The organism is Escherichia sp. KTE172, assembly GCF_000408845.1.
Lineage (GTDB): Bacteria > Pseudomonadota > Gammaproteobacteria > Enterobacterales > Enterobacteriaceae > Escherichia > Escherichia coli.
The window spans coordinates 2,991,411-3,049,081 of the sequence record NZ_KE137316.1 but is presented as its reverse complement, the minus strand read 5'-3'; the positions used below and the strand labels follow the sequence as shown (position 1 = coordinate 3,049,081).

Here is a 57,671-nt window from a genome sequence, read left to right as displayed (position 1 = left end):
GCCGTTACCCCACCTACTAGCTAATCCCATCTGGGCACATCCGATGGCAAGAGGCCCGAAGGTCCCCCTCTTTGGTCTTGCGACGTTATGCGGTATTAGCTACCGTTTCCAGTAGTTATCCCCCTCCATCAGGCAGTTTCCCAGACATTACTCACCCGTCCGCCACTCGTCAGCGAAACAGCAAGCTGTTTCCTGTTACCGTTCGACTTGCATGTGTTAGGCCTGCCGCCAGCGTTCAATCTGAGCCATGATCAAACTCTTCAATTTAAAAGTTTGATGCTCAAAGAATTAAACTTCGTAATGAATTACGTGTTCACTCTTGAGACTTGGTATTCATTTTTCGTCTTGCGACGTTAAGAATCCGTATCTTCGAGTGCCCACACAGATTGTCTGATAAATTGTTAAAGAGCAGTGCCGCTTCGCTTTTTCTCAGCAGCGCGGGGTGTGCATAATACGCTTTCCCGCTACAGAGTCAAGCATTTATTTTTGCTTTCTCTGCCGAAGTTCTCAGGAGAACCCCTCTGACCCGGCGGCGTGTTTGCCGTTGTTCCGTGTCAGTGGTGGCGCATTATAGGGAGTTATTCCGGCCTGACAAGAGGAAATTTAAAATAATTTTCTGACCGCGCATTTTTTCAGCAAAAGCCCCGTTAATGTGCCATAAAACAAGCAATTTGCCGTTTTTGCAACCGTAATCACACTTCCTGGTGGCATACTAAGGAGGAATAAAAAGAAAAAGGAAGATTAGTAATGCCTTTAAGCGCACAACAGTTAGCTGCACAGAAAAACCTTTCGTATGTTCTGGCTGAGAAGCTGGCGCAACGCATCTTAAAAGGTGAATATGAACCCGGCACCATTTTGCCTGGTGAGATTGAGCTGGGCGAGCAATTTGGAGTGAGTCGTACAGCGGTACGCGAAGCGGTCAAAACGTTAACGGCAAAAGGGATGGTTTTACCGCGACCGCGAATTGGTACCCGGGTCATGCCACAATCAAACTGGAATTTTCTTGATCAGGAATTGCTTACCTGGTGGATGACAGAAGAGAACTTTCATCAGGTCATCGATCACTTTCTGGTTATGCGTATCTGTCTGGAGCCGCAAGCTTGCCTACTGGCTGCAACGGTTGGCACCGCGGAACAGAAGGCGCATCTCAATACGTTAATGGCCGAAATGGTGGCATTAAAAGAGAACTTTCGCCGTGAACGCTGGATTGAGGTCGATATGGCTTGGCATGAGCATATCTATGAAATGAGCGCCAATCCGTTTTTGACCTCATTCGCCTCGCTATTCCATTCGGTTTATCACACTTACTTCACGTCAATTACCAGCGACACAGTGATAAAGCTGGATCTGCACCAGGCGATTGTCGATGCGATTGTCCAAAGCGATGGCGACGCGGCATTTAAAGCTTGTCAGGCGCTGCTACGCTCACCTGATAAGTGACAACCCGATAACAGGACATTGAATGAGCGATAAAAAGAAGCGCAGTATGGCGGGTTTGCCGTGGATCGCGGCGATGGCCTTCTTCATGCAGGCACTTGATGCCACTATTCTGAATACCGCCTTACCCGCAATCGCTCATAGCCTTAATCGTTCTCCTCTCGCGATGCAATCAGCCATCATCAGTTATACGCTGACGGTGGCGATGCTTATTCCGGTAAGCGGATGGCTAGCCGATCGCTTCGGTACGCGTCGCATATTTACCCTTGCCGTGAGTCTGTTCACGTTGGGTTCTCTGGCCTGCGCACTTTCTAACTCGCTACCACAGCTGGTTGTCTTCCGGGTTATTCAGGGGATAGGCGGCGCAATGATGATGCCTGTTGCTCGGCTGGCCTTACTGCGCGCTTATCCTCGTAATGAGCTTCTTCCTGTATTGAATTTTGTCGCCATGCCGGGTCTGGTGGGGCCAATTTTAGGCCCCGTTCTTGGCGGCGTGCTGGTCACCTGGGCAACCTGGCACTGGATATTTTTAATCAATATCCCCATAGGTATTGCGGGCCTTCTTTACGCGCGCAAACATATGCCCAATTTCACCACCGCACGACGCAGATTCGATATCACTGGCTTTTTGCTGTTTGGCCTTAGCCTTGTTCTCTTCTCAAGCGGAATAGAGCTATTCGGGGAAAAGATTGTCGCCAGTTGGATTGCCTTGACGGTAATTGTCACCAGCATCGGGTTACTGCTTCTCTATATTCTCCATGCACGACGCACGCCAAACCCATTAATTTCATTAGATTTATTTAAAACCCGCACTTTCTCGATCGGTATCGTAGGCAATATTGCAACCCGTCTGGGGACCGGCTGTGTACCGTTCCTTATGCCATTGATGTTACAGGTAGGATTTGGTTATCAGGCGTTTATTGCCGGCTGTATGATGGCACCGACAGCGTTAGGTTCCATTATTGCAAAATCGATGGTTACCCAAGTCTTACGTCGTCTGGGCTATCGCCATACGTTAGTGGGGATCACGGTGATTATTGGGCTAATGATCGCTCAGTTCTCTTTGCAATCACCAGCAATGGCGATATGGATGCTGATCTTGCCGTTGTTTATATTAGGGATGGCTATGTCGACGCAATTTACCGCAATGAATACCATCACACTTGCCGATCTGACCGATGACAACGCCAGCAGCGGTAACAGTGTTCTGGCGGTCACGCAGCAACTGTCTATCAGTTTAGGCGTTGCTGTAAGTGCGGCCGTTCTTCGCGTTTATGAAGGGATGGAAGGTACAACGACTGTCGAACAATTCCACTATACGTTTATCACAATGGGCATTATTACTGTTGCTTCAGCAGCAATGTTCATGCTTCTGAAAACAACCGATGGTAATAATTTGATCAAAAGACAGCGTAAATCTAAGCCGAACCGCGTTCCATCAGAATCGGAGTAAGTTGTAATCGTTGTTGCTGAAGAGTTGGCTGGGTTATCCGATGGATGAGTACATCAATCGCCAGCTCCCCCAGTTCATCTTTCGGTTGATGGATAGTGGTTAATGGTGGCGTCATAAAGCTTGCCAGTTCGATATCGTCATAGCCAATCACCGCGATATCCTGCGGAACCTGTAACTCTGCCTGATACAGCGCCTGGTAAACACCAACAGCCATAGCGTCATTTCCGGTAAAGACGGCCTGAGGACGCAGCGGATGTGATAACAGTTGGCGCATAGCGTCAAACCCGCCGTTAAATTCAAAATCACCAGTGACTTCATAGCCATCAGGAATGTTGAGACCCGCACGTTTCATCGCCGCCCGATAACCTTCCAACCGCAGGCGCGCCGGAGTTTTATCCAGCGGGCCGGTAATACAGGCGATACGGGTATGACCTTTATCGATCAGATATTGCGTTGCTAAGTCTCCGCCCAGCAACGAGTTATCCTGAATAAGATCGCTGTCGCCATCGAACGGTGCCCAGTCCATCATCACGGTAGGCACTGTCGGATAACGTTGCATGATTTCACGCGAAGGCTGATGCGTTTCGGTGCACAGTAACAGCAAGCCATCAACGCGTTTTTGCATCAGCGTTTCCAGATTGCGATTCATCCGCTGTTCATCGCCTTCGGTATTGCAAAGGACAAGACTATAACCGCGTTCGAAGCAGCTGCGTTCAACGCCACGCACCAGTTCAGAATAGAAAGGATTGGTACTGGCAGTGATCAACATGCCAATGGTATGTGTTTGATTGAGTTTGAGGCTACGCGCCAGAGCTGATGGCGCGTAATTGAGTTCTTTAATCGCCGCTTCAACTTTGGCGGTAATCGCTTCACTGACGAAGCGATCTTTATTGATAACGTGAGAAACTGTTGAGGTAGAAACGCCCGCCAGGCGGGCAACATCTTTCATTGTAGCCAAGCGTCACCTCTGCCTGTCTAAAAATGCGTCGATCTCTTCACGCCACGGTACGGAAGGTTGTGCGCCTTTACGTGTTACGGCAATCGCAGCGGCAGCATGAGCAAACCGAATCGCCTCTGGCAATGGTTTTTCTTCCAGCAACGCCGTGATTAACGCGCCGTTAAAGGTATCTCCGGCAGCAATGGTATCGACAGCCTGCACCCGGAATCCAGGAACGCGCTGACCTTCACCATTCACGCTAGCCCATACACCACGACTTCCTAAAGTAATCAGTACAGTACGGATACCTTTTTCATGCAGTACCTGCGCTGCCTTCGCTGCATCTTCATCATTTTCAACACGAATACCGGTGAGCTTTTCTGCTTCCGTTTCGTTTGGCGTAATAATGTCCACCAGTGCCAGCAGTTCGTCAGGAAGTTCGCGAGCCGGAGCCGGGTTAAGCGCAACGATAGTCTTATTTTGATGGGCGATTTTCGCCGCTGCCATCACACTTTCGAGTGGTGATTCCAGCTGCATTAATAATGCTGACGTGTTGGCAATACGCTCACGTTGCGCTTCCACCAGCGCAGGGGAAAGGGCAGCATTAGCGCCGGCATGAATACCAATGACATTCTCACCTTCGCCATTAACAAAAATCAGCGCCACACCTGTTGATTCGCCTTTGATCACGCTGACCGGAGTAATATCGATGTTATCAGTGGCGAGCTGCTGGCGAACGCTCTCGCCAATACTGTCATCACCCGTACAGGCAATAAACGCGATATTCGCACCGCTACGCCCAGCAGCCACAGCCTGATTCGCGCCTTTGCCGCCAAATGCAACCTGATAGTGGTTACCGGTTACGGTTTCGCCTGGAGTAGGAAAAGATTGAAGATTAAGAATGTGGTCAGCATTAATGCTGCCAAGAACAACGAGGCTGCCTGCGTTTTGCATATTCGGGATGTCCATAAAATGCGCCACCGTGTTAGGGTGGCGCGTGCCCTGCTTTTCTTTATATTACACGTTCATCTGTCGATGACGTATTTATGTCACCATCAGGTCATACAACCTGATTAAAACTACTGCTTAACAACCAGTTTCAGATCAACCGGATACTTAGCCTGAACTTTCTCGCCTTTCAGCACTTTATCTGCGGTTTCGACGCCTTTCGCGCCAATCTGATCGGGTAGCTGAGCGATAGTCGCTGCTAGTTTGCCATCATTCACCGCTTTTTCGCCATCCGGTGTACCGTCAAATCCGACGACCATCACATCCGATTTACCGGCAGTTTGCAGTGCGCGCAGCGCGCCCAGCGCCATTTCATCATTCTGCGCGAATACAGCCTGAACATCCGGATGTGCGGTCAACAGGTTCTGCATTACGTTCAAACCTTTAGTGCGATCAAAATCTGCTGGCTGGCTGGCAAGAACATTAAACTTGTGGGCAGCAACAGCCTGCTGGAAGCCTTCGCCACGTTCACGGGCTGCGGATGTACCGGCAATGCCTTGCAGCTCGATAACTTTGGCACCTTCACCCGCTTTCTTCGCGATGTAATCACCGGCGATTTTGCCGCCCAGTACGTTATCAGAAGCAATGTGGCTCACCACTTCACCTTTCGTTGCCTGGCGGTCAAGAGTGATAACCGGGATGTTCGCCTGGTTAGCCATCTTCACAGCATTACCCACTGCGTCGGAGTCGGTCGGGTTAATCAGCAGAATTTTTGTACCGCGAACGGTTAAGTCCTGCACGTTCGCCAGCTCTTTCGCCGGGTTGTTCTGGGAGTCCAGCACCACCAGGTTATAGCCAAGTTTATCCGCCTCTTTCTGCGCGCCATCTTTCAGCGATACAAAGAACGGGTTGTTAAGCGTGGAGACCACCAGCGCGATGGTGTCTTTTGCCATCGCATTCGCACTGACGGTGGCGCTTAGCGCAACAGCGGAAACCAGGGTAGCCAGTTTTTTCATGTTCATATTCAAGATGTCCTGTAGTCGTTATTACTGCTTTTTGTTGTCTACCAGCACCGCCAGCAAAATCACCACCGCTTTGACGATCATCTGGTAATAGGAGGAAACACCTAACAAATTCAATCCATTATTAAGGAAGCCAAGAATTAATGCGCCGATCAACGTCCCAACAATGCGACCTTTTCCGCCCGCCAGACTCGTACCGCCCAGAACCACCGCAGCAATAGCATCCAGCTCATAGCCAGTCCCCGCCGTAGGTTGTGCGGAGGAGAGACGCGCCACTTCAATGATCCCGGCCAGCGATGCCAGCAGACCACAAAGAGAATAGACGATGATTTTGATTTTATTGACGTTGATACCAGAAAGGCGCGTTGCCGCTTCGTTGCCGCCCAGCGCGTAGATGTAACGCCCCAGACGCGTGTGATGCAGCATGTACCAGGCCGCGAGGAACACAATCCCCATGATCCAGACTGGCGTCGGTACGCCCAGCGGACGACCAATACCAAACCAGCCAAACAGATCGGCGTTCTCAGTAAAGCCGGTATTCACTGGGCTACCGTTGGTATAAACCATGGTCACGCCGCGCAGTAAAAGCATCATAACCAGCGTAGCGATAAACGCCTGGACGCGACCTTTCGCTACAATCACCCCGGTTACCGCACCAATTGCGGCACCTAACGCGAGAGCAGCAGCAACAGCCACCAGCGCATTGACTTCAATGCCAACGATAGATGCAGCAACTGCGCCGGTCAGCGCCAACAGAGAACCTACCGACAAGTCGATGCCCGACGTCAGGATCACCAGCGTCATCCCGACTGCCATAATGGCGTTCACCGAGGTTTGCTGGAGAATATTGAATAAGTTATTGATGGTGAAAAAGTTCGGACTTAACGTCGAGACAATCGCGATCAGCACCAGCAGAGCGATAAGCGATTTCTGCTCCATCAGCCACGCTTTCGTGAAATAACGGCGACCAGAGACAGTCTGGGTTGTCATTTTTTTACTCCTGATTCACGCGATTAAGCTTGCCCACAGCGGCAGCCATTAACACTTCCTGGGTGGCCTGCTCACGAGTAAATTCCCCGCTGAGATGCCCTTCATGCATGACGATGATGCGATCGCTCATGCCTAATACTTCTGGCATCTCCGATGACACCAGAATGATGCTCAAGCCATCGGCTTTGAACTGGTTAATCAGTTGATAGATCTCTTTTTTCGCGCCGACATCTACGCCACGGGTAGGCTCATCGAGGATCAACACTTTGGGGCGTGTCATCAGACCACGGGCAATCGCCACTTTTTGCTGATTGCCACCGGAAAGCAGACCAATTGCCTGTTCCATCGACGGCGTTTTCACATTAAACAGACGAATGAAATCACTTACTGCCTGCTGTTCATCGGCATGCTTCAAACTGCCGCCAGCGCGGCTGAAGTAGCGCAGCGCGGTCAGCGACATATTCTCTTTTACTGACATGCCCAGCACTAAACCGTCACGTTTACGGTCTTCGGAGATATACACAATGCCGTTTGCCAGGCCATCCTGCGGTGAACGGGTAACAACTTCATGCCCATCCAGGGTGACGTAACCGCTGGTGCGCGGCAGTGCGCCGTAGAGCACTTTCATCAGTTCGGTACGACCTGCGCCCATCAAACCAGAGACGCCAAGAATTTCGCCTTTGCGTAAAGTAAAAGAGACATCGTTAACGCCAGGTCCGCAGAGATTATCGACTTTCAGGCGAATATCTCCTGGCGCTTTGTCCAGGTGCGGATATTGATCTTCCAGCTTGCGGCCCACCATCATCTCAATCAGCGAATCTTCGGTCAGTGATGCTACTTCACGCTCAGCAATAAATTGCCCATCACGAAAAACGGTAACGTCATCGCAAATCTCGAAGATTTCTTTCATGCGGTGGGAAATATAGACAATACCGCGGCCTTGCGATTTCAGCTCGCGGATGACGCGGAACAAGGATTCGGTTTCGGTATCGGTCAGCGCATCGGTCGGTTCATCCATAATGATGGCTTTCGACTCAAAGCTCAGCACTTTGGCAATTTCAACCATTTGCTGGTCACCGATGGAAAGATCGCCCACCAGCTTGTCGCTTTTAAAGCGCAGGTTAAGTTTAGCCAGCAATTTATCCGCTTCGGCATACATGGTTTTCCAGTCAATTTTGCCAAAGCGATTAACAAACTCACGACCGAGGAAAATGTTTTCGGCAATGGTCAACTGCGGGATCAGGTTCAGTTCCTGATGGATAATCCCAATCCCGGCTTCCTGGGAAGATTTCGGCCCGGTAAACGTCGTTTCTTTCCCCAGCCATAAAAGCGTACCGGCATCGCGAGTATAGATACCCGTAAGCACTTTCATCATGGTGGATTTACCCGCACCGTTTTCGCCCACCAGCGCCATCACGCGGCCAGGATAGACATTTAACGCTGCACCCGAGAGGGCTTTTACGCCCGGGAAGGCTTTATCGATGCCTTTAAGCTGAAGTAATGCTTCCATGACGGCCTCAGAACGTCACGCCAGCACAGAGAATGATATTCGCATACGGAGAACATTCTCCGCTGCGAATTACCGCCTGACTTTCTGCGGTTTGTTGTTTGAATTGTTCATGCGTGGTGTAACGAATTTCAATGGTATTTCCCTGGTGTTTTTGCAGCTGCTCAAGGTGAGTGAGCAACGTTTCGTGGAGTTGCGGATTATGTTGTTTGATCTCTTCCGCGATAATGGCTGCCTCGACCTGCATTTCATTTGTGACGACGCCCAGCACCTGCATAAAAGAAGGTACACCCTGGGTTAATGCCATATCGATACGCGTTGTACTTTTGGGGATGGGTAAACCAGCATCACACACCACCAGCGTATCGGTATGTCCCAGACGGGAGATCACCGATGAAATATCAGAATTAAGAACGGTGCCTTTTTTCATTTTTTTCTCCATCAGCGAAACGTTTCGCTGACCCGCAGTTTAATCCTGACTGAGTTGGGAAAACCATCGTGACGTTACGGAAATGTGATCAACCTCGAAACGTTTTACATGGTGATTAACCATGAAAACAAAAACGCCCCCTTATGGAGAAAGGAGGCGTCTGGCGTTAGATTTCGACCTGAGTACCCAGTTCGATAACCCTGTTTGGCGGGATTTCAAATTGATCCGGCGCACGCAGCGCATTACGTTGCAACAGCAAGTACAGCTTACCGCGCAGACGCAAATACCACGGGCGTTTGCCGAGGATCAACGACTCATGCGACATAAAGAAGGAGGTTTCCATCATCCGGCAACTTAATCCTTCCAGACCGCAGCGGTGGAATACTTCTTCCACGTTTGGCGTTTCTCGCCAACCATAACTTGCCACCACGCGCCAGAACGTGGGCGACAGTTGTTCAATCTGTACCCGACGGACGTTATGGACATATGGCGCATCTTCGGTGCGCAGAGTTAACAGAATCACCCGCTCATGCAATACCTTGTTATGTTTAAGGTTATGCATCAGCGCAAAGGGAATGACGTTGATTGCACGTGACATATACACCGCGGTCCCAGGCACGCGAACGGGCGGTGATTTCTCCAGCGAAGCAATCATCGCCTCCAGAGAGTTGCCATGTTCATGCATCCGCCGCAGCAAGCGGAAACGCTCGCTCTTCCAGGTGGTCATCACGATAAACATCACCGTACCGAGGCTCAATGGCAACCAGCCGCCGGAGAGCAGTTTATCGAGGTTAGCGGTGAACAATGGAATATCGACACAAAGGAAAGCAATCAGGATCAGCGCAACAAAATACTTATTCCAGTGCCAGTTCTGACGTGCCACGGTAGTCGAGAGAATAGACGTCAGCACCATGGTTCCGGTCACCGCAATCCCGTACGCCGCCGCCAGGTTGCTGGAGTGCTCAAAGCTGACAATCACAATCACGACCGCGACATAGAGCATCCAGTTCACAAACGGAATATAGATTTGCCCTGACTCCATTTCGGAGGTGTGAATAATGCGCATCGGCGACAAATATCCCAGACGTACCGCCTGACGCGTCAATGAGAAGACGCCAGAGATAACCGCCTGCGAGGCAATTACCGTCGCCAGTGCGGCGATGATCAGCAGCGGGATCAGCGCCCAGTCCGGTGCCAACAGGAAGAACGGGTTCTTAATTGCTTCCGGGTTCTTTAACAACAGAGCGCCCTGACCGAAGTAATTAAGAGTTAAGGAAGGTAATACGACGGTGAACCACGCCAGGCGAATAGGGAACTTACCAAAGTGCCCCATATCAGCATACAGAGCCTCGACCCCCGTAATCGACAGCACCACTGCCCCTAATGCAATAAAAGAAACCGTTTTGTATTCAAGGAAGAAATGCACCGCCCACATCGGATTCAGCGCATGCAGCACTTCCGGGTTAGCAATAATGCTACGTAACCCCAGTCCTGCCAGAATCAAAAACCAGGTCAGCATGATCGGCGCAAACAGCTTACCGACCATAGCCGTGCCATGTTTTTGAATCATAAATAATAAAGTGAGAACGATAATTGAGAGGGGAACTATCCAGGTATCCAGCTGCGGGGCGACGATTTCCAGACCTTCAATGGCTGACATCACCGAAATAGCGGGTGTTATGACGACTTCACCATAGAAAAAGCTGCCGCCGATTAGCCCCATAATCACCAGCATTGATGTGGTTCGCGCCGACGTATTACGCCCAGCAAGCGACATCAACGTCAGGATCCCCCCTTCACCGGCGTTATCTGCCCGCATCACGAAGGTGAGATATTTAATGGAAACCACAAAGATTAGCAGCCAGAAGATCAGCGATAAAAAGCCAAACACGGCATCGCGTTCAACGCCAAAACCAAACTGGCCGGACAAACATTCACGAAGTGTATATAACGGGCTGGTACCAATATCGCCGTAGACAACTCCAATCGCCGCGAGGGTAATCGCGGGCAATGATTGCTTATTATCAGTGCTCATAGACTAGTCTTTCGTTGAAATATGAAATGTGTGCTTAGTCCCTTGGCCCACAAAAAAGCGCACAGTATGCACGATTAACGGCAAAATCGTACTCCTAAATGCGGCCACATTAACCTGGCTCAAAGAAAAATACCCCCCCTTTGAGACTATTTTAGCCACCAGCAAGAAACGTCTATACTCGCAATTTACGCAGAACTTTTGACGAAAGGACGCCACTTCATTATGGCTCACCCTCATTTATTAGCGGAAAGAATTTCCCGCCTGAGCAGTTCGTTGGAAAAGGGGCTTTATGAACGTAGCCACGCCATCCGCTTGTGTTTATTAGCGGCATTAAGTGGTGAAAGTGTGTTCCTCCTTGGCCCGCCAGGTATTGCCAAAAGTTTGATCGCCCGGCGCTTAAAATTCGCCTTTCAGAATGCCCGCGCGTTTGAATATCTGATGACTCGCTTCTCCACGCCGGAAGAGGTTTTTGGTCCCCTTTCTATTCAGGCGCTAAAAGATGAAGGGCGCTATGAACGTTTAACCAGCGGTTACCTGCCGGAAGCAGAAATCGTCTTTCTGGATGAGATCTGGAAAGCGGGTCCGGCAATTCTTAATACCCTGCTCACCGCCATTAACGAGCGCCAGTTCCGCAACGGTGCACACGTAGAAAAAATCCCGATGCGTCTGCTGGTGGCGGCCTCCAACGAGCTGCCGGAAGCAGACAGCAGTCTGGAAGCGTTATATGACCGCATGCTGATTCGTCTGTGGTTAGATAAAGTGCAGGATAAAGCGAATTTCCGCTCCATGCTGACCAGTCAACAGGATGAAAACGACAATCCGGTTCCTGCCTCCTTGCAGGTCACAGATGAAGAATATGAACGCTGGCAGAAAGAGATTGGTGAAATTACGCTGCCCGATCATGTATTTGAGCTGATTTTTATGCTGCGCCAGCAACTGGATAAATTACCGGATGCGCCTTATGTCTCGGATCGTCGCTGGAAAAAAGCGATTCGATTATTGCAGGCCAGCGCCTTTTTTAGCGGTCGCAGTGCTGTTGCCCCGGTTGATCTCATTTTGCTGAAAGATTGCCTGTGGTATGACGCGCAAAGCCTGAATTTGATACAACAACAAATTGATGTATTGATGACCGGTCATGCCTGGCAACAGCAAGGGATGTTGACCCGCCTGGGCGCGATTGTGCAACGTCACCTGCAACTCCAGCAGCAACAAAGCGATAAAACAGCCTTAACGGTAATTCGTCTGGGCGGCATTTTCAGCCGTCGTCAGCAGTATCAACTTCCTGTTAACGTTACTGCTTCCACTCTGACTCTGCTGCTGCAAAAACCGTTAAAATTGCATGATATGGAAGTGGTTCATATCTCCTTTGAGCGTAGCGCGCTGGAACAGTGGCTGAGTAAAGGTGGTGAGATTCGCGGCAAACTGAACGGTATCGGCTTTGCCCAGAAACTGAATCTGGAAGTGGATAGCGCCCAACATCTTGTTGTACGCGATGTAAGTTTACAAGGCAGTACGCTGGCACTTCCCGGTTCATCGGCTGAAGGTCTGCCAGGTGAAATAAAACAACAACTGGAAGAGCTTGAAAGCGACTGGCGCAAGCAACACGCTTTATTCAGCGAACAGCAAAAATGTCTGTTTATCCCTGGCGACTGGTTAGGTCGCATTGAAGCCAGCCTACAGGATGTCGGCGCACAGATTCGCCAGGCACAACAATGCTAACGCTGGATACGCTTAATGTGATGCTGGCCGTCAGCGAAGAGGGATTGATCGAAGAGATGATCATCGCGCTGCTGGCCTCACCGCAGCTGGCAGTCTTCTTTGAAAAATTCCCACGACTGAAGGCGGCAATCACTGATGATGTTCCCCGCTGGCGTGAGGCGCTGCGCAGTCGGCTGAAAGATGCCCGAGTCCCGCCGGAACTCACCGAAGAGGTGATGTGCTATCAGCAAAGCCAGCTCCTCTCCACGCCGCAGTTTATTGTGCAGCTACCACAGATCCTGGACTTACTGCATCGTCTGAATTCCCCATGGGCAGAACAAGCCCGACAGTTGGTTGATGCTAACAGCACGATCACTTCAGCGTTACACACGCTTTTTCTCCAGCGTTGGCGTTTAAGTCTGATCGTGCAAGCAACGACGTTAAATCAACAGCTATTAGAAGAAGAACGCGAACAACTGTTGAGTGAAGTTCAGGAACGCATGACGCTGAGCGGACAACTTGAACCGATTCTCGCAGATAACAATACCGCAGCTGGTCGTCTGTGGGATATGAGCGCCGGTCAGCTTAAACGTGGCGACTATCAGTTGATTGTGAAATACGGTGAATTTCTTAACGAACAGCCGGAACTGAAACGCCTGGCAGAACAGCTGGGGCGTTCCCGGGAAGCCAAATCAATACCGCGCAACGATGCGCAGATGGAAACCTTCCGCACCCTGGTGCGCGAACCGGCGACGGTTCCTGAGCAGGTTGATGGTCTGCAACAAAGCGATGATATTTTACGTCTCCTGCCGCCAGAACTGGCGACACTGGGGATAACGGAACTGGAGTATGAGTTTTACCGTCGGCTGGTGGAAAAACAGTTGCTCACCTATCGCCTGCACGGTGAGTCGTGGCGTGAAAAAGTGATCGAACGCCCGGTGGTGCATAAAGATTACGACGAACAGCCGCGCGGACCGTTTATTGTCTGCGTGGATACTTCCGGCTCAATGGGCGGCTTTAATGAACAATGTGCGAAAGCGTTCTGCCTGGCCTTGATGCGCATTGCTCTCGCTGAAAACCGGCGCTGCTATATTATGCTATTTTCCACCGAGATCGTCCGTTATGAGCTTTCAGGCCCACAAGGCATCGAACAAGCAATCCGTTTTTTAAGCCAGCAGTTTCGTGGCGGCACCGATCTTGCCAGTTGTTTTCGCGCCATTATGGAACGCTTGCAAAGCAGGGAATGGTTTGATGCCGATGCGGTGGTGATTTCTGATTTTATCGCCCAGCGGTTGCCTGACGACGTGACGAGTAAAGTGAAAGAGCTACAGCGGGTACATCAGCATCGCTTTCATGCCGTGGCGATGTCGGCACATGGCAAACCCGGCATCATGCGCATTTTCGATCATATCTGGCGCTTTGATACCGGGATGCGAAGCCGCCTGCTCAGACGCTGGCGGCGATAAATTATTACAGCAGAGAAGGGACGCTCTCGCGAACAGCTGCCGGCCATACACCACACTGAACCTGGCCGATATGTGGCAGTTGCAGCAGCAGCATGGTCAAACGAGACTGCCCGATACCGCCGCCGATGGTCTGCGGCATTTCACCGCGCAGTAGCGCCTGATGCCACTCCAGCTGCAGACGATCTTCATCACCGGTCAGCGCCAGCTGATGCTTCAACGTATCGGCATCCACGCGGATCCCCATGGAAGAAAGCTCAAACGCATCTTCCAGTACCGGGTTCCATACCAGAATATCGCCGTTCAGACCCGCATGGCCCAGCTCTGACGGGGTGCTCCAGTCATCATAATCCGGTGCGCGCACGTCGTGACGATGACCATCACTCAACTTGCCGCCAATCCCGACGAGGAATACCGCGCCAAGATCTTTCGCAATCGCCCGCTCACGCCCTTTGGCATCGAGATCCGGATAACGAGACAGTAACTCCTGGCTGTGTACGAAGTGGATCTGATCCGGCAGGAACGGTGCCAGGCCAAACTCTTCGCTAACCGCAGCTTCGGTTGCTTTAATTCCCTCCCAGATCGCCTCTACCGTGCTTTTCAGAGTCGAGAATTGACGCTCGCCGTCGCCCATTACGCGTTCCCAATCCCACTGGTCAACATAGACCGAGTGCAACGGGGAAAGACGGTCTTCATCGGGGCGAAGGGCTTTCATGTGCGTGTACAGCCCTTCGCCCGCGCTGAAGTCGTGTTGCCCTAAGGTCTGACGTTTCCACTTCGCCAGTGAATGAACCACTTCGAACTGGGCATCAGGCAGAGCTTTCACTTTTACCTGCACCGCTTTTTCACAGCCCGACAAGTTATCCTGCGTGCCATCCCCCACACGGCTAAGAATCGGCGCCTGGACTTCGATCAGCCCCAGACGTTCTTCCAGTTGACGAGAAAAGTGAGATTTCACGAAGCTAATTTGACGTTGTTTGGCAATGTAAGCGGTTTTCATTTTTTATACTCCTGCGTCCTGTTGCTTATGATTAAGCAACAAAAACCGACACGCATGCAATAATCATTCAATAAAAAGCCTCATGAACTTTTGATTCATTAAAAAATAGGGCTAAAATAGAATGAATCATCAATCCTCATAAGAAAATCCTATGGAAAATTATCTGATCGACAATCTGGACCGTGGCATCCTGGAAGCATTAATGGGCAATGCGCGCACCGCTTACGCCGAACTGGCGAAACAATTTGGCGTCAGTCCGGGGACAATTCACGTTCGAGTAGAGAAAATGAAGCAGGCGGGGATCATTACCGGGGCGCGTATTGATGTCAGCCCGAAGCAGCTCGGTTATGACGTAGGCTGCTTTATCGGCATTATATTAAAGAGCGCCAAAGACTATCCTTCCGCGCTGGCAAAGCTGGAAAGCCTCGATGAAGTCACTGAAGCCTATTACACAACTGGCCACTACAGCATCTTTATCAAAGTGATGTGCCGTTCGATCGATGCTCTCCAGCATGTACTTATCAACAAGATCCAAACAATTGATGAAATTCAGTCCACCGAGACACTGATCGTCCTGCAGAACCCGATCATGCGTACCATTAAGCCCTGATCGGCTTTTTTAATCCCATACTTTTCCACAGGTAGATCCCAACGCGTTCACAGCGTACAATACGCCACTCTTAATAAAGGTGGCGGTTTATGGCAGATATCACTCTTATCAGCGGCAGCACCCTCGGCGGTGCCGAATATGTGGCAGAACACCTGGCTGAAAAGCTGGAAGAGGCGGGTTTTACCACCGAAACGCTGCACGGTCCGCTGTTGGAAGATTTATCTGCCTCGGGGATCTGGCTGGTTATCAGCTCAACCCACGGTGCCGGAGATATTCCGGACAACCTTTCTCCTTTCTATGAAGCATTGCAGGAACAGAAGCCCGATCTTTCTGCGGTCCGCTTTGGCGCAATCGGTATTGGTAGTCGTGAATATGACACCTTTTGTGGGGCTATCGATAAACTCGAGGCAGAACTCAAAAATTCCGGTGCAAAACAGACAGGCGAAACACTGAAGATCAACATTCTTGATCACGACATTCCGGAAGATCCGGCAGAAGAATGGCTGGGATCGTGGATTAATTTACTCAAATAAGTATACAGATCGTGCGATCCACTGTGGATAACTCTGTCAGGAAGCTTGGATCAACCGGTAGTTATCCAAAGAACAACCGTTGTTCAGTTTTTGAGTTGTGTATAACCCCTCATTCTGATCCCAGCTTATACGGTCCAGGATCACCGATCATTCACAGTTAATGATCCTTTCCAGGTTGTTGATCTTAAAAGCTGGATCCTTGTTATCCACAGGGTAGTGCGATCCTAATAAGAGATCACAATAGAACAGATCTCTAAATAAATAGATCTTCTTTTTAATACCCAGGATCCCAGGTCTTTCTCAAGCCGACAAAGTTGAGTAGAATCCACGGCCCGGGCTTCAATCCATTTTCATACCGCGTTATGCGAGGCAATCACCATGTTTTATCCGGATCCTTTTGACGTCATCATCATTGGCGGGGGTCATGCAGGCACCGAGGCCGCGATGGCCGCGGCGCGTATGGGTCAACAGACTCTGCTTTTGACACACAATATCGACACTCTGGGGCAGATGAGCTGCAACCCGGCGATCGGCGGTATTGGGAAGGGACATCTGGTAAAAGAAGTGGATGCACTCGGCGGTCTGATGGCGAAAGCGATCGATCAGGCGGGTATCCAGTTTAGGATACTAAACGCAAGCAAGGGACCAGCGGTTCGCGCTACCCGTGCTCAGGCGGATCGTGTGCTCTACCGGCAGGCGGTACGTACGGCGCTGGAGAACCAACCGAACCTGATGATCTTCCAGCAGGCGGTTGAAGATCTTATTGTCGAAAACGATCGCGTGGTTGGTGCTGTTACCCAAATGGGACTGAAGTTCCGTGCCAAAGCCGTCGTGCTCACCGTTGGGACGTTCCTCGACGGTAAAATTCATATCGGTCTGGATAACTACAGCGGTGGTCGTGCTGGTGATCCGCCGTCCATTCCGCTCTCTCGCCGTTTGCGTGAACTGCCGCTGCGCGTTGGTCGTCTGAAAACCGGGACACCGCCGCGTATTGATGCGCGTACTATCGACTTCAGCGTGCTGGCGCAACAGCATGGCGATAACCCAATGCCGGTATTCTCGTTTATGGGTAATGCGTCCCAGCATCCACAGCAGGTGCCGTGTTATATCACCCATACCAACGAGAAAACCCATGATGTGATCCGCAGTAACCTCGATCGTAGCCCAATGTATGCAGGGGTGATCGAAGGTGTCGGCCCACGCTACTGCCCGTCGATCGAAGACAAAGTCATGCGCTTCGCCGACAGAAATCAGCATCAGATCTTCCTTGAACCGGAAGGGCTGACCTCAAACGAAATTTATCCGAACGGTATCTCCACCAGCCTGCCGTTCGATGTGCAGATGCAAATCGTCCGCTCCATGCAGGGGATGGAAAACGCGAAGATCGTGCGTCCGGGTTATGCCATTGAGTATGACTTCTTCGATCCACGCGACCTGAAACCGACGCTGGAGAGCAAGTTTATCCAGGGGCTGTTCTTTGCTGGTCAGATTAACGGCACTACCGGTTACGAAGAAGCCGCTGCGCAAGGTTTGCTGGCTGGTCTTAACGCTGCCCGTCTGTCTGCTGACAAAGAAGGTTGGGCTCCGGCGCGTTCTCAGGCGTATCTCGGCGTACTGGTTGATGACCTGTGCACTTTAGGAACCAAAGAACCGTATCGTATGTTTACTTCGCGCGCAGAATATCGTCTGATGCTGCGCGAAGATAATGCGGATCTGCGTTTGACTGAAATCGGTCGTGAACTGGGCCTGGTGGATGACGAACGTTGGGCGCGCTTTAACGAGAAACTTGAGAATATCGAGCGTGAGCGTCAGCGTCTGAAATCGACCTGGGTAACCCCGTCGGCGGAAGCTGCAGCCGAAGTGAATGCTCACCTGACTGCGCCACTTTCCCGTGAAGCCAGTGGTGAAGATCTGCTGCGTCGTCCGGAAATGACTTATGAAAAATTAACCACGCTGACGCCGTTTGCCCCTGCGTTGACAGACGAACAGGCGGCGGAACAGGTTGAGATTCAGGTTAAATACGAAGGTTATATCGCGCGCCAGCAAGATGAGATCGAAAAGCAGCTGCGTAACGAGAACACCCTGCTACCAGCGACGCTGGATTACCGCCAGGTATCCGGTCTTTCTAACGAAGTGATCGCCAAACTTAACGATCACAAACCGGCCTCTATCGGTCAGGCTTCGCGTATTTCTGGCGTCACGCCTGCGGCCATCTCCATTCTGCTGGTGTGGCTGAAAAAACAGGGTATGCTGCGTCGTAGCGCATAACGCATTAAAAATGCCTGGTAAGCACCCGCTTACCGGGCAACGCATCAAGAACAGGTAATCACCGTGCTAAACAAACTCACCTCTCTGCTGAAAGACGCAGGAATTTCGCTTACCGATCACCAGAAAAACCAGCTAATTGCCTACGTGAATATGCTGCATAAATGGAATAAAGCGTACAACCTGACTTCGGTCCGCGATCCTAATGAGATGCTGGTACGCCATATTCTCGATAGCATTGTGGTGGCACCGTATCTGCAAGGTGAACGGTTTATCGATGTCGGCACCGGACCAGGACTGCCTGGCATTCCACTCTCTATCGTGCGTCCTGAAGCCCACTTCACGTTGTTGGATAGCCTTGGTAAACGCGTGCGTTTCCTTCGTCAGGTGCAACATGAGCTTAAACTGGAGAATATTGAGCCAGTACAGAGCAGGGTAGAAGAGTTTCCATCTGAGCCGCCATTTGATGGCGTAATTAGCCGCGCTTTTGCCTCTCTGAACGATATGGTGAGCTGGTGCCACCATCTTCCTGGTGAGCAAGGCCGTTTCTACGCGCTGAAAGGGCAAATGCCGGAAGATGAAATCGCTTTGTTGCCCGAAGAATATCAGGTCGAATCAGTGGTTAAACTTCAGGTTCCAGCCCTGGATGGCGAACGTCATCTGGTGGTGATTAAAGCAAATAAAATTTAATTTTTATCAAAAAAATCATAAAAAATTGACCGGTTAGACTGTTAACAACAACCAGGTTTTCTACTGATATAACTGGTTACATTTAACGCCACGTTCACTCTTTTGCATCAACAAAGTAACGTGGCTTTTTTTGGTAAGCAGAAAATAAGTCATAAGTGAAAATATCAGTCTGCTAAAAATCGGCGCTAAGAATCATCATTGGCTGTTAAAACATTATTAAAAATGTCAATGGGTGGTTTTTGTTGTGTAAATGTCATTTATTAAAACAGTATCTGTTTTTAGACTGAAATATCATAAACTTGCAAAGGCATCATTTGCCAAGTAAATAAATATGCTGTGCGCGAACATGCTCAATATGTGATCTGAAGCACGCTTTATCACCAGTGTTTACGCGTTATTTACAGTTTTTCATGATCGAACAGGGTTTGCAGAAAAGTCGCAATTGTATGCACTGGAAAAATATTTAAACATTTATTCACCTTTTGGCTACTTATTGTTTGAAATCACGGGGGCGCACCGTATAATTTGACCGCTTTTTGATGCTTGACTCTAAGCCTTAAAGAAAGTTTTATACGACACGCGGCATACCTCGAAGGGAGCAGGAGTGAAAAACGTGATGTCTGTGTCGCTCGTGAGTCGAAACGTTGCTCGGAAGCTTCTGCTCGTTCAGTTACTGGTGGTGATAGCAAGTGGATTGCTGTTCAGCCTCAAAGACCCCTTCTGGGGCGTCTCTGCAATAAGCGGGGGCCTGGCAGTCTTTCTGCCTAACGTTTTGTTTATGATATTTGCCTGGCGTCACCAGGCGCATACACCAGCGAAAGGCCGTGTGGCCTGGACATTCGCATTTGGCGAAGCTTTCAAAGTTCTGGCGATGTTGGTGTTACTTGTGGTGGCGTTGGCGGTTTTAAAGGCGGTATTCTTGCCGCTGATCGTTACGTGGGTTTTGGTGCTGGTGGTTCAGATACTGGCACCGGCTGTAATTAACAACAAAGGGTAAAAGGCATCATGGCTTCAGAAAATATGACGCCGCAGGATTACATAGGACACCACCTGAACAACCTTCAGCTGGACCTGCGTACATTCTCGCTGGTGGATCCACATAACCCCCCAGCCACCTTCTGGACAATCAATATTGACTCCATGTTCTTCTCGGTGGTGCTGGGTCTGTTGTTCCTGGTTTTATTCCGTAGCGTAGCCAAAAAGGCGACCAGCGGTGTGCCAGGTAAGTTTCAGACCGCGATTGAGCTGGTGATCGGCTTTGTTAATGGTAGCGTGAAAGACATGTACCATGGCAAAAGCAAGCTGATTGCTCCGCTGGCCCTGACGATCTTCGTCTGGGTATTCCTGATGAACCTGATGGATTTACTGCCTATCGACCTGCTGCCGTACATTGCTGAACATGTACTGGGTCTGCCTGCACTGCGTGTGGTTCCGTCTGCGGACGTGAACGTAACGCTGTCTATGGCACTGGGTGTATTTATCCTGATTCTGTTCTACAGCATCAAAATGAAAGGCATCGGCGGCTTCACGAAAGAGTTGACGCTGCAGCCGTTCAATCACTGGGCGTTCATTCCTGTCAACTTAATCCTTGAAGGGGTAAGCCTGCTGTCCAAACCAGTTTCACTCGGTTTGCGACTGTTCGGTAACATGTATGCCGGTGAGCTGATTTTCATTCTGATTGCTGGTCTGTTGCCGTGGTGGTCACAGTGGATTCTGAATGTGCCGTGGGCCATTTTCCACATCCTGATCATTACGCTGCAAGCCTTCATCTTCATGGTTCTGACGATCGTCTATCTGTCGATGGCGTCTGAAGAACATTAATTTACCAACACTACTACGTTTTAACTGAAACAAACTGGAGACTGTCATGGAAAACCTGAATATGGATCTGCTGTACATGGCTGCCGCTGTGATGATGGGTCTGGCGGCAATCGGTGCTGCGATCGGTATCGGCATCCTCGGGGGTAAATTCCTGGAAGGCGCAGCGCGTCAACCTGATCTGATTCCTCTGCTGCGTACTCAGTTCTTTATCGTTATGGGTCTGGTGGATGCTATCCCGATGATCGCTGTAGGTCTGGGTCTGTACGTGATGTTCGCTGTCGCGTAGTAAGCGTTGCTTTTATTTAAAGAGCAATATCAGAACGTTAACTAAATAGAGGCATTGTGCTGTGAATCTTAACGCAACAATCCTCGGCCAGGCCATCGCGTTTGTCCTGTTCGTTCTGTTCTGCATGAAGTACGTATGGCCGCCATTAATGGCAGCCATCGAAAAACGTCAAAAAGAAATTGCTGACGGTCTTGCTTCCGCAGAACGAGCACATAAGGACCTTGACCTTGCAAAGGCCAGCGCGACCGACCAGCTGAAAAAAGCGAAAGCGGAAGCCCAGGTAATCATCGAGCAGGCTAACAAACGCCGCTCGCAGATTCTGGACGAAGCGAAAGCTGAGGCAGAACAGGAACGTACTAAAATCGTGGCCCAGGCGCAGGCGGAAATTGAAGCCGAGCGTAAACGTGCCCGTGAAGAGCTGCGTAAGCAAGTTGCTATCCTGGCTGTTGCTGGCGCCGAGAAGATCATCGAACGTTCCGTGGATGAAGCTGCTAACAGCGACATCGTGGATAAACTTGTCGCTGAACTGTAAGGAGGGAGGGGCTGATGTCTGAATTTATTACGGTAGCTCGCCCCTACGCCAAAGCAGCTTTTGACTTTGCCGTCGAACACCAAAGTGTAGAACGCTGGCAGGACATGCTGGCGTTTGCCGCCGAGGTAACCAAAAACGAACAAATGGCAGAGCTTCTCTCTGGCGCGCTTGCGCCAGAAACGCTCGCCGAGTCGTTTATCGCAGTTTGTGGTGAGCAACTGGACGAAAACGGTCAGAACCTGATTCGGGTAATGGCTGAAAATGGTCGTCTTAACGCGCTCCCGGATGTTCTGGAGCAGTTTATTCACCTGCGTGCCGTGAGTGAGGCTACCGCTGAGGTAGACGTCATTTCCGCTGCCGCACTGAGTGAACAACAGCTCGCGAAAATTTCTGCTGCGATGGAAAAACGTCTGTCACGCAAAGTTAAGCTGAATTGCAAAATCGATAAGTCTGTAATGGCAGGCGTTATCATCCGAGCGGGTGATATGGTCATTGATGGCAGCGTACGCGGTCGTCTTGAGCGCCTTGCAGACGTCTTGCAGTCTTAAGGGGACTGGAGCATGCAACTGAATTCCACCGAAATCAGCGAACTGATCAAGCAGCGCATTGCTCAGTTCAATGTTGTGAGTGAAGCTCACAACGAAGGTACTATTGTTTCTGTAAGTGACGGTGTTATCCGCATTCACGGCCTGGCCGATTGTATGCAGGGTGAAATGATCTCCCTGCCGGGTAACCGTTACGCTATCGCACTGAACCTCGAGCGCGACTCTGTAGGTGCGGTTGTTATGGGTCCGTACGCTGACCTTGCCGAAGGCATGAAAGTTAAGTGTACTGGCCGTATCCTGGAAGTTCCGGTTGGCCGTGGCCTGCTGGGCCGTGTGGTTAACACTCTGGGTGCACCAATCGACGGTAAAGGTCCGCTGGATCACGACGGCTTCTCTGCTGTAGAAGCAATCGCTCCGGGCGTTATCGAACGTCAGTCCGTAGATCAGCCGGTACAGACCGGTTATAAAGCCGTTGACTCCATGATCCCAATCGGTCGTGGTCAGCGTGAATTGATCATCGGTGACCGTCAGACCGGTAAAACCGCACTGGCTATCGATGCCATCATCAACCAGCGCGATTCCGGTATCAAATGTATCTATGTCGCTATCGGCCAGAAAGCGTCCACCATTTCTAACGTGGTACGTAAACTGGAAGAGCACGGCGCACTGGCTAACACCATCGTTGTGGTAGCAACCGCGTCTGAATCCGCTGCACTGCAATACCTGGCACCGTACGCTGGTTGCGCAATGGGCGAATACTTCCGTGACCGCGGTGAAGATGCGCTGATCATTTACGATGACCTGTCTAAACAGGCTGTTGCTTACCGTCAGATCTCCCTGCTGCTCCGTCGTCCGCCAGGACGTGAAGCATTCCCGGGCGACGTATTCTACCTCCACTCTCGTCTGCTGGAGCGTGCTGCGCGTGTTAACGCCGAATACGTTGAAGCCTTCACCAAAGGTGAAGTGAAAGGGAAAACCGGTTCTCTGACTGCGCTGCCGATTATCGAAACTCAGGCGGGTGACGTTTCTGCGTTCGTTCCAACCAACGTAATCTCCATTACCGATGGTCAGATCTTCCTGGAAACCAACCTGTTCAACGCCGGTATTCGTCCTGCGGTTAACCCGGGTATTTCCGTATCCCGTGTTGGTGGTGCAGCACAGACCAAGATCATGAAAAAACTGTCCGGTGGTATCCGTACCGCTCTGGCACAGTATCGTGAACTGGCAGCGTTCTCTCAGTTTGCATCCGACCTTGACGATGCAACACGTAAGCAGCTTGACCACGGTCAGAAAGTGACCGAACTGCTGAAACAGAAACAGTATGCGCCGATGTCCGTAGCGCAACAGTCTCTGGTTCTGTTCGCAGCAGAACGTGGTTACCTGGCGGATGTTGAACTGTCGAAAATCGGCAGCTTCGAAGCCGCTCTGCTGGCTTACGTCGACCGTGATCACGCTCCGTTGATGCAAGAGATCAACCAGACCGGTGGCTACAACGACGAAATCGAAGGCAAGCTGAAAGGCATCCTCGATTCCTTCAAAGCAACCCAATCCTGGTAACGTCTGGCGGCTTGCCTTAGGGCAGGCCGCAAGGCATTGAGGAGAAGCTCATGGCCGGCGCAAAAGAGATACGTAGTAAGATCGCAAGCGTCCAGAACACGCAAAAGATCACTAAAGCGATGGAGATGGTCGCCGCTTCCAAAATGCGTAAATCGCAGGATCGCATGGCGGCCAGCCGTCCTTATGCAGAAACCATGCGCAAAGTGATTGGTCACCTTGCACACGGTAATCTGGAATATAAGCACCCTTACCTGGAAGACCGCGACGTTAAACGCGTGGGCTACCTGGTGGTGTCGACCGACCGTGGTTTGTGCGGTGGTTTGAACATTAACCTGTTCAAAAAACTGCTGGCGGAAATGAAGACCTGGACCGACAAAGGCGTTCAATGCGACCTCGCAATGATCGGCTCGAAAGGCGTGTCGTTCTTCAACTCCGTGGGCGGCAATGTTGTTGCCCAGGTCACCGGCATGGGGGATAACCCTTCCCTGTCCGAACTGATCGGTCCGGTAAAAGTGATGTTGCAGGCCTACGACGAAGGCCGTCTGGACAAGCTTTACATTGTCAGCAACAAATTTATTAACACCATGTCTCAGGTTCCGACCATCAGCCAGCTGCTGCCGTTACCGGCATCAGATGATGATGATCTGAAACATAAATCCTGGGATTACCTGTACGAACCCGATCCGAAGGCGTTGCTGGATACCCTGCTGCGTCGTTATGTCGAATCTCAGGTTTATCAGGGCGTGGTTGAAAACCTGGCCAGCGAGCAGGCCGCCCGTATGGTGGCGATGAAAGCCGCGACCGACAATGGCGGCAGCCTGATTAAAGAGCTGCAGTTGGTATACAACAAAGCTCGTCAGGCCAGCATTACTCAGGAACTCACCGAGATCGTCTCGGGGGCCGCCGCGGTTTAAACAGGTTATTTCGTAGAGGATTTAAGATGGCTACTGGAAAGATTGTCCAGGTAATCGGCGCCGTAGTTGACGTCGAATTCCCTCAGGATGCCGTACCGCGCGTGTACGATGCTCTTGAGGTGCAAAATGGTAATGAGCGTCTGGTGCTGGAAGTTCAGCAGCAGCTCGGCGGCGGTATCGTACGTACCATCGCAATGGGTTCCTCCGACGGTCTGCGTCGCGGTCTGGATGTAAAAGACCTCGAACACCCGATCGAAGTCCCGGTAGGTAAAGCGACTCTGGGCCGTATCATGAACGTACTGGGCGAACCGGTCGACATGAAAGGCGAGATCGGTGAAGAAGAGCGTTGGGCGATTCACCGCGCAGCACCTTCCTACGAAGAGCTGTCAAACTCTCAGGAACTGCTGGAAACCGGTATCAAAGTTATCGACCTGATGTGTCCGTTCGCTAAGGGCGGTAAAGTTGGTCTGTTTGGTGGTGCGGGTGTAGGTAAAACCGTAAACATGATGGAGCTTATTCGTAACATCGCGATCGAGCACTCCGGTTACTCTGTGTTTGCGGGCGTAGGTGAACGTACTCGTGAGGGTAACGACTTCTACCACGAAATGACCGACTCCAACGTTATCGACAAAGTATCCCTGGTGTATGGCCAGATGAACGAGCCGCCGGGAAACCGTCTGCGCGTTGCTCTGACCGGTCTGACCATGGCTGAGAAATTCCGTGACGAAGGTCGTGACGTTCTGCTGTTCGTTGACAACATCTATCGTTACACCCTGGCCGGTACGGAAGTATCCGCACTGCTGGGCCGTATGCCTTCAGCGGTAGGTTATCAGCCGACCCTGGCGGAAGAGATGGGCGTTCTGCAGGAACGTATCACCTCCACCAAAACTGGTTCTATCACCTCCGTACAGGCGGTATACGTACCTGCGGATGACTTGACTGACCCGTCTCCGGCAACCACCTTTGCGCACCTTGACGCAACCGTGGTACTGAGCCGTCAGATCGCGTCTCTGGGTATCTACCCGGCCGTTGACCCGCTGGACTCCACCAGCCGTCAGCTGGACCCGCTGGTGGTTGGTCAGGAACACTACGACACCGCGCGTGGCGTTCAGTCCATCCTGCAACGTTATCAGGAACTGAAAGACATCATCGCCATCCTGGGTATGGATGAACTGTCTGAAGAAGACAAACTGGTGGTAGCGCGTGCTCGTAAGATCCAGCGCTTCCTGTCCCAGCCGTTCTTCGTGGCAGAAGTATTCACCGGTTCTCCGGGTAAATACGTCTCCCTGAAAGACACCATCCGTGGCTTTAAAGGCATCATGGAAGGCGAATACGATCACCTGCCGGAGCAGGCGTTCTACATGGTCGGTTCCATCGAAGAAGCTGTGGAAAAAGCCAAAAAACTTTAACGCCTTAATCGGAGGGTGATATGGCAATGACTTACCACCTGGACGTCGTCAGTGCAGAGCAACAAATGTTCTCTGGTCTGGTCGAGAAAATCCAGGTAACGGGTAGCGAAGGTGAACTGGGGATCTACCCTGGCCACGCACCGCTGCTCACCGCCATTAAGCCTGGTATGATTCGCATCGTGAAACAGCACGGTCACGAAGAGTTTATCTATCTGTCTGGCGGCATTCTTGAAGTGCAGCCTGGCAACGTGACCGTTCTGGCCGACACCGCAATTCGCGGCCAGGATCTCGACGAAGCGCGAGCCATGGAAGCGAAACGTAAGGCTGAAGAGCACATTAGCAGCTCTCACGGCGACGTAGATTACGCTCAGGCGTCTGCGGAACTGGCCAAAGCGATCGCGCAGCTGCGCGTTATCGAGTTGACCAAAAAAGCGATGTAACACCGGCTTGAAAAGCACAAAAGCCAGTCTGGAAACAGGCTGGCTTTTTTTTACGCGTTGCCCCGTCCTGAAGAGCGTTCACATAGATCCTGCTGATATAAAACCCCCTGTTTTCCCGTTTATTCATTGATCGAAATAAGAGCAAAAACATCCACCTGACGCTTAAATGAAGGTATTGCCTTAATTTTCTGCAGACAAAAGGCGTGACGATGGTCGAAAATGGCGCTTTCGTCAGCGGGGATAATCCGTTATTGAACAATTTATCCTCTGTCCATTTCACGATGAAAAAAATGTAGTTTTTTCAAGGTGAAGCGGTTTAAATTCGTTCTCAAATTACAGTCAGGACGCGTATGTTGAATAATGCTATGAGCGTAGTGATCCTTGCCGCAGGCAAAGGCACGCGCATGTATTCCGATCTTCCGAAAGTGCTGCATACCCTTGCCGGGAAAGCGATGGTTCAGCATGTCATTGATGCTGCGAATGAATTAGGCGCGGCGCACGTTCACCTGGTGTACGGTCACGGCGGCGATCTGCTTAAACAGGCGCTGAAAGATGACAACCTGAACTGGGTGCTTCAGGCAGAACAGCTGGGTACAGGTCATGCGATGCAGCAGGCCGCACCTTTCTTTGCCGATGATGAAGACATTTTAATGCTCTACGGCGACGTGCCGCTGATCTCTGTCGAAACACTCCAGCGCCTGCGTGATGCTAAACCGCAGGGTGGCATTGGTCTGCTGACGGTAAAACTGGATGATCCGACCGGTTATGGACGTATCACCCGTGAAAACGGCAAAGTTACCGGCATTGTTGAGCACAAAGACGCCACCGACGAGCAGCGTCAGATTCAGGAGATCAACACCGGCATTCTGATTGCCAACGGCGCAGATATGAAACGCTGGCTGGCGAAGCTGACCAACAATAACGCTCAGGGTGAATACTACATCACCGACATTATTGCGCTGGCGTATCAGGAAGGGCGTGAAATCGTCGCCGTTCATCCGCAACGTTTAAGCGAAGTAGAAGGCGTGAATAACCGCCTGCAACTCTCCCGACTGGAGCGCGTTTACCAGTCCGAACAGGCTGAAAAACTGCTGTTAGCAGGCGTTATGCTGCGCGATCCGGCGCGTTTTGATCTGCGCGGTACGCTTACTCACGGGCGCGATGTTGAAATTGATACTAACGTTATCATCGAGGGCAACGTGACTCTCGGTCATCGCGTGAAAATCGGCACCGGTTGCGTGATTAAAAACAGCGTGATTGGCGATGATTGCGAAATCAGTCCGTATACCGTTGTGGAAGATGCGAATCTGGCGGCGGCCTGTACCATTGGCCCGTTTGCCCGTCTGCGTCCTGGTGCTGAGTTGCTGGAAGGTGCACACGTCGGTAACTTCGTTGAGATGAAAAAAGCGCGTCTGGGTAAAGGCTCGAAAGCTGGTCATCTGACTTACCTGGGCGATGCGGAAATTGGCGATAACGTTAACATCGGCGCGGGAACCATTACCTGCAACTACGATGGTGCGAATAAATTTAAGACCATTATCGGTGACGATGTGTTTGTCGGTTCCGACACTCAGCTGGTGGCCCCGGTAACAGTAGGCAAAGGCGCGACCATTGCTGCGGGTACAACTGTGACGCGTAATGTCGGCGAAAACGCCCTGGCGATCAGCCGTGTGCCGCAGACTCAAAAAGAAGGCTGGCGTCGTCCGGTAAAGAAAAAGTAATTCTGGCTGGGAAATCCGGTCATATGGGATGAGGAGATAACATAATCTCCCGCCCACAAGCAGTAACTATAAAAATAACCCCACTCTCTACAAGGCTCGGGGCGCCCGAAAAAACGGGCATACAGGTTGACCGACAACGATATAAATCGGAATCAAAAACTATGTGTGGAATTGTTGGCGCGATCGCGCAACGTGATGTAGCAGAAATCCTTCTTGAAGGTTTACGTCGTCTTGAATACCGCGGATATGACTCTGCCGGTCTGGCCGTTGTTGATGCAGAAGGTCATATGACCCGCCTGCGTCGCCTCGGTAAAGTCCAGATGCTGGCTCAGGCAGCGGAAGAACATCCTCTGCATGGCGGCACCGGTATTGCTCATACTCGCTGGGCGACCCACGGTGAACCTTCAGAAGCTAACGCGCATCCGCATGTTTCTGAACACATTGTGGTGGTGCATAACGGCATCATCGAAAACCATGAACCGCTGCGTGAAGAGTTAAAAGCGCGTGGCTATACCTTCGTTTCTGAAACCGACACCGAAGTGATTGCCCATCTGGTGAACTGGGAGCTGAAACAAGGCGGTACTCTGCGTGAGGCTGTTCTGCGTGCTATCCCGCAACTGCGTGGTGCGTACGGTACAGTGATCATGGACTCCCGTCACCCGGATACCCTGCTGGCGGCACGTTCTGGTAGCCCGCTGGTGATTGGCCTGGGCATGGGCGAAAACTTTATCGCTTCTGACCAGCTGGCGCTGTTGCCAGTGACTCGTCGCTTTATCTTCCTTGAAGAGGGCGATATTGCGGAAATCACTCGCCGTTCGGTAAACATCTTCGATAAAACTGGCGCGGAAGTAAAACGTCAGGATATCGAATCCAATCTGCAATATGACGCGGGTGATAAAGGTATTTACCGCCACTACATGCAGAAAGAGATCTACGAACAACCGAACGCGATCAAAAACACCCTTACCGGGCGCATCAGCCACGGTCAGGTTGATTTAAGCGAGCTGGGACCGAACGCCGACGAACTGCTGTCGAAGGTTGAGCATATTCAGATCCTCGCCTGTGGTACTTCTTATAACTCCGGTATGGTTTCCCGCTACTGGTTTGAATCGCTGGCAGGTATTCCGTGCGACGTCGAAATCGCCTCTGAATTCCGCTATCGCAAATCTGCCGTGCGCCGTAACAGCCTGATGATCACCTTGTCACAGTCTGGCGAAACCGCGGATACCCTGGCGGGCCTGCGTCTGTCGAAAGAGCTGGGTTACCTTGGTTCGCTGGCAATCTGTAACGTTCCGGGTTCTTCTCTGGTGCGCGAATCCGATCTGGCGCTGATGACCAATGCCGGTACGGAAATTGGCGTGGCGTCCACTAAAGCATTCACCACTCAGTTAACTGTGCTGTTGATGCTGGTGGCGAAGCTGTCTCGCCTGAAAGGTCTGGATGCCTCCATTGAACATGACATCGTGCATGGTCTGCAGGCGCTGCCGAGCCGTATTGAGCAGATGCTGTCTCAGGACAAACGCATTGAAGCACTGGCAGAAGATTTCTCTGACAAACATCACGCGCTGTTCCTGGGCCGTGGCGATCAGTACCCAATCGCGCTGGAAGGCGCATTGAAGCTGAAAGAGATCTCTTACATTCACGCTGAAGCCTACGCTGCAGGCGAACTGAAACACGGTCCGCTGGCGCTGATTGATGCCGATATGCCGGTTATCGTCGTTGCACCGAACAACGAATTGCTGGAAAAACTGAAATCCAACATTGAAGAAGTTCGCGCGCGTGGCGGTCAGTTGTATGTCTTCGCCGATCAGGATGCGGGTTTTGTAAGTAGCGATAACATGCACATCATCGAGATGCCGCATGTGGAAGAGGTTATTGCACCGATCTTCTACACCGTTCCGCTGCAACTGCTGGCTTACCACGTTGCGCTGATCAAAGGCACCGACGTTGACCAGCCGCGTAACCTGGCGAAATCGGTTACGGTTGAGTAATATCTCTCGTTGATAGAAAAGGGCTGCCGACCGGCGGCCCTTTTTTATAAGTGATATCAATAATTCCATTATTCATATGCCCATTGATATAAATATATTCTGAATTATTGCTAATGTCTGATAATAAACTTGATTTCTTGCTGTTTTAATAATATTTAAATAATAAATTTATATTTAAGATTGAGTAATTAATATTATTTTTAGATAAAGTTGTCTCTTTGGTGTACTATTCCTTTGGATCAAAAATACACTTATTAATATAAGTGATGATTCATGGTAAAGGATATATTATATCAATGGAGTTTTTATGAAGCGTAATATTATAGGCGGTGCATTCACTCTGGCATCTTTAATGCTGGCCGGACATGCACTGGCAGAAGATGGTGTTGTTCACTTCGTCGGTGAAATTGTCGACACTACTTGTGAAGTTACCTCCGATACAGCCGATCAAACCGTACCACTGGGTAAAGTCAGTAAAAATGCTTTTTCAGGTGTAGGTAGTCTGGCGTCACCACAGCAGTTCAGTATTAAACTTGAAAAGTGCCCGGCAACCTACACTCAGGCAGCCGTTCGTTTTGATGGTACAGAAGCGCCTGGCGGCGACGGCGACCTGAAAGTGGGTACGCCGCTTACAGCGGGCAACCCTGGCGATTTTACCGGTACAGGACAAGCGATTGCGGCAACGGGTGTCGGTATTCGTATTTTTAACCAGTCAGATAACTCGCAGGTTAAACTTTATAACGATTCTGCCTATACCGCTATCGACGCTGAAGGCAAGGCTGAAATGAAGTTTATTGCACGCTATGTGGCAACCAATGCAACTGTAACGGCGGGTACGGCGAACGCCGATTCACAATTTACTGTCGAATATAAGAAATAATTTATCAAGGGCCTTTTTATTCAGTTGGCTTTGGCCAGGGAGTCGTTATGTCCAGAAAAAGTTGTTTAATCAGGCTCTTTAAAACAACCGTTTCATGTAAGTTATTTACCGCGATTATACTCAGTGTTTTTTTAGTCCAACCAGCATTAACCTATGCAGGCGTTGTCATTGGTGGTACACGGGTAGTTTACTTAAGTAATAACCCAGATAAATCTATTTCTGTATTTAGCAAGGAAGAAAAAATTCCTTATCTCATCCAGGCATGGGTAGATCCGTTTAATAAAGAGGATAAAAGCAAAGCACCGTTTACCGTTATTCCTCCGGTATCACGATTAGAACCCGCGCAAGAAAAAGTATTACGCATTATTCATACCAAAGGTGTGTCATTGCCTGATGATCGCGAGTCAGTCTTCTGGCTGAATATTAAAAATATTCCGCCCTCTGCGAGCAACAAAGCGGCGAACTCACTGGAAATCGCAGTTAAAACGCGTATCAAGCTGTTCTGGCGACCGGCAAGCATTCGCCTGATTCCCGAAGATGCTGCACCGAAGGTGAAGTGGCACCGGGAAGGGCGAAACCTGATTGTAGAGAATCCCAACCCGATTCATATCAGTGTGATGGATGTCATCGTTGATGGTCATGATGTGCCCCTCAACATGATCCGTCCTTTTGAAACGCTCACGTTACCTTTACCTGCTAATTCTGCGGGAGGCCAAATGATCTGGCGATTTATTAATGATTACGGCGCAGTCAGTGACCCGATAAAAATGACGCTGTAAGCAAGGGAAAAGGATAGGCGTATTATGATGACGACCAGAATAAAGGTTGGCCTCACGGCAGGGACGTGTCTGATTTTCTCGCAAAGCCTGATGGCCGAGGTCAGTGTATTCAATCCGGCGCTTCTGGAAATCGACCATCAATCCGGAGTCGATATTCGCCAGTTTAATCGGGCAAACCTGATGCCCCCAGGTGTTTATAGCGTTGATATTTTTATCAACGGTAAAATGTTTGAACGTCAGGATGTGACCTTTGTTCAGGATAATCCCGATGCTGATTTACACGCCTGCTTTGTCGCTATTAAAAAAACGCTAACCACCTTTGGCGTAAAAGTTGATGCGCTGAAATCGCTCAATGATGTAGATGAAACAGTCTGTATTGATCCTGGGCCACGCATTGAAGGCTCATCATGGCAGTTCGACAGCGATAAACTGCAACTGAATATCTCCATTCCCCAAATCTATATGGATGCGATGGCTTATGATTACATCAGCCCCTCGCGTTGGGATGAGGGGATTAACGCGCTCACCATCAACTACGATTTTTCTGGTTCACATACTCTACGTTCGGATTATGGTTCACAAGAGACAGATACCAGTTATCTCAATCTGCGCAATGGACTGAATATTGGGCCGTGGCGATTACGCAATTACAGCACCTTAAATACGACCGATGGCAGTGCAGAATACAACTCTATAAGCACCTGGATACAACGTGATATAGCTGCGTTAAGAAGCCAGATTATGATAGGTGATACGTGGACGGCGAGCGATATCTTCGACAGTACGCAAATTCGTGGCGCACGCTTGTATACCGATAACGATATGTTGCCTGCCAGCCAAAACGGATTTGCCCCCGTAGTGCGTGGGATTGCAAAGTCTAACGCCACTGTCATTATTCGCCAGAATGGCTACGTGATTTATCAGTCAGCCGTTCCACAAGGTGCTTTTGAAATTACCGATCTCAACACCGCCAGTACAGGTGGTGATCTGGACGTAACCATCAAAGAAGAAGACGGTAGCGAACAACGATTTACTCAACCTTATGCGTCGTTAGCCATCCTCAAACGTGAAGGTCAAACTGATGTTGATGTCAGTGTGGGAGAATTACGCGATGAAGATGGCTTTACCCCTGACGTTATTCAGGCTCAGATCCTTCATGGTTTTCCCTACGGTTTCACCTTATATGGAGGTATGCAGGCTGCTGAAAAGTATGGTTCTGCCGCTTTGGGTGTCGGTAAAGATCTTGGCGCATTGGGCGCAATTTCTTTCGATGTGACACATGCTCGCGCGAAATTTAGCCATGATGATACGGAAACCGGTCAGTCTTATCGCTTCCTGTACTCGAAACGCTTTGACGATACGGATACCAGCTTGCGCCTGGTTGGCTATCGTTACTCCACCGAAGGTTATTATACCCTCAATGAATGGGCGTCCCGGCGTAATAATCCTGAAGATTTCTGGGAAACCGGTAACCGCCGCAGCCGTGTGGAAGGAACGTTAACGCAATCACTGGGCAGAGATTATGGCAACTTATATCTGACATTAAGTCGCCAGCAGTACTGGCATACCGATGATGTTGAACGATTAATGCAATTTGGCTACAGCAGTAGCTGGAAGCGTCTCTCGTGGAACGTCTCCTGGAGTTATTCCAATACTGCCCGGCAGGGGACGGGGAACAACAATGCCAGTGATAACACCAGTGAGCAGATCTACATGCTCTCTTTATCTGTTCCTTTATCGGGCTGGTGGGGGAATAGTTACGCCACCTATTCTGTATCGCAAAACGATAATTCCGGTAGCTCACATCAACTTGGACTCAGCGGTACGGCGCTGGAAAGAAATAACCTTTCCTGGAATTTAATGCAGTCCTATAACAGCCATGATGATGAGGTTGGCGGTAATATGTCCCTGACCTATGATGGCACTTATGGCACGGTGAACGGCAGCTATAACTACAGCCAAAATTCTCAGAGGCTGAATTATGGTATCAGAGGGGGAATTCTGGCTCACAGCGAAGGCGTAACGTTAAGCCAGGAGTTGGGTGAAACCATAGCTCTTGTTAAAGCACCAGGGGCTGCCGGGTTAGAAATAGACAATATGCGTGGTGCTGCGACGGACTGGCGTGGTTATACGGTCAAGACACAGCTAAACCCTTATGATGAAAACCGGGTAGCAATCAGCGATAACTATTTCTCGAAGTCGAATATAGAACTTGATAATACCGTCGTTACGATGGTTCCCACCCGTGGCGCGGTGGTTAAAGCAGAATTTGTTACCCACGTGGGCTATCGCGTACTCTTCAAAGTGGTGAATGCAAAAGGTAAGCCAGCACCTTTTGGCGCTATTGCTGCCGTACAAAATACAAGCTCTGCTGATTCAGGGATTGTCGGTGACCTGGGGGAGCTTTATCTCTCCGGCCTTCCTGAAAAGGGGCAAGTGATGCTCTCCTGGGGGGAAAATGCCGCCACTACATGCACCTTCGATTATTCACTTTCAATACCAGAAAGTGAAAGCGGCTTAATTGAACAAGGTGTGACATGTCATTAAAAGGATTTTTATGAACAAGTATATTATACAGTGGTGCTTGACTGTTTTTATCTTCTCCTTTAGTGGTGCAACATTTGCGGCCCCAAAAGGTATCTGCACCTCAGATAATGGGGCCTTTCATAGCACACTTGATTTTTCCGGCTATCTGATTACGGCAGACGAGAACAGAGTGGGAGAGACCTTTAATAAAACCGTGACAAATGGGGACTCTTATCCTGCTCACTGCCATTGTGATACAGGGAAAGTGGGGGAGTTTCCTTATATTTACTATACAGCGAGAATAAACGAGGCCTTAAGTTATGCGGGTGTTCGTTCTAATGTAAACTACTTTAATTTGAATCCTAATCTGGATGTTGGAATATCGATAGACCTTCTCGGTGTAGGATACATTAATGCACCTTTTGAATACCATGCTAACAGGCCTACTGGAGGTTCGGTAATGACTCCAACTTATTGATAGTGTTTTATGTTCAGATAATGCCCGATGACTTTGTCATGCAGCTCCACCGATTTTGAAAACGACAGCGACTTCCGTCCCAGCCGTGCCAGGTGCTGCCTCAGATTCAGGTTATGCCGCTCAATTCGCTGCGTATATCGCTTGCTGATTACGTGCAGCTTTCCCTTCAGGCGGGATTCATACAGCGGCCAGCCATCCGTCATCCATATCACCACGTCAAAGGGTGACAGCAGGCTCATAAGACGCCCCAGCGTCGCCATAGTGCGTTCACCGAATACGTGCGCAACAACCGTCTTCCGGAGACTGTCATACGCGTAAAACAGCCAGCGCTGGCGCGATTTAGCCCCGACATAGCCCCACTGTTCGTCCATTTCCGCGCAGACGATGACGTCACTGCCCGGCTGTATGCGCGAGGTTACCGACTGCGGCCTGAGTTTTTTAAGTGACGTAAAATCGTGTTGAGGCCAACGCCCATAATGCGGGCAGTTGCCCGGCATCCAACGCCATTCATGGCCATATCAATGATTTTCTGGTGCGTACCGGGTTGAGAAGCGGTGTAAGTGAACTGCAGTTGCCATGTTTTACGGCAGTGAGAGCAGAGATAGCGCTGATGTCCGGCGGTGCTTTTGTCGTTACGCACCACCCCGTCAGTAGCTGAACAGGAGGGACAGCTGATAGAAACAGAAGCCACTGGAGCACCTCAAAAACACCATCATACACTAAATCAGTAAGTTGGCAGCATCACCTGGAGGTTCATATAAATGTAGTCGCACGGACCCATTAAGTATTTCCAGTGGTGCAAAAGCAATAATTTATTTTTATATTAAGAAGACTTTTGCTGGAAAGTTAATTGTCCCTGAAACTCTCGTGGCAAAATTGTACGGAACTATAAGCCGTGACACTCCGGTTGATTACTCACAACCTATGGCCGATGTTTATATTCGTGGCGATATCACTGCACCGCAAAGCTGTGAAATTAACAGTTTAAGACCCATTAATTTTGATTTTAAAGAAATTCCTGCAGCAGATTTTTCTTCGGTAGCTGGAAGTACCGTGACAACGCATAAAATTACCAAAACCGTCACCATTGAGTGTGAAAATTTAGGAATACTAAATACTGATGATATCAGTACCTCTTTTTATGCTACCGAACCCAGTACTGACAACTCAATGGTCGTGACATCAAACCCGAACGTTGGGATAAAAATTTATGATAAAAATAATAAGGAAATCAACGTTAACGGTGGTGAACTACCGACAGATATGGGTAAATCAAACGTCTTTGGTGAAAAAGCCGGTAGCGTCACTTTTTCTGCTGCTCCTGCAAGCCTCACGGGGGCTCGCCCCGCGCCAGGAACATTTACCGCGACTGCAACGATAACAATTGAGATTGTACGCTAAACGAACTGACCGCGGTGTTCCTCACACCGTTGTCATCTTACGCATTTTTGTCCGCGAGTTTTCACTTTGCATGACAAAAAGATGACACTACTTTTCTTTTTCTTAGTCAATAAAATCAAAAAGTTAATTAATAATTCTGATTTGTCATAAAACTGTCATAAACCTTACATATAACTGTCACCTGTTTGTCCTATTTTGCTTCTCGTAGCCAACAAACAATGCTTTATGAATCCTCCCAGGAGACATTATGAAAGTTATGCGTACCACCGTCGCAACTGTTGTCGCCGCGACCTTATCGATGAGTGCTTTCTCTGTGTTTGCAGAAGCAAGCCTGACAGGCGCAGGTGCAACCTTCCCTGCGCCGGTGTATGCCAAATGGGCTGACACTTACCAGAAAGAAACCGGTAATAAAGTTAACTACCAGGGTATCGGTTCTTCCGGTGGCGTAAAACAGATTATCGCTAATACCGTTGATTTTGGTGCCTCTGACGCGCCGCTGTCTGACGAAAAACTGGCTCAGGAAGGTTTGTTCCAGTTCCCGACCGTGATTGGCGGCGTGGTACTGGCGGTTAACATTCCAGGGTTGAAGTCTGGCGAGCTGGTGCTGGATGGTAAAACCCTTGGTGACATCTACCTCGGCAAAATCAAGAAGTGGGATGATGAAGCCATCACCAAACTGAATCCAGGCTTAAAACTGCCGTCACAGAACATTGCTGTAGTACGCCGCGCAGATGGCTCCGGGACGTCCTTCGTCTTCACCAGCTACCTGGCGAAAGTGAACGAAGAGTGGAAAAACAACGTTGGTACGGGATCTACCGTAAAATGGCCGATTGGTCTGGGCGGTAAAGGTAACGACGGTATCGCCGCGTTCGTTCAGCGTCTGCCAGGTGCAATTGGTTACGTTGAATATGCTTACGCTAAGCAGAACAACCTGGCGTATACCAAATTGATCTCCGCTGATGGTAAACCTGTTTTGCCGACCGAAGAAAACTTCGCTAATGCAGCAAAAGGCGCAGACTGGAGCAAAACCTTCGCTCAGGATCTGACCAACCAGAAAGGCGAAGATGCGTGGCCTATTACCTCTACCACGTTCATTCTGATCCACAAAGATCAGAAGAAACCAGAACAAGGCACAGAAGTGCTGAAGTTCTTCGACTGGGCATACAAAACCGGGGCTAAACAGGCGAACGACCTGGATTACGCCAGCCTGCCGGATAGCGTAGTGGAACAGGTTCGCGCTGCGTGGAAGACCAATATTAAAGACAGTAGCGGCAAGCCGCTGTACTAATAAAACTCAGGCCGGGTACGGTATTTTTTACGCCGCATCCGGCATTACAAAATGACTTTGTAAACGCGTTTAACTGAAGAGTAACTTATGGCTGCAACCAAGCCTGCTTTTAACCCACCGGGTAAAAAGGGCGACATAATTTTCAGCGTGCTGGTAAAACTGGCGGCGCTGATTGTGCTATTGATGTTGGGTGGCATTATTGTCTCTCTGATCATCTCCTCCTGGCCGAGCATTCAGAAATTTGGTCTGGCTTTCCTGTGGACCAAAGAGTGGGATGCGCCGAACGATATCTACGGGGCGCTGGTGCCGATCTACGGTACGCTGGTGACCTCGTTTATCGCGCTGCTGATCGCCGTTCCAGTGAGTTTCGGTATCGCCCTGTTCCTGACCGAGCTTGCTCCTGGCTGGCTGAAGCGCCCGCTGGGTATCGCCATTGAGCTGCTGGCAGCCATTCCAAGTATCGTTTACGGCATGTGGGGCCTGTTTATCTTTGCGCCGCTGTTCGCCGTTTACTTCCAGGAGCCGGTCGGCAATATCATGTCGAATATCCCGATTGTCGGCGCGCTGTTCTCCGGCCCGGCCTTTGGTATCGGTATCCTCGCGGCAGGCGTGATCCTCGCCATCATGATTATTCCGTACATTGCGGCGGTAATGCGCGATGTATTCGAACAAACCCCGGTGATGATGAAAGAGTCGGCCTACGGTATCGGCTGCACCACCTGGGAAGTTATCTGGCGTATCGTTCTTCCGTTCACCAAAAATGGTGTTATCGGCGGCATTATGCTGGGTCTGGGGCGTGCGCTCGGTGAAACCATGGCGGTGACCTTTATCATCGGTAACACCTACCAGCTCGACAGCGCCTCGCTGTACATGCCGGGCAACAGTATCACCTCTGCGCTGGCGAACGAATTTGCCGAAGCGGAATCCGGTCTGCACGTTGCCGCACTGATGGAACTGGGCCTGATCCTGTTTGTGATTACCTTCATCGTCCTCGCCGCATCGAAGTTTATGATTATGCGCCTGGCTAAGAATGAGGGGGCACGCTAATGGCTATGGTTGAAATGCAAACCACTGCGGCGCTGGCGGAATCCCGCCGTAAAATGCAGGCGCGTCGCCGCCTTAAGAACCGTATTGCGCTGACGCTCTCGATGGCGACGATGGCCTTCGGCCTGTTCTGGCTGATCTGGATTTTAATGTCCACCATCACCCGCGGTATCGATGGTATGTCGCTGGCGCTGTTCACTGAAATGACGCCGCCGCCCAATACGGAAGGTGGTGGTCTGGCGAACGCCCTGGCGGGTAGCGGGCTGTTAATTTTGTGGGCCACGGTATTCGGTACGCCGTTGGGCATTATGGCGGGGATTTATCTGGCTGAATATGGTCGTAAATCCTGGCTGGCAGAAGTGATTCGCTTCATTAACGACATTCTGCTCTCCGCACCGTCGATTGTGGTTGGTCTGTTTGTTTACACCATTGTGGTGGCGCAGATGGAGCACTTCTCCGGCTGGGCGGGCGTGATTGCGCTGGCGCTGTTGCAGGTGCCGATTGTTATCCGCACCACCGAGAACATGCTGAAACTGGTGCCGGACAGCCTGCGTGAAGCGGCTTATGCGCTGGGTACACCGAAGTGGAAGATGATCTCCGCGATCACGCTGAAAGCGTCGGTGTCCGGGATTATGACCGGTATCCTGCTGGCGATTGCCCGTATTGCTGGTGAAACCGCGCCGCTGCTGTTTACCGCGCTTTCCAACCAGTTCTGGAGCACGGACATGATGCAGCCGATCGCCAACCTGCCGGTGACGATCTTTAAGTTTGCGATGAGTCCGTTTGCGGAATGGCAGCAACTGGCCTGGGCCGGGGTGTTGATCATTACCCTGTGCGTACTGCTGCTGAACATTCTGGCGCGCGTTGTTTTTGCGAAGAATAAACACGGTTAACACTTCGCCGGATGCGGCGTGAACGCCTGATCCGGCCTACGGTAAGCCTGATTAGCGAAGTGCATCAGGCACGATGAGGAAAAGATTGCAATGAGTATGGTTGAAACTGCCCCGAGTAAAATTCAGGTTCGTAATTTGAACTTCTACTACGGCAAATTCCATGCCCTGAAAAACATCAACCTGGATATCGCTAAAAACCAGGTAACGGCGTTTATCGGGCCGTCCGGCTGCGGTAAATCGACGCTGCTGCGTACCTTCAATAAAATGTTTGAACTGTACCCGGAACAGCGTGCGGAAGGTGAAATTCTGCTCGATGGCGACAACATCCTGACCAACTCTCAGGATATCGCCCTGCTGCGTGCGAAAGTGGGCATGGTGTTCCAGAAACCGACGCCGTTCCCGATGTCCATCTACGACAACATCGCCTTTGGTGTGCGTCTGTTTGAGAAGCTCTCCCGTGCCGACATGGACGAGCGCGTGCAGTGGGCATTGACCAAAGCCGCATTGTGGAACGAAACCAAAGATAAATTGCATCAGAGCGGTTACTCTCTCTCTGGTGGTCAGCAACAGCGTCTGTGCATTGCGCGTGGTATCGCCATTCGCCCGGAAGTGCTGCTGCTCGACGAACCGTGTTCGGCGCTCGACCCTATCTCTACCGGGCGTATTGAAGAGCTGATCACCGAACTGAAGCAGGATTACACCGTAGTGATCGTCACCCACAACATGCAGCAGGCTGCGCGTTGTTCCGACCACACGGCGTTTATGTACCTGGGCGAATTGATTGAGTTCAGCAACACGGACGATCTGTTCACCAAGCCAGCGAAGAAACAAACAGAAGACTACATCACCGGTCGTTACGGTTGATTCAGGAGTGCGTTATGGACAGTCTCAATCTTAATAAACATATTTCCGGCCAGTTCAACGCCGAACTGGAAAGCATCCGCACGCAGGTGATGACCATGGGCGGCATGGTGGAGCAGCAGCTTTCTGATGCAATCACCGCGATGCATAACCAGGACAGCGATCTGGCGAAGCGCGTCATCGAAGGCGACAAGAACGTCAACATGATGGAAGTGGCGATCGATGAAGCCTGCGTGCGCATTATCGCCAAACGTCAGCCGACGGCGAGCGACCTGCGTCTGGTTATGGTGATCAGTAAAACCATTGCCGAGCTGGAGCGTATTGGCGACGTGGCGGACAAAATCTGCCGTACTGCGCTGGAGAAATTCTCCCAGCAGCATCAGCCGTTGCTGGTAAGTCTGGAGTCGCTGGGCCGTCATACCATCCAGATGCTGCACGACGTGCTGGACGCGTTCGCGCGGATGGACATTGACGAAGCGGTACGTATTTATCGTGAAGATAAAAAAGTCGATCAGGAGTACGAAGGTATTGTTCGTCAACTGATGACCTACATGATGGAAGATTCGCGCACCATTCCGAGCGTACTTACCGCGCTATTCTGTGCGCGTTCAATCGAACGTATCGGCGACCGCTGCCAGAATATTTGTGAGTTTATCTTCTACTACGTGAAGGGGCAGGATTTCCGTCATGTAGGCGGTGATGAGCTGGATAAACTGCTGGCCGGAAAAGACCCGAAAGAGTAACGCTAACTGTAGGTCAGATAAGGCTTTTACGCCGAATCTGGCAATCAGCCCGGTCATACATAGTTACCGGGCTGATACACTTTCTCCCTGCACTCAAACTCACCTCGAAACTCTCCCCAGTGCAATGCAAATATATTATTTCATTTGAATTATTTTACTTTTAATGTAGTGCCCCGTTATAAATTTTTTTTGTTATTCCTTTCATTTATATCGTTACCCGCACAGAAAATGGAAAAGAAAACAAAAAACCAGGGTAAAAGCCCTATATCGGAACATAAAAAATGAGCGATTTTTTACAGTATTCATAGGTGGTTTAGTCATAATCGTAGCAAACCAACACCCAAGTATGCTTTCTTAAGACAAATCGGCAATGTGTTGTGCTCGGGCGAATAAATATTGTGTTCAGGAGAAATGATTATGGCTATATCATCATATAGTACAGTTACAGATAAATTTGCTACTCTGACTAAAATGCAAGATGAAAATCTGAATGAAAAAAATAGAACGCAAAAATATTCTGGAAAAATTGGTTTGTCTGTTGATGATGTGGGTAAGTATTCAGTAACTCATAAAGATATAACAAACATTTTAGCTGGTGATAGTCAATCTTTCCTTAAACGAAGTCTTTGGGAATTTATACTCGATCTTTTTCCCATGTATCATATTAAGGAGGCTAAACAAGCCATTATAGATTTCGTGTCGGAAACTGGTGATAAAGCTGATATATTTAATAAAATTAAATCTCTCGCCGATCAAGATCAACAATGGCGCTTTAATGCGACGACAGAATTTATTGTAGATGAAAATAAAGATATTATTGTTAGTAGAGTATTTAAAATAAATATTAATGCGCAAGATCATCATATTGATGCTGAAAAAAAGACAATGCATTCTTTATTTTCAGAAAAAATCAGTTTTGATATTTATAAGCATGATATTCATTTTGATGAGAAAGCTTTTCAATCAGGGATGTTGAAAATACAGTTCCCAAATGATAATGAAAAGCTTAGCGTATATTTAAAAAATAAAATCCCCTTTGAAAATATCACAATTGATTTATCTGCACTGGAAAAAGAAGCCCTGGCATCTTTAAAATATTGTAACTTTAAAAATGTGACATTCACTGGTAATATATCTTACGAAAATCTTAATGGTTCAGTATTTGAAAATTGTTTTTTTGAGGGCTGTAAATTTGAGAATGTGTCACTTATAAGCTCCAGGTGTCGAGTAAAACTAAATAATGAAATACCTATTTACGGCGTGTTTAAAGAGTGTTTTCTGTATCGATGTGAAATAAAAAATTTTAACATAGATACATCAAAAATATACTCTGTAAATCAAGATCCCAATGTGGGTAAGCCAGTTGGTGCATATCTGTTTATGCAATCATTTGTATATGAATGTACTCTTCTGAATGGAGTGTGTAAAAATGCAAGTATTATTGCAAGCAGTTTGTTATGTTGTAAAATAGCAAAGCTTAATGGTGCTGAAATGGATTTCATAGGGACTTCGTTTTATCACAAATATAGATGTGAATTAAAATATGATAATCATTTTTATATGTGTGATTTTAGCTCCTCTGATATGACATGCAAACGAAATGGAATTCGCAAAGATTTACTGGATTTTGATCCCAGAGAATATTTCAAAAAGGATGGAGGTAAACTTAATCTGGATAAACACATTTCAAACCTTATCTACGTTAATCTTTTCCCTAATATGAGTGGCGGTCGTTATATAAATGATAAATACGTTGCTGATGATATAGATAAATATTTAAAACTTAGTAATTGCAATTTACTTAAAACCTGTTTGGGCGAGTCAATCAATGGAATTAAATTGGATGATTGTGCTATTGATCCTTCAACCACTTGGTTAAGTGGTAATCTTGCTGCGAATAGCCAGATTAGAATTCCTGTTTATATGGACATGAAAGGAGCTATAGCTGAAAATGGCATTTCAGATTTCATGGAAAATTTAATGGAAGTTAATTCATGGGTAGAAGAATTCAATAATTATGGCAAGGATGCGATAAGTCATTACGAAAAGGAACTATTATATTTACAATCTTTGTTGGTCAAGCTGGGTAGCTTCAATCTTGATGATGAAGGCAAAAAATATCAACTTAATGGTGAAGCTATCCAGTATATTATATTAAATGTTTTGTACAATATAGAAAAAGATATAGCCAATGAAATAGATATTGATAAAGTGAATTTCATGCATAACCTCTATACTGGATTCTTTTGGCAAAGACATTACGATGAACGTAACTATTTAAAAATAAATCGTTCTGCTATTTCAAACAGCGCAAGATTTCACTTCCACTTTAATTTTAATGATTTGCGGGATATTTACAAAGACTATAATAATAATCATGAAGATGATAATTTTGATAAAATGCAAAAGATTTTTTTAGCATTGAATGAATTTAAGGAAAGAACGGAAATAAATTACAGGGATTATAGGAAAGTATCAAAATATGTAGATGATAAAGTCGATTTATTCTCTAGCATTGAGCAATATTTACGGTGGGTAATTGAGAAAAATAATGACTATAATAAGGAAAATTATGGCGATATAAAAGACAAATATGCCAAACTTATTGTCGAAAGAAATGATTTAGTCGATACTAAGGATCAATTGATTAAAGAGGGTTTTTACTTAAATAATAAAGACAATAAAGATAAAAAAGATGCGGAAAGAATTAATGAGATTAAGGGGATAATAAAGGTGATAGATGGAAAAATACCAAATATAAGTAAAGAGATTCTACATCTTAAGGATGAAACAGAGAGATTGGAGAAAGAGTATCAACAAGAAAATACACTTAATGATGTAGTTCAAAATATCAGGAGTTGGCTAAAAGAAAATGAAAATATGGTGAAAGCTATTAAGAAAATTGATACTGAATAACATGGCGAATAAATAAACGGATCAAGTCGTTCCTGTGACAATGAGGTTATACGAAAAGACGCTTACTCATCAGAAATTTGGTATACTTTAATTAAACCAGTGTCGCTGATGTGTAAGCGTTGACGTTGGGAGGCGATTAAATGGTTATACCACTCCTACGCCTTTTCCAGACGGCGTATAAGAGTGCAACATGTTGAGTTTTCCGAGCGAATGGTGCATTTTACTAACCGAGCCATTTGAAACAACCAACGCAATAAAAAAGACTGGAATAATAAGCCTGTATTTATTATTCATCGCAATCGCACTCTACGGTTTTATCCTGCAGAAATGAGACTACTTCCAGCGGTTGTGGATTATCCCTGGGCGATAGTCATAGTCTGGTGTCAGGATTCACAAATGACCTGTTACCTGACATGGATATAAACACAACATAGAGTGCGGTAGTTAATCTGAATCATCTATTTTTCGGCTACACAGCACAAAACAACATTATTGATTCTTTATAAGAGAGAATCTCTCCATTATTTTTATATAAATCATTATTAAGAAAATCCAGAAGCTCTTGCCTTACACTATAAATATTGACTTTTTGGTCAACCAACGACAGTAATATATCCTTGATACCTTTTAATTTCATATTTCTATCAGATATTGTATTAAAAGTGAAGATGATATTACGTTTATTACAACTGGAGAACCAATATTTTAGAGTATTATTCGTCCACTTTGTTGGTGTCTTAATTAGTTGCGCTGTTGTTGTTTTTACATTGTTAAATGTAGAACCGCTAAAATTTGTCCCGACGCACGAAATGAAATTCATCTCTGAATTGTCAAAATTGCAATTCTTTATCTCACACATATCAAGGTTAACATCATGAAATGTCGAATATTTCATGTTTGCATGTGAAAATAAACATGCAATAAACGTTATATATTGCAACCTGGCATTACAAAAAGATTTATTTTTAAAATCAAAACAACAGGTTTTTTTTATTTTGAAATTGTTATTATATCTGCAATGTAAAGAAATCATGTTTTTTATTAACTGATAACACCATTGTGATGATTCTGGTAATTCATAGGGATGTAAATGGATGTTTTCATCGAATATAACCTGTGCGTTATGGTTGTTTATTGAAGATATATGGAAGCTATCATTTGTTAAAGCTATGGTTGTGCTAAAATTATGGTGGTGATCAGCGCTCATGAAATCAAATGTAACAATGTCGTTGTTTCCTTTCTTTTCTTTGTGATATGCGTTTAAAAAAGAAATATTTTCGATCTGTTCATCAGTTAATGTAAATGGCATTTCGTCATCAAAGAAAGCGTAATCGGCATTTGGGAGAGGAATACTCTCAATTGAGCATAGTTTTAATAAAAAAACATGAAAACAATGAAACATGTTTTTATACATAAGAGAACTTAATCGCTGTTGTATCTTCTGTAGTTGTCCTTTGGGAAATAAATGCTGTAAATTTGAAAATGAGCCATCTAAAATATATTTATATGTAAAAAGGTCCTCTCTCTGACCAGTTATCAAAAAATCGTCAGGTGATTTAGAAAAACGATTGAGATGACATAAATATTCCATTTGCTCCGTGTCTATATACTTATGGGGAACTACGTAGTTTGGTGGTGTGCCAATAAGATTATCCATAAATCACCTTGATAAAAGTTAATGAAATCTATTTATTTTAACCTCGACAATAAAAGCGGCTATAAAAAAACGCTCATTTTCTGATGCTGCGGTTAACCCGTGGAATGTACCGTTAACCCCCTAAAAATTGCAAATCCAGGGTGAACACCCTGGGTTAAAATGGAAATAATGAGCTATTTTTTACAGTATTCACCGGTAATATAAGTAACACTTGTTGCTAACCTAACTAGCAGTACAGTTAATTAACAACATAGAAGTTATTGTTTTTCAAACAAAACAACTCAATATTGCACGCCGGAGGGTTTATGGTTGCTAAATTAAAACCAGATGTTCTTTTTAATACTAATCCTTTTTTAGAAGCAATGAATAAGGAGAGACTTAATCATAAAGGATATTGTGATAAAATTGCTGTAAGTATTAATAATAAGAAATATAATGTAAACTCTAAGGATATTGAAAATATTCTTGATGGCAAAGGGGATTTATTTAAAAAACGTACGCTGTGGGAGTTTGTCCGCGATCTTTTTCCCGGCTCTCATATTAAAGAAGTCAAAGGCTTAATTTACGAATTTGTCACGAAAGTTGATAACAAAGCCGAGGTGTTCGATAAGATTAAATCTCTGGCAAAAAAAGAACAACAATGGCGATTTAGTACTAAGACAGACTTTACCACAAATGAAAATAATGAAGTTATTGTGAGTAGATCCTTTAATCTCTACACGGGGGCTACTTCGAATGATAACGAAAAAAAACAGGTTTCTTCAGAGAGATTAACGCTTGATAATTATATTGATGATTTACATTTTGATAATTCTCCCTTGAAGAGATTTATGCTTGATGATTATGCTGTAAAACTTACGACACTGATTAAAAATAAAATTCCTATTATTAATACAACAATCAATTTATCATCGTTGTCTAAGGATGTTTTAAATTCATTAAAATATTGTAGTTTTAAAAATGTAGTTTTTTCAGGAGTGATAAACAGCCCTAACCTTGAAGGTCCGGTTTTTGAAAATTGTTATTTCGATGATTGTAAATTCAACAACATACAGCTTTATGAGACTAATGATGATACTGTGGGGTCAGGAAATAAAAAACCAATAAAAGGTATGTTTAAAGGTTGTTTTATTTCTAAATGCAAAATTGAAAATTATAGATGTGAGACGTCTAAAATCTACACCGTTACACAACCTGATAGTATTCAAGAAAAATTAGGTTCTTATCTCTTTATGCAGTCTTTCGTTCAGGATTGTATAATCCAGGGAGGATGTTGTCCTGGCTCGAGTATACTTCTGAGTCATTTTTATAACTGTAATATAATAGGGCTTGATGCTCATGGAATGGATTTTTTGGCAAATTCGTTCAACAAGTCTAATTATGATGAAATCAGGGGTCCGGATACGGGGACTGTGTTTTATAATTGTAATTTGAAGCATATTAAAATAAACGATGGTCTTCGTGAAGATGGTTCAGATAGATCTATGTTTAACCCCAAAGAGTATTTTTCTGATTACATTGAAAGAAGATCGAGAAATCTTAAGTTAGATGATAATTTTTCGAAATGCGTAGAGAGTATAAAGAAAGGGACCGATTCTTCATTTAGCAAGAAAAATACAGAGAACAATAATGTCTTCTTTAAAAATAGTAATTTGATTGGGGCAAATTTAGGCTATTATTACAGTGGAGATAGGTGCAAAGACTGTGCTATTGATCCAAATACAAATTATTCAAAAGATGGTCTTACAGCGCAAAAATACATGTATATGGATCTGGACGGAGCTATAAGTAAAGAACAAATACCTGATTTCTTAAAAAAGGTAAGTGCTATCAATATCGATGTAATAAATTTTTATAATTCCGAGTCAAAGACTAAGGAAAAATATAAAAACGCATTTTTAGAGTTAGAGTCGTTTTTATCAACACTTTATGTTGAAAATAAATCGTACGAGGGAAAATATCATTTTGATAATAGTAGGATTGAGTTTTTTATTTTTAAAGATATGCAGGAAAATGCACAAAATATCATTAACAATATGATAGAAAATGATCGAATTAAGTTTGTTGAATCTATAATAAATAAAATGATTCCGCCGCCAGATGGAACAATACTTACTGAAAATCCAAAAGAATATGTCCAAAAGCAAATAAAGGAGTCTCATAAAGAATCTGCTACAAATGTAACATTTGATTATAAGGAACTTGCACCCATTTTTGAAGGTGTTCAAAAAAAACAAATTGAAGCGCTATCAAACCAACTGGAACATATAAAATCTTTTAAGACAGATTACGATTCAAGGCTCAATAAGTTTGCTCGCGATTTTCAATATTTATCCAGTGCATTTTCAATTAACAGGCAGGATTTATTAAAAAACTATCAGGAAATAAGAGCTTCCATTACAGATTACGATGACTTATTGCGAGAAATTAAAGAGTTGACCATAAGTCGGGATAAATCAGTAGATGATAAAAGGACTTTATTTGATAAAAAAAGGGACAACTGGAATAGTCAAGAAGTACAGGATGAAGTAAAGGCATTAAATGAGGATATTTCTGACTCTGACAATAAGATACGTTCTAAGCTTAATATTGTTCAAAATCATAGACGCGAGAATCAATATAAGGCTAATAAAAATATCAGTAACGCGATGCTTAATATTCTGGATTGGTTCGAACGGTATCCCGATATTGTGAAAAATATAAACCAGGCTTAACCATACAGAGGGGGAGCGACTGGACGATTAACGACATAAATTATTTATAGGGAATAGACGCTTACTCATCAGACACCTGGTATTTTTTATCTCAAACCAGCGTGACTGATGTGTAAGCGTTGAAGTAAGGAGGCGATTATCGCGTTATCTTCCAGCCGCGTGCCTTCCAGAGTGCAGGCAGCTGCGCCAGCTCGGTAAAGGTGGTGACTTTCGGGTGAACGATCGGTTTATTGTGCGGGTCAGCGCAGAAGTAAAACACTTCCATTCCGGCATCTATCCCTGATTGCGCGCCGGCGCTGGAGTCATCGACCAGAATGCAGTTTTCAACGTTCACATTCATCGCTTTTGCCGCATGGAACATTAATGCCGGATCGGGCTTCCAACGCTGAATGTCGTAACCGCTGAACAGTTTTTCCGGGAAGTAGTGCAGCATGTTGAGTTTGCCGAGCGAATGCTGCATTTTTTTCACCGGGCCATTAGAGACAACGCACATCGGCACGTTAATGCTCGCCAGCAATTCGTTCGCTCCTGCGATGACCTCAAGTTCGGTATCAAACAGACGAGCTACTTCTGCGCGGTAAACGTGCTCGGCATCGGCCTGGATCATCGTCACGCCCTGTTCTTTACTGATGATGTCGATGATTTCGTAGAGTTTTACGCCTTTAAAACGGGTAAAAATCTCTTCCAGCTCAACGTGAATGCCAAATTCCCTGAACATCGTGACATAGGCGCGAGAGCAAATGACCTCGCTATCGACCAGCGTACCGTCGCAGTCGAAAAATACCGCTTCTATCTGGGACATGTCTTTCCTTTATCGTTAGTTTAACGTTTTCGTCATGCCAAATCGCATGACGCAATCGTTGCCGTATAAGCAAATACAATGAAAAAAAGTTATCTTCAGCCGTCCATATTGTCTCATTTTGGTATACGATAGCGACGGATTTTCCCTCCTTGTTCGGAAATAGATAATGAGTCAACAACACACAACCCAGGCTTCTGGCCAGGGGATGCTGGAACGCGTGTTTAAACTGCGCGAACATGGCACGACGGCACGGACCGAAGTGATCGCCGGTTTTACCACCTTCCTGACGATGGTTTACATCGTTTTTGTTAACCCGCAAATTCTTGGCGTTGCTGGCATGGATACCAGCGCCGTCTTCGTTACTACCTGTCTGATTGCTGCATTCGGCAGTATTATGATGGGGCTGTTTGCTAATCTGCCAGTTGCGCTGGCACCGGCAATGGGCCTGAATGCGTTCTTCGCTTTTGTCGTTGTACAGGCGATGGGCTTGCCGTGGCAAGTCGGGATGGGCGCAATCTTCTGGGGTGCGATTGGTCTGCTGTTACTGACGATATTCCGCGTTCGCTACTGGATGATAGCCAACATTCCGGTAAGTCTACGTGTGGGCATCACCAGTGGTATCGGTCTGTTTATTGGCATGATGGGGCTGAAAAACGCAGGTGTGATTGTCGCTAACCCGGAAACGCTGGTGAGCATCGGTAATCTGACTTCTCACAGCGTGCTGCTGGGGATCCTCGGCTTCTTCATCATCGCCATTCTGGCCTCGCGCAACATTCACGCGGCGGTGCTGGTTTCCATCGTGGTGACGACGCTGCTGGGCTGGATGTTGGGTGATGTCCACTACAATGGCATCGTTTCTGCGCCGCCGAGCGTAATGACAGTCGTGGGTCATGTAGATTTAGCCGGGTCGTTTAACCTCGGGCTGGCAGGTGTGATTTTCTCTTTCATGCTGGTCAACCTGTTTGACTCCTCCGGTACGCTGATTGGCGTGACCGATAAAGCAGGTCTGGCGGATGAGAAAGGTAAATTCCCGCGCATGAAGCAGGCGCTGTATGTCGACAGTATCTCTTCGGTGACCGGTTCGTTTATCGGGACTTCTTCTGTTACGGCGTATATTGAGTCCTCTTCCGGCGTTTCCGTTGGCGGTCGTACCGGTCTGACGGCAGTGGTTGTCGGTCTGCTGTTCCTGCTGGTTATCTTCCTGTCGCCGCTGGCGGGAATGGTGCCGGGATATGCCGCAGCTGGCGCGCTGATTTACGTTGGCGTGTTGATGACCTCAAGTCTTGCTCGCGTGAACTGGCAGGATCTTACTGAATCTGTTCCGGCGTTTATTACCGCTGTGATGATGCCGTTCAGCTTCTCGATTACCGAAGGTATTGCGCTGGGCTTTATCTCCTACTGCGTGATGAAAATCGGTACCGGACGTCTGCGTGATCTAAGCCCGTGCGTAATCATCGTTGCGCTGCTGTTTATCCTGAAGATTGTGTTTATCGACGCTCACTAAAATCGATAGCGCGTTAAAAACCCGCCATGCATGATTGCTGGCGGGTTTTTTATTTAGATCTTAACTCGCTGAATAAACTCACCAAATGCGGTTAATTGCCCGGTCAGGTGGTCCAGCGTACCCTGATCAATCACTTCTCCGGTTTGCGGATCAACTTTGTTCTGAATCACGCCGCCCATAAATTCCGGCTTGTTCATCACCATTGCATCGAGGAAAACCAGAATCTGGCGCAGGTGATACTGACAGCGCGCGCCGCCAATCACGCCCATTGAGCTGGTCTGAATCAACACCGGTTTACCGGCCAGAGGTTGATCCGGCAGGCGGGAAAGCCAGTCGATGGCATTTTTCAGCCCACCCGGTACCGAGTAGTTATATTCCGGCGTGACGATCACCACACCGTCAGCCTGACGGATCTGTTCCGCCAGAGCTTCAACCGTTGCTGGAAAACCTTCTTCCTGCTGTACGTCAGCGTCATACAAGGGAATGTCGGCAATGGAAGGTAACGCATTGACTTCCATGCTCGCCGGAGCAATTTTCGGCAGGGTACGTGCAACCATGCCATTAAATGAGCCTTTGCGCAGGCTCCCCAGTAACGTAACCACCTGCAATTTTTCAGACATGATGACTCCTGTGGTTGTCTATCAATTTGGCGAAAAAGCCTTCACGGTAGAGAGCTGGGCAAAACGCATCATCCGGCTGGTAGGATTGTTGGCGCGGCTGTGAATATCGGGCAGGCTTTTCCAGCCGTGTTTGCCATCTAACTCCCAGACACTGAGCTTTTCAATCGTGGGCGTGACCGCCACGGACCACACCAGCACGTCCTCCGCGTCGCATAACGCTTCTACATGATTTACATGAGCACATTTCAGGCGTCCGGCAATGGGCAGCAGCTGCAGATCGCGCGGATCGTCATTCAAAACATCACCGGTTAGTTTTAGCACGCTTCGGCGCAGCGTGATGAGCTGCGCCCGCGCTTCGTTTGGATCATTTTGTTTACTGATCCATAGCGATTCATTGCTGGAAAAGGTGTGGTTATCGGGCGCGTGTGGGCTATGAAACCCGCGCGTCGCACGCTGTAGTTCCATATCGAGGCCACATTCACCTTCGGTTGTTAACGCCACGCCAACCATATTCCCGGCATAGGAAATAGAAAACGAAGGCAAATTTTTATCGCTGAAAACCGGTTTACCTTTCGGCAGGGTGACGATTTCCGGCAATTCGCCAATGCCATACAGCATGAACATCAGTTCTGCGAGTAAACCTCTGGACGCCAGAAAACGGCTTTGACGATGAGGGGGAATGTTTCGGGCTTCTTGATGACAATGGGAGGGGAGACGAACAGAAATCAGATGTCCTTCCGTTAAAATCCCTCGGGCAAAGTGAGTCGCCATTTTTCGCTCCATGCTTAATGGTCCATTATGAATACAAGAGTAATCATTTACTGGAATGATGGACAGACTAAAGCGGCTAAAAGTTCGATTCAGACAAGCTTATTACAACTTTTTTACATTTTATTGTGAAATTGGGTCGCGTTTCATACGATTCGGTTATGCCATCGACGCGTAAAGATGTTTAATGGTTTCCCGTAACCAGACGATCTTCGGATTATGGCTGTTCCGTTTATGCCACAGCAGGGTAAAAGGGACTTCCAGCTTTTTTTGCTGGCTTTCGTCAAACGGGAGAGGAAGAGCAACCAACGGCAGTTGGTGGAGTTGATTGTAGTACTGACAGTAGCGCGGTGCGGTCGCCAGTAGCAGATTGTCGGGCTGTGCTGCCATAAACAGTGACTGCTCGAATTCCGGCAGGCTCATTGCAATCGTACGTTCGCGCCCCAGCTCCTGTAACACATTGTCCAGCGCCCAGGTATCGCTCTGTTCCCAGCAAATGCTGATATGCGGATAACGTAAAAAGGTGTCCAGATTCCACGTTTCATGCAGTGCCGGATGATCTTTGCGTAACCAGACGCAGGGCACATCACTAAACAGCACTTCATAATCAATGGCTAACGGTAGCGAGCTTAACAGCTCCCGCGAACGGGGATGACTTTCGCGACCGGAAAAACCAATATCCACTTCACCACGAGTAATGGCATCTAAGGAATCGTAATCCCAGTTACGTAATTTGATGGTCGCCTGCGGGTAACGTTGGTAGATCCGTTTCGACAGCGCATTAAGCATGATCATCATCAGCGGCGATTCCGCCGCCAGCTCAAACTTCAGGCCGCGCGGTGTTTGGTGATGCGGTTTATCCAGCAGCAGGTTGCTCATTTGCATCCACTCCGCCAGATTTTGCTCCATGCTGACCATTAGCGGTGTGGGCGACAGCCCCAGCGGTGAGTTCACAAAGAGCGGGTCGTCAAACCACGCTCTTAACTTTGCCAGCGACTTACTCACCGCCGAAGGGGTCACGTTCATCCGCTTCGCCGCTTTGGTCACGCTGCGCTCCTGCATCAGCAGTTGCAGACAGAGCAGCAGATTGAGATCAAGCGTGGTGATGGATTTCTTCATGAGCGGCAACCGGGCGTCCAGGCGCGACGAACATAATCAGCAACAGGCTCACTATGCTACAGGCAATCAGAATCCCGATCAGCATATTCCATGCGCCGATACCAACCACCGCTGCCAGCCAAATCCACAGTGACGAACCGCAAACCTGCGCAATACCTAAGGTCGAGCTGGCTACGCCCGCGCGTAATGAAAACGGCCCTAACGCCTGACTCATCGCTACGCCAAAACCTACCGAGAAACCGGCGCAAATCAGCGTGATACCAAACAGAGAAACCGCATGGGAAGGTGAAACGGCAAGGGTGATGCCCGCCGCCAGGAATAATACCTGCGAGGTGATCATCAACGTACGTGGCTTAAAAATTCCCAGCGCAAATGGCGTGGAGAATGAAACGGTCATGCTGACGCCAGCGGTCAACGCCATAATGGTGGCGTATTCTCCGCGCTCAAAACCCATGATTTCCATCAGCAATACCGGCGACGTGTTGACGAAGGTGAGGATCACCGAAACGCTGAGGGTGGTGATAACAACACGGCTGAGGAAAAACCGGTTAAGCAGCGACTCGCTATTTTCTCGTGGTTTGTCCGAATTTGTGGGGGCCGCAGGGCGCGTTTCTTTTAAAATAAACAAAGACAACATCAGTACCGCGATGCCCATCGTTGCCATCGTCCAGAACAGACTCTGCCACGGGAATTTAAGCATAATCAGGTGTCCGAGCACTGGCGCTAACACCGGAATGATGCAGGTAATGCCGTTGAGTAACGACAGCACTTTAGCCCGACGTCGATCATCCAGTGTGTCGCGTAAAATGGCGAACGCAACCACGTAACAACAGCCCGCGCCCAGCCCCTGTAGAAAGCGCCCTGCAAGAAATAACGTGCTGGTTTCAGCCAGTGAACAGAACACCGAGGCGATAATAAATAGCGCCGCGCCGGGTATGGCGACAGGCTTTCTCCCTGAACGATCGGCCACTTTACCGGCAAATAACATCGCAGCTGCCATGCCCGCCAGATAAACGGAGAACGCAATATGCAACTGCGCTTCGCTGGCATTGAGATCGGCGGCGATGCGCGGTAAACCAACGAGGTACATATCAATCCCGGCGGGATAAAGTAAAACCAGGGCAAAACTACAAATCAAAAAGCGGGACATGGGCTAAAGCGTCCTGATAGTAAGGTGACGCAAAGCATACGTGGTGAAGGAGAATCAGGCGAGTTGCCATTTGGACATAAGTGATTTCCTGACAGGCAATAAGCCAGCGAAATGGCTGGCTTCTTGAAGGGATCAGCCAAATTTAGGTAACACGTTAAAGACGTTACCGAACCAGCATAAAATTACGGTTATACCAAAGAGAATGACAATCGCCGGAATAAGATTGCCGCCCCAGACCGTGAACATCTGATTGGGAAACTTCTTGCGAGCTTTGATTGCCAGCACCGCGGGGATAATGACCGCCCAGATGGTGGCACACAGTCCGGCACCGCCGATCCCGTAAATGAAGCCGTTCGGGAAGATCAGATACAACAACGCAGGTGGCAGGAAGGTTAACAGCACGGTTTTGAAACGCCCGCCGTGGGAGTTATCAATCTTAAACAGATCCGCCAGATAATCGAACAACCCCAGCGTGACACCAAAGAAGGAACTGGCAACAGCTAAGTTGGAGAACACCAGCAGGCAAAACTCGATAATGCCGTGCTGTTTGGTGCCGAGGAACGATTTGACCAGCGAATCAACGTTGCCGCCTGAGGAGATTATCGCCTTAAAGCTTTCTCGCGGGATATTCCCCATCGTGCAATAGAGCCAGAAGAGATAAATCACCAGCGCCAGCAGCGAACCAAATACCACGCTTTTGATTAACTTATCTTTGCGTTTGCCATAGCAAATAATCAGGCTGGGAATATTGCCGTGGAAACCAAATGACGCCAGACACACCGGCAAAGCCATAAAGATATACGGGGAGTAAGACGTTCCCGCAGTGGTGCTGGTGGCATCGCGCAGAATGGAATAATCGACCTGGAAGAAGAAAGAACCAAACACGATCACAAAGGAGATAATCTTCAACCCGAGGAACAACGAGGTAATACGACTGGCGGCTAACGAGCTTATCCACAATACGCTGGCAACGAAAATGGCTGTGCAGATCCCGACAATACGTGGATTAGCGTGATAACCCAAATTCATTGATATCGTTTCACTAATGATCGCACCATTAGCAGAGATATAGGCATAAGTGAGGATATAGAGAACGAAGGCAACGGTAATACCGCTGATAATGTTCCAGGTGTTACCGATTAAATCTTTGGTGATGGTGTTAAAACTGGAGCCGACGGGATAATTTAAATTTGCTTCTAATAACAACAACCCGGAATGAAGCATTGAAAACCAGGCAATGATAAGGATAAAGGCACCCCAGAAAAACCAGGCACCGGCAAGATCAACAGGTAAAGCAAACATACCTCCACCAATTACTGTACCTGCTATAACCATAACACCCCAAAATGCAGAGTGTTTTTTTTCAGCTTGATCAGTCATGATGCCACCTTTAGAGGAAGGCTATTTTTGTTATTGAGGATGTAGGGTAAGAGAGTGGCTAACATCCTTATAGCCACTCTGTAGTATTAATTAAACTTCTTTCAGTTTTGCGGTGAAGTGACGCAATACTTTCGGTTCGTAGGTAAAGGTTAACCCTTTAATATTCGCCGCGTTCTCTTTCACATGTTTAAAGGCTTCAATAATGAAGTCCATATGTGTTTGAGTATATGTTGCACGCGGAATGGTTAAACGCAGCAGTTCAGCCGGGCATGGCAGTTGTTTACCGGTTTTCGGATCGCGGCCTAACAGGAAAGAGCCAATTTCTACCGCACGGATACCGGCGACTTTATACAGCTCGCAGGCCAGCGCCTGTGCCGGGAACTGGTCTGCCGGGATATGCGGCAGCAGTTTACCGGCATCAACGAATGCCGCGTGACCGCCCGCCTGCTGGCAGACAACGCCAATCTCTTCCAGACCATCGACCAGATACTGCACCTGCGCGATACGATAAGCCAGCCAGTCCAGATTCATGCCGTCATACAGACCTACCGCCAGACGCTCCATCGCGCCGCCTTCCAGACCACCATATGTCGGGAAGCCTTCCTGCACCACACAAAGGGTTCTGCATTCGGTGTACACATCAAAGAAGCTGTCGTCTTTCATGCACAGCAAGCCGCCCATCGGCACCATCGCATCTTTCTTGGCGGACATCGCCAGCATATCGGCATATTTGTAGGTTTCGCGGGTGATCTGCTCGATGGTCCAGTCTTTATATTCTGCTTCACGCTGCTTGATGAAATAGGCGTTTTCAGCAAAGCGTGCGGAGTCCATTACCACCGGAATATCGTATTTCTTCGCGATGCTGTACATCGCTTTTAAGTTTGCCAGTGAAACCGGCTGACCGCCTGCGGAGTTACTGGTGATGGTTGCAACGATATACGGCACGTTATTCGGGCCAACTTCTTCAATGCCGCGCTCTAATCCTTCGAGGTCAAAGTTGCCTTTAAAGTCGTAACGCACGCCCGTATCGAAGGCTTCTTTGATATAGACGTTACGCACGGTACAGCCGTTAATCTGGCTATGGCCCTGCGTGGTATCAAAGAAATAGTTTGAGAACGCCACCATTTTGCTGCGATCCAGGCCTTTTTCCTGCTCGCGTTTTTTAATCAGTACCGGAATATAGATTTGTTCTGCACCACGGCCCTGGTGAGTCGGAATAGTGTATTGATAACCAAAGATATTTTTTACTGACTCGGCTAACGCATAGTAGCTGCGGCTGCCGCTGTAAGCTTCGTCGCCGCGCATCATCGCGGCCTGCATGCTCTGCGTCACCGCCCCGGTGCCGCTGTCGGTCAGTAAATCGATAAACACATCTTCGCTATCCAGCAGGAACGGGTTCATACCGGATTTAATAATTGCCTCTTCACGATAAGCGCGAGTGGTACGTTTTACTGGCTCAATAACACGAATCCGGAACGGTTCAGGGAGATGTTTAAAGTTTTCCATTACATAATCCTTCATTTATTTTAATTACAGTGATCCCTGTGAATATTACATCTGCTATACCGATTAATTCGCCAGATATATATGTAAGTACCATCATTTACTAAAACAAGTAAATAAACGAGAGATGGCCTTTGCAAAAGGCAAAATTAAGATATAGCAAACAAATAGATCACATTGAATCTAATCGGTTTGGCTCTGGTGATGGCTACAGAAGGGCAAATCAAGGGCGATGATCGACAATCTTATTGTCAATATTGAACCATTTTGAGGTCACACATATATGTAAGATATTCATAATGCACTTATCCTCGAAAGACACGAGGCTACATTATTACACTCAGAATTTTTGTCTATTCTGAAATTGTTTAAATGTGAATCGAATCACAATCGTTCGGGGAGCAATATTAA

Annotated in this window: 48 protein-coding genes, 1 rRNA gene and 2 pseudogenes (1 of these 51 only partly in view); 32 read left to right on the top strand and 19 right to left on the bottom strand. The window is 48.0% G+C overall.

The annotated features are described in order from the left end of the window. Positions 1-267: ribosomal RNA gene (locus tag G434_RS09445) — 16S ribosomal RNA — on the bottom strand (it extends 1,275 nt beyond the left edge of the window). A gap of 480 nt (positions 268-747) precedes the next feature. On the opposite strand from G434_RS09445, the gene G434_RS09450 reads away from it, so the two are divergent. Both G434_RS09450 and mdtD read left to right on the top strand, forming a co-directional pair. After that, positions 748-1,440 (top strand): FadR/GntR family transcriptional regulator, encoded by a 693-nt coding sequence (locus G434_RS09450; RefSeq protein WP_001131178.1) that lies wholly within the window; start codon positions 748-750, stop codon positions 1,438-1,440. 22 nt (positions 1,441-1,462) lie between these two features. Continuing rightward, entirely contained in the window at positions 1,463-2,890 is a 1,428-nt protein-coding gene (gene mdtD, locus G434_RS09455) for a multidrug transporter subunit MdtD (RefSeq protein WP_001280852.1), read from the top strand. On the opposite strand, the gene rbsR is transcribed toward mdtD, so the two are convergent. The 7 genes from rbsR to kup form a co-directional block, all read right to left on the bottom strand. Next, positions 2,856-3,848, bottom strand: a complete 993-nt coding sequence (gene rbsR / locus G434_RS09460) for a ribose operon transcriptional repressor RbsR (RefSeq protein ID WP_000224470.1) — start codon at positions 3,846-3,848, stop codon at positions 2,856-2,858. The two genes, mdtD and rbsR, sit on opposite strands and share 35 nt — an antisense overlap. Positions 3,849-3,851: 3 nt before the next feature. Further along, positions 3,852-4,781 carry a ribokinase gene (rbsK, locus tag G434_RS09465; protein ID WP_001309865.1) on the bottom strand — a complete coding sequence of 310 codons (930 nt, stop codon included), beginning with the start codon at positions 4,779-4,781 and terminating at the stop codon, positions 3,852-3,854. 125 nt (positions 4,782-4,906) lie between these two features. Further along, positions 4,907-5,797, bottom strand: a complete 891-nt coding sequence (gene rbsB, locus G434_RS09470; protein ID WP_001056273.1) for a ribose ABC transporter substrate-binding protein RbsB — start codon at positions 5,795-5,797, stop codon at positions 4,907-4,909. A gap of 24 nt (positions 5,798-5,821) precedes the next feature. Next, complete coding sequence (gene rbsC / locus G434_RS09475; RefSeq protein WP_000211858.1) at positions 5,822-6,787, bottom strand: ribose ABC transporter permease; 966 nt, start codon at positions 6,785-6,787, stop codon at positions 5,822-5,824. 4 nt (positions 6,788-6,791) lie between these two features. Then, positions 6,792-8,297: a ribose ABC transporter ATP-binding protein RbsA gene (gene rbsA, locus G434_RS09480; protein WP_000387761.1), complete on the bottom strand. Its 1,506-nt coding sequence runs from the start codon at positions 8,295-8,297 to the stop codon at positions 6,792-6,794. A 7-nt stretch (positions 8,298-8,304) separates the two neighbouring features. Further along, entirely contained in the window at positions 8,305-8,724 is a 420-nt protein-coding gene (rbsD, locus tag G434_RS09485) for a D-ribose pyranase (RefSeq protein ID WP_000715936.1), read from the bottom strand. 166 nt (positions 8,725-8,890) lie between these two features. Continuing rightward, entirely contained in the window at positions 8,891-10,759 is a 1,869-nt protein-coding gene (gene kup / locus G434_RS09490) for a low affinity potassium transporter Kup (protein WP_000102319.1), read from the bottom strand. Between the two features lie 222 nt (positions 10,760-10,981). On the opposite strand from kup, the gene ravA reads away from it, so the two are divergent. Continuing rightward, entirely contained in the window at positions 10,982-12,478 is a 1,497-nt protein-coding gene (gene ravA, locus G434_RS09495; RefSeq protein WP_001309864.1) for an ATPase RavA, read from the top strand. Continuing rightward, positions 12,472-13,923, top strand: coding sequence for an ATPase RavA stimulator ViaA (gene viaA / locus G434_RS09500; RefSeq protein ID WP_000956632.1), 1,452 nt, complete (start codon positions 12,472-12,474; stop codon positions 13,921-13,923). The genes ravA and viaA overlap by 7 nt, the downstream gene beginning before the upstream one ends. Before the next feature lie 4 nt (positions 13,924-13,927). On the opposite strand, the gene asnA is transcribed toward viaA, so the two are convergent. Continuing rightward, positions 13,928-14,920, bottom strand: a complete 993-nt coding sequence (gene asnA, locus G434_RS09505) for an aspartate--ammonia ligase (RefSeq protein WP_000845128.1) — start codon at positions 14,918-14,920, stop codon at positions 13,928-13,930. Positions 14,921-15,071: 151 nt separating this feature from the next. On the opposite strand from asnA, the gene asnC reads away from it, so the two are divergent. From asnC to G434_RS09600, 19 genes and pseudogenes are all read left to right on the top strand, one after another. Continuing rightward, positions 15,072-15,530, top strand: a complete 459-nt coding sequence (gene asnC / locus G434_RS09510; protein ID WP_000432970.1) for a transcriptional regulator AsnC — start codon at positions 15,072-15,074, stop codon at positions 15,528-15,530. 89 nt (positions 15,531-15,619) lie between these two features. Next, the gene (mioC, locus tag G434_RS09515) at positions 15,620-16,063 is read left to right on the top strand and encodes an FMN-binding protein MioC (protein WP_000763742.1); all 444 of its coding nucleotides are present in this window, start codon (positions 15,620-15,622) and stop codon (positions 16,061-16,063) included. Between the two features lie 378 nt (positions 16,064-16,441). Further along, a complete protein-coding gene (gene mnmG, locus G434_RS09520; protein WP_000499788.1) occupies positions 16,442-18,331 on the top strand; it encodes a tRNA uridine-5-carboxymethylaminomethyl(34) synthesis enzyme MnmG in 1,890 nt (629 codons plus the stop codon). A 63-nt stretch (positions 18,332-18,394) separates the two neighbouring features. Beyond that, a complete protein-coding gene (gene rsmG, locus G434_RS09525) occupies positions 18,395-19,018 on the top strand; it encodes a 16S rRNA (guanine(527)-N(7))-methyltransferase RsmG (protein ID WP_000932864.1) in 624 nt (207 codons plus the stop codon). A gap of 616 nt (positions 19,019-19,634) precedes the next feature. Further along, positions 19,635-20,015 carry a F0F1 ATP synthase subunit I gene (gene atpI, locus G434_RS09530; RefSeq protein WP_000116695.1) on the top strand — a complete coding sequence of 127 codons (381 nt, stop codon included), beginning with the start codon at positions 19,635-19,637 and terminating at the stop codon, positions 20,013-20,015. A gap of 8 nt (positions 20,016-20,023) precedes the next feature. Next, positions 20,024-20,839 carry a F0F1 ATP synthase subunit A gene (atpB, locus tag G434_RS09535; protein WP_000135618.1) on the top strand — a complete coding sequence of 272 codons (816 nt, stop codon included), beginning with the start codon at positions 20,024-20,026 and terminating at the stop codon, positions 20,837-20,839. Between the two features lie 46 nt (positions 20,840-20,885). Next, positions 20,886-21,125, top strand: coding sequence for a F0F1 ATP synthase subunit C (gene atpE / locus G434_RS09540; protein ID WP_000429386.1), 240 nt, complete (start codon positions 20,886-20,888; stop codon positions 21,123-21,125). Between the two features lie 61 nt (positions 21,126-21,186). Then, on the top strand, positions 21,187-21,657 hold the full coding sequence (gene atpF / locus G434_RS09545) for a F0F1 ATP synthase subunit B (RefSeq protein ID WP_001052219.1): 471 nt from the start codon (positions 21,187-21,189) through the stop codon (positions 21,655-21,657). A 14-nt stretch (positions 21,658-21,671) separates the two neighbouring features. Continuing rightward, positions 21,672-22,205, top strand: coding sequence for a F0F1 ATP synthase subunit delta (atpH, locus tag G434_RS09550; RefSeq protein ID WP_001288587.1), 534 nt, complete (start codon positions 21,672-21,674; stop codon positions 22,203-22,205). Positions 22,206-22,217: 12 nt separating this feature from the next. Continuing rightward, entirely contained in the window at positions 22,218-23,759 is a 1,542-nt protein-coding gene (atpA, locus tag G434_RS09555) for a F0F1 ATP synthase subunit alpha (RefSeq protein ID WP_001176745.1), read from the top strand. 50 nt (positions 23,760-23,809) lie between these two features. After that, the gene (gene atpG, locus G434_RS09560; protein WP_000896498.1) at positions 23,810-24,673 is read left to right on the top strand and encodes a F0F1 ATP synthase subunit gamma; all 864 of its coding nucleotides are present in this window, start codon (positions 23,810-23,812) and stop codon (positions 24,671-24,673) included. Positions 24,674-24,699: 26 nt separating this feature from the next. Next, on the top strand, positions 24,700-26,082 hold the full coding sequence (gene atpD / locus G434_RS09565) for a F0F1 ATP synthase subunit beta (RefSeq protein WP_000190506.1): 1,383 nt from the start codon (positions 24,700-24,702) through the stop codon (positions 26,080-26,082). A gap of 20 nt (positions 26,083-26,102) precedes the next feature. After that, entirely contained in the window at positions 26,103-26,522 is a 420-nt protein-coding gene (locus G434_RS09570; protein ID WP_001251965.1) for a F0F1 ATP synthase subunit epsilon, read from the top strand. Between the two features lie 350 nt (positions 26,523-26,872). Next, a complete protein-coding gene (glmU, locus tag G434_RS09575; protein ID WP_000933736.1) occupies positions 26,873-28,243 on the top strand; it encodes a bifunctional UDP-N-acetylglucosamine diphosphorylase/glucosamine-1-phosphate N-acetyltransferase GlmU in 1,371 nt (456 codons plus the stop codon). A gap of 161 nt (positions 28,244-28,404) precedes the next feature. Continuing rightward, positions 28,405-30,234: a glutamine--fructose-6-phosphate transaminase (isomerizing) gene (glmS, locus tag G434_RS09580; protein WP_000334086.1), complete on the top strand. Its 1,830-nt coding sequence runs from the start codon at positions 28,405-28,407 to the stop codon at positions 30,232-30,234. Positions 30,235-30,541: 307 nt separating this feature from the next. After that, positions 30,542-31,114, top strand: a complete 573-nt coding sequence (lpfA-O113, locus tag G434_RS09585; RefSeq protein ID WP_000827811.1) for a long polar fimbria major subunit LpfA-O113 — start codon at positions 30,542-30,544, stop codon at positions 31,112-31,114. A 47-nt stretch (positions 31,115-31,161) separates the two neighbouring features. Then, the gene (gene lpfB-O113 / locus G434_RS09590; RefSeq protein WP_000088124.1) at positions 31,162-31,893 is read left to right on the top strand and encodes a long polar fimbrial chaperone LpfB-O113; all 732 of its coding nucleotides are present in this window, start codon (positions 31,162-31,164) and stop codon (positions 31,891-31,893) included. A 24-nt stretch (positions 31,894-31,917) separates the two neighbouring features. Then, the gene (lpfC-O113, locus tag G434_RS09595; RefSeq protein WP_000989197.1) at positions 31,918-34,440 is read left to right on the top strand and encodes a long polar fimbrial usher protein LpfC-O113; all 2,523 of its coding nucleotides are present in this window, start codon (positions 31,918-31,920) and stop codon (positions 34,438-34,440) included. 10 nt (positions 34,441-34,450) lie between these two features. After that, positions 34,451-34,876 (top strand): annotated as a pseudogene (locus G434_RS09600) (fimbrial protein); the annotation flags it as partial. A 14-nt stretch (positions 34,877-34,890) separates the two neighbouring features. Here G434_RS09600 and G434_RS0125640 read toward each other — a convergent pair. Next, positions 34,891-35,588 (bottom strand): IS1-like element IS1A family transposase gene (locus G434_RS0125640; protein ID WP_223230354.1). Its coding sequence is split into 2 segments (ribosomal slippage): positions 34,891-35,339 and positions 35,339-35,588, totalling 699 coding nucleotides; the frame shifts between segments, so codons are not numbered across the junction. A 65-nt stretch (positions 35,589-35,653) separates the two neighbouring features. Here G434_RS0125640 and G434_RS0125635 point away from each other — a divergent pair. From G434_RS0125635 to G434_RS09630, 7 genes and pseudogenes are all read left to right on the top strand, one after another. After that, positions 35,654-36,298, top strand: a pseudogene (locus tag G434_RS0125635) (fimbrial protein); the annotation flags it as partial. Between the two features lie 247 nt (positions 36,299-36,545). After that, positions 36,546-37,586: a phosphate ABC transporter substrate-binding protein PstS gene (pstS, locus tag G434_RS09605; protein ID WP_000867161.1), complete on the top strand. Its 1,041-nt coding sequence runs from the start codon at positions 36,546-36,548 to the stop codon at positions 37,584-37,586. 87 nt (positions 37,587-37,673) lie between these two features. After that, entirely contained in the window at positions 37,674-38,633 is a 960-nt protein-coding gene (gene pstC / locus G434_RS09610; protein WP_000741620.1) for a phosphate ABC transporter permease PstC, read from the top strand. Then, positions 38,633-39,523, top strand: coding sequence for a phosphate ABC transporter permease PstA (gene pstA, locus G434_RS09615; protein ID WP_001251991.1), 891 nt, complete (start codon positions 38,633-38,635; stop codon positions 39,521-39,523). Before pstC ends, pstA begins: the two co-directional genes overlap by 1 nt. Positions 39,524-39,613: 90 nt before the next feature. Beyond that, complete coding sequence (gene pstB, locus G434_RS09620; protein ID WP_000063125.1) at positions 39,614-40,387, top strand: phosphate ABC transporter ATP-binding protein PstB; 774 nt, start codon at positions 39,614-39,616, stop codon at positions 40,385-40,387. 14 nt (positions 40,388-40,401) lie between these two features. Next, positions 40,402-41,127 (top strand): phosphate signaling complex protein PhoU, encoded by a 726-nt coding sequence (gene phoU / locus G434_RS09625; RefSeq protein WP_000377785.1) that lies wholly within the window; start codon positions 40,402-40,404, stop codon positions 41,125-41,127. Between the two features lie 417 nt (positions 41,128-41,544). After that, positions 41,545-44,043 (top strand): hypothetical protein, encoded by a 2,499-nt coding sequence (locus G434_RS09630; RefSeq protein ID WP_001018455.1) that lies wholly within the window; start codon positions 41,545-41,547, stop codon positions 44,041-44,043. Positions 44,044-44,512: 469 nt separating this feature from the next. Here the strand turns inward: G434_RS09630 and G434_RS09635 are convergent, their stop codons facing one another. Then, positions 44,513-45,700, bottom strand: coding sequence for a pentapeptide repeat-containing protein (locus tag G434_RS09635; protein WP_000369322.1), 1,188 nt, complete (start codon positions 45,698-45,700; stop codon positions 44,513-44,515). 305 nt (positions 45,701-46,005) lie between these two features. Here G434_RS09635 and espY4 point away from each other — a divergent pair, with 305 nt between their 5' ends. Then, positions 46,006-48,414 carry a T3SS effector EspY4 gene (gene espY4, locus G434_RS09640; RefSeq protein WP_000225962.1) on the top strand — a complete coding sequence of 803 codons (2,409 nt, stop codon included), beginning with the start codon at positions 46,006-46,008 and terminating at the stop codon, positions 48,412-48,414. A 136-nt stretch (positions 48,415-48,550) separates the two neighbouring features. Here the strand turns inward: espY4 and yieH are convergent, their stop codons facing one another. After that, on the bottom strand, positions 48,551-49,216 hold the full coding sequence (yieH, locus tag G434_RS09645) for a 6-phosphogluconate phosphatase (protein ID WP_000078065.1): 666 nt from the start codon (positions 49,214-49,216) through the stop codon (positions 48,551-48,553). Between the two features lie 166 nt (positions 49,217-49,382). On the opposite strand from yieH, the gene adeP reads away from it, so the two are divergent. Further along, positions 49,383-50,720, top strand: coding sequence for an adenine permease AdeP (gene adeP / locus G434_RS09650; RefSeq protein WP_000082693.1), 1,338 nt, complete (start codon positions 49,383-49,385; stop codon positions 50,718-50,720). A 53-nt stretch (positions 50,721-50,773) separates the two neighbouring features. Here adeP and yieF read toward each other — a convergent pair whose 3' ends face one another. The 7 genes from yieF to tnaC form a co-directional block, all read right to left on the bottom strand. Beyond that, positions 50,774-51,340, bottom strand: coding sequence for a class I chromate reductase YieF (gene yieF / locus G434_RS09655; RefSeq protein ID WP_001291268.1), 567 nt, complete (start codon positions 51,338-51,340; stop codon positions 50,774-50,776). Positions 51,341-51,361: 21 nt separating this feature from the next. Beyond that, a complete protein-coding gene (locus G434_RS09660) occupies positions 51,362-52,111 on the bottom strand; it encodes a 4'-phosphopantetheinyl transferase family protein (protein ID WP_001309862.1) in 750 nt (249 codons plus the stop codon). A gap of 156 nt (positions 52,112-52,267) precedes the next feature. Next, complete coding sequence (gene yidZ, locus G434_RS09665) at positions 52,268-53,227, bottom strand: HTH-type transcriptional regulator YidZ (protein WP_001309861.1); 960 nt, start codon at positions 53,225-53,227, stop codon at positions 52,268-52,270. After that, positions 53,202-54,377, bottom strand: coding sequence for a multidrug efflux MFS transporter MdtL (mdtL, locus tag G434_RS09670; RefSeq protein ID WP_000086009.1), 1,176 nt, complete (start codon positions 54,375-54,377; stop codon positions 53,202-53,204). The genes yidZ and mdtL overlap by 26 nt, the downstream gene beginning before the upstream one ends. Before the next feature lie 132 nt (positions 54,378-54,509). Further along, positions 54,510-55,757, bottom strand: a complete 1,248-nt coding sequence (gene tnaB / locus G434_RS09675; RefSeq protein WP_000131919.1) for a low affinity tryptophan permease TnaB — start codon at positions 55,755-55,757, stop codon at positions 54,510-54,512. Between the two features lie 90 nt (positions 55,758-55,847). Continuing rightward, positions 55,848-57,263 carry a tryptophanase gene (gene tnaA, locus G434_RS09680; protein WP_001295247.1) on the bottom strand — a complete coding sequence of 472 codons (1,416 nt, stop codon included), beginning with the start codon at positions 57,261-57,263 and terminating at the stop codon, positions 55,848-55,850. A gap of 220 nt (positions 57,264-57,483) precedes the next feature. Next, positions 57,484-57,558 (bottom strand): tryptophanase leader peptide, encoded by a 75-nt coding sequence (gene tnaC, locus G434_RS0125615; protein WP_001364348.1) that lies wholly within the window; start codon positions 57,556-57,558, stop codon positions 57,484-57,486. Positions 57,559-57,671 lie beyond the last annotated feature (113 nt).

What these genes read in the sequence shown, in the direction of transcription:
- pstB (WP_000063125.1), top strand. Translation starts at nt 39,614, where the DNA reads ATGAGTATGGTTGAAACTGCCCCGAGTAAAATTCAGGTTCGTAATTTG.
- yieF (WP_001291268.1), bottom strand. Translation starts at nt 51,340, where the DNA reads ATGTCTGAAAAATTGCAGGTGGTTACGTTACTGGGGAGCCTGCGCAAA.
- atpG (WP_000896498.1), top strand. Translation starts at nt 23,810, where the DNA reads ATGGCCGGCGCAAAAGAGATACGTAGTAAGATCGCAAGCGTCCAGAAC.
- asnC (WP_000432970.1), top strand. Translation starts at nt 15,072, where the DNA reads ATGGAAAATTATCTGATCGACAATCTGGACCGTGGCATCCTGGAAGCA.
- pstA (WP_001251991.1), top strand. Translation starts at nt 38,633, where the DNA reads ATGGCTATGGTTGAAATGCAAACCACTGCGGCGCTGGCGGAATCCCGC.
- mdtD (WP_001280852.1), top strand. Translation starts at nt 1,463, where the DNA reads ATGAGCGATAAAAAGAAGCGCAGTATGGCGGGTTTGCCGTGGATCGCG.
- rbsA (WP_000387761.1), bottom strand. Translation starts at nt 8,297, where the DNA reads ATGGAAGCATTACTTCAGCTTAAAGGCATCGATAAAGCCTTCCCGGGC.
- yidZ (WP_001309861.1), bottom strand. Translation starts at nt 53,227, where the DNA reads ATGAAGAAATCCATCACCACGCTTGATCTCAATCTGCTGCTCTGTCTG.
- rbsK (WP_001309865.1), bottom strand. Translation starts at nt 4,781, where the DNA reads ATGCAAAACGCAGGCAGCCTCGTTGTTCTTGGCAGCATTAATGCTGAC.
- G434_RS09570 (WP_001251965.1), top strand. Translation starts at nt 26,103, where the DNA reads ATGGCAATGACTTACCACCTGGACGTCGTCAGTGCAGAGCAACAAATG.
- pstC (WP_000741620.1), top strand. Translation starts at nt 37,674, where the DNA reads ATGGCTGCAACCAAGCCTGCTTTTAACCCACCGGGTAAAAAGGGCGAC.
- phoU (WP_000377785.1), top strand. Translation starts at nt 40,402, where the DNA reads ATGGACAGTCTCAATCTTAATAAACATATTTCCGGCCAGTTCAACGCC.
- atpB (WP_000135618.1), top strand. Translation starts at nt 20,024, where the DNA reads ATGGCTTCAGAAAATATGACGCCGCAGGATTACATAGGACACCACCTG.
- G434_RS09630 (WP_001018455.1), top strand. Translation starts at nt 41,545, where the DNA reads ATGGCTATATCATCATATAGTACAGTTACAGATAAATTTGCTACTCTG.
- espY4 (WP_000225962.1), top strand. Translation starts at nt 46,006, where the DNA reads ATGGTTGCTAAATTAAAACCAGATGTTCTTTTTAATACTAATCCTTTT.
- pstS (WP_000867161.1), top strand. Translation starts at nt 36,546, where the DNA reads ATGAAAGTTATGCGTACCACCGTCGCAACTGTTGTCGCCGCGACCTTA.
- lpfA-O113 (WP_000827811.1), top strand. Translation starts at nt 30,542, where the DNA reads ATGAAGCGTAATATTATAGGCGGTGCATTCACTCTGGCATCTTTAATG.
- yieH (WP_000078065.1), bottom strand. Translation starts at nt 49,216, where the DNA reads ATGTCCCAGATAGAAGCGGTATTTTTCGACTGCGACGGTACGCTGGTC.
- tnaA (WP_001295247.1), bottom strand. Translation starts at nt 57,263, where the DNA reads ATGGAAAACTTTAAACATCTCCCTGAACCGTTCCGGATTCGTGTTATT.
- mdtL (WP_000086009.1), bottom strand. Translation starts at nt 54,377, where the DNA reads ATGTCCCGCTTTTTGATTTGTAGTTTTGCCCTGGTTTTACTTTATCCC.
- atpD (WP_000190506.1), top strand. Translation starts at nt 24,700, where the DNA reads ATGGCTACTGGAAAGATTGTCCAGGTAATCGGCGCCGTAGTTGACGTC.
- atpH (WP_001288587.1), top strand. Translation starts at nt 21,672, where the DNA reads ATGTCTGAATTTATTACGGTAGCTCGCCCCTACGCCAAAGCAGCTTTT.
- rbsD (WP_000715936.1), bottom strand. Translation starts at nt 8,724, where the DNA reads ATGAAAAAAGGCACCGTTCTTAATTCTGATATTTCATCGGTGATCTCC.
- mioC (WP_000763742.1), top strand. Translation starts at nt 15,620, where the DNA reads ATGGCAGATATCACTCTTATCAGCGGCAGCACCCTCGGCGGTGCCGAA.
- glmU (WP_000933736.1), top strand. Translation starts at nt 26,873, where the DNA reads ATGTTGAATAATGCTATGAGCGTAGTGATCCTTGCCGCAGGCAAAGGC.
- atpA (WP_001176745.1), top strand. Translation starts at nt 22,218, where the DNA reads ATGCAACTGAATTCCACCGAAATCAGCGAACTGATCAAGCAGCGCATT.
- kup (WP_000102319.1), bottom strand. Translation starts at nt 10,759, where the DNA reads ATGAGCACTGATAATAAGCAATCATTGCCCGCGATTACCCTCGCGGCG.
- rbsB (WP_001056273.1), bottom strand. Translation starts at nt 5,797, where the DNA reads ATGAACATGAAAAAACTGGCTACCCTGGTTTCCGCTGTTGCGCTAAGC.
- glmS (WP_000334086.1), top strand. Translation starts at nt 28,405, where the DNA reads ATGTGTGGAATTGTTGGCGCGATCGCGCAACGTGATGTAGCAGAAATC.
- rbsC (WP_000211858.1), bottom strand. Translation starts at nt 6,787, where the DNA reads ATGACAACCCAGACTGTCTCTGGTCGCCGTTATTTCACGAAAGCGTGG.
- atpI (WP_000116695.1), top strand. Translation starts at nt 19,635, where the DNA reads ATGTCTGTGTCGCTCGTGAGTCGAAACGTTGCTCGGAAGCTTCTGCTC.
- ravA (WP_001309864.1), top strand. Translation starts at nt 10,982, where the DNA reads ATGGCTCACCCTCATTTATTAGCGGAAAGAATTTCCCGCCTGAGCAGT.
- viaA (WP_000956632.1), top strand. Translation starts at nt 12,472, where the DNA reads ATGCTAACGCTGGATACGCTTAATGTGATGCTGGCCGTCAGCGAAGAG.
- G434_RS09660 (WP_001309862.1), bottom strand. Translation starts at nt 52,111, where the DNA reads ATGGCGACTCACTTTGCCCGAGGGATTTTAACGGAAGGACATCTGATT.
- lpfC-O113 (WP_000989197.1), top strand. Translation starts at nt 31,918, where the DNA reads ATGATGACGACCAGAATAAAGGTTGGCCTCACGGCAGGGACGTGTCTG.
- G434_RS09450 (WP_001131178.1), top strand. Translation starts at nt 748, where the DNA reads ATGCCTTTAAGCGCACAACAGTTAGCTGCACAGAAAAACCTTTCGTAT.
- G434_RS09635 (WP_000369322.1), bottom strand. Translation starts at nt 45,700, where the DNA reads ATGGATAATCTTATTGGCACACCACCAAACTACGTAGTTCCCCATAAG.
- atpE (WP_000429386.1), top strand. Translation starts at nt 20,886, where the DNA reads ATGGAAAACCTGAATATGGATCTGCTGTACATGGCTGCCGCTGTGATG.
- mnmG (WP_000499788.1), top strand. Translation starts at nt 16,442, where the DNA reads ATGTTTTATCCGGATCCTTTTGACGTCATCATCATTGGCGGGGGTCAT.
- asnA (WP_000845128.1), bottom strand. Translation starts at nt 14,920, where the DNA reads ATGAAAACCGCTTACATTGCCAAACAACGTCAAATTAGCTTCGTGAAA.
- tnaB (WP_000131919.1), bottom strand. Translation starts at nt 55,757, where the DNA reads ATGACTGATCAAGCTGAAAAAAAACACTCTGCATTTTGGGGTGTTATG.
- lpfB-O113 (WP_000088124.1), top strand. Translation starts at nt 31,162, where the DNA reads ATGTCCAGAAAAAGTTGTTTAATCAGGCTCTTTAAAACAACCGTTTCA.
- adeP (WP_000082693.1), top strand. Translation starts at nt 49,383, where the DNA reads ATGAGTCAACAACACACAACCCAGGCTTCTGGCCAGGGGATGCTGGAA.